The following is a 55,809-nucleotide window of genomic DNA, read 5'->3' as shown; positions in this document are numbered from 1 at the left end:
CCTTCAACGAGGGGCAGGTGCGCACCGCCGTGGACCTGCGCGACCTGCTGAAGGCCACCGCCGGCAGCGCCGCGGAGCTGGAGCCCGGCCATTACCAGACGGTGTCCAACCGCGAGATTCTGTTGCGGCTCCAAAACAACATCAAGCTGCGCCACCTCTCCGCCCGCGACGTGCCGCGCGCGCTGGAGGTGCTGGAGGCGATGCGGCTGTTCGCCCCGGGCGAGGCGTCGCTGTGGCGGGAGACCGGCCTTCTGGAGGCCCACAACGGCAACCTCGCCGCCGCCATCGCCGCGCTGGAAACCTTCCTGGAGCTGACCGCCAGCGAACGGCACCGCCATCAGGTCGCCGCGCTGATCCAGCAGCTCAAGAACCAACTGAACTGACCCCACTTCAAAAGCCCGTTTCGGAGACCCGCAGGATGAGCCTCGCCGTCGCCTTCCAGATGGACCCCATCGAGTCCATCAACATCGACACCGACTCGAGCTTCATGATGGCGCTTGAGGCGCAGAAGCGCGGGCACACGCTCTACCACTACCACCCGCGCGACCTCAGCCTGACCGGCAACGTCCTGACCGCCCGTGTGCGCGAAATGACCGTGGTCCGCCGGAAGGGCGCCCACTACACGCTGGGCGAGCCGCGGATCGTCGACCTGTCGACCATGGACGTGGTGCTGATGCGCCAGGACCCGCCCTTCGACATGGCCTACATCACCGCCACCCACATGCTGGAGCACATCCAGCCCAAGGTGCTGGTGCTGAACGACCCGGCGGAGGTGCGCAACGCGCCGGAGAAGCTGTTCGTCACCCATTTCCCCGACCTGATGCCGCCGACGCTGATCACCAGCGACAAGCAGGCCGTCCTGGATTTCCGGGCGCAGCACAAGGACATCATCGTCAAGCCGCTGTTCGGCAACGGCGGGGCCGGCGTCTTCCACCTGAAGCCGGACGACGAGAATCTGGGCTCGCTGCTGGAGCTGTTCACCCAGCTCTACCGCGAGCCGGTGATCGTGCAGAAGTACCTGCCGGAGATCCGCCAGGGCGACAAGCGCATTATCCTGATCGACGGCGAGCCCGCCGGCGCCGTCAGCCGCATGCCCCAGGAGGGCGAGGCCCGCGCCAACTTCCACGCCGGCGGCAGCGCCAAGAAGACGGAGCTGACCCCGCGCGAGCAGGAAATCTGCAAGGCCATCGGCCCGGTGCTGCGCGAGAAGGGTCTGGTCTTCGTCGGGATCGACGTGATCGGCGACTACATGACCGAGATCAACGTGACCTCGCCCACCGGCATCCAGGAGATCAACCGGCTCGACGGGTCGGCGCTGGAGGCCACCCTGTGGGACGCCATCGAGCGCCGCCACCGGGAAAACAAGGGGACCTAAAAACCTTTTCCCGTCGAGGGAGAGGGAAGGGGACTGCTCAATACGGGGAAAGAGTGAGAGTGTCGGCAGCGCGCCGGCACTCGATCCATAAAAATCCCATCCCCCTCAGGGCCGCGCTAACCACCTGTACTTCATCGAATTATAACGAATATCAATTAGCCTCTATGATTTACAGAAATTTTTGCGGCTTTCTTTTTGGCCGCAATACTTATATAGTTAATATAGTCTCAATTTCTGCCGGTGGGGTAGGGGGCAATAGAATTAGCGTTTTATATGTATTGCTTTGCTCTCTTTCAAAGAATTGTGGGAAAGTCGACAGCATTCCAAGAAACTTCCTCCGCAGCGAATTGAAGCGCTTGGTATGTGGATAACTGCGTTCATGGTTAAATTGTGTAGGTCTATCTTATTTTCTTGTGGAAAACCCCCCTAATTCGACGCTATGCTTTTTCCATGGACTCAACATACAATCTTAATGGCAGTTTCAAGCCTGCTTTGAAGCGGTTCGCCGACTTGGATGGCCCCGACTTCTATCCCACCCCTGCATGGGCAACCCATGCTTTGATTGACAACGAAAAGTTTGAAGGTGATATTTGGGAGTGTGCCTGTGGTAATGGGGCGATGTCAGAGGTATTGGCGCAAACAGGAAAAAAAGTAATTAGTTCAGATCTTTATGATCGAGGTTATGGAGAGTCCGGCCAAGACTTCTTAAAATCCTGTATACGTGCTCCAAACATCGTAACCAATCCCCCCTACAATTCGGCAGAGGGATTTGTGCGTGCAGGGTTGGAAAAATCCGACCGAAAGTTTGCATTGTTGCTACGATTGGCATTTCTGGAAGGAGCGAATCGGCAGCGCACCATATTCACGGATACGCCGCCATCGCGTGTATGGGTGTTCAGCGAACGGATCACGTTTTATCCAGTTGGTGCAGTGCAGAAGGGAACTGGCACAACCGCTTATGCGTGGTTCGTCTGGGATAAGAACGCCCCTAGCGGAACTGAGCTTAGATGGTTTGAGCCCGGCTATAAGGCTCGGTTCAGCTCAGTTCCCTCTTCTTAAGGTAAGCCCGACCACGATCAGTGATTCGGTAGCCTCTGTCAGGGACGTGTTCTAGGAGCCCAAGGTTGATGAAGTTTCCATCATCCTTGTCATGGCTTTTGATGTTGCGAACAATCTGTTTCCACATTGGCTCGCCATTGCGTGGAGTTGATGGAGCCCAGTCTTCTTCTGAAAGAGAAATAAGCTTTGGGATTTCCTGGTAAGCTAAATCAAATGTACACACCCCATTAGGGTCTCTGCTTGCAAGCAATAGAACGGCGGGTGCAATTTGGTCTTCTGTAGCTCTGGGCATATTCAGCTCTCAAGCATGGTTGTGAAAAGGGTAACACAATGAACGGATTGAATATGGGAGCCGATCCTGTCATCCGCAAGGTTGAAAAAATCCCGAACCGCATCTTTTTTCAATGACGTTGAGCCGGTGTGTAACTACCAGCGCTCTCTAGCGCCACCCCTGCACGCTGCAGTGCAATGTGTATTAGGTAATGTGCGGATATCGGGAGAGATTGGTCCCGGGTTGGCCTAATCGCCCTTCGGAAATGCCTCGATCTGCTTAAGAGCAATTTCCAGATCACGAACCGTAAGCTGGCGTGCCCGCTCTGAAAGCGCCGATTCCAAAGCCACACGCTTGCTGTTGGCATTGACCGCTGGATCGAGCGCGTCGGCCAATTCGCGCAATGGAATGCCCAGGTTCTCACTCAGCCGGATCAGTGTCTCCACACTCGGCAGGCTGACGCCGCGTTCCATGTTGGACACGGCCTCGGTCGTGCGGTCGAGCAATTCGGCAAATTGTTCTTGCGTCAAACCGCGCGCCTTGCGGATTGCCCGAAGCCGCAGCCCAAATGCGTGTTTCCGATCCATAACCGGACTTTCCTCCGGGTATGAGCAGTTGACCACGCAAGAGAATTCGTTTTAATCATTGAAATGCACAGTTTACTTCATGGGAGACAGACATGCTGCCATTCGATCCATTCTATCTGCTGGGCCGGCTGATGGTCGTGTGGGGCGTGATGATGCCGGTCATGGCGTTCCCGATAATGAACGGCTATCAGCCCTCGCTCGGGGTGCTTGGGAGCCTGAACCAGATGCACTTGTATCTGGAGGTGGTGGATTTGCGATTCGACGCCATTGTGAGCATGGGGCTGGCGCTGCTGTGGGGCGGGCTTTCGATCGTCGCGCTCACGCCCCAGCGCTGACGGGGCGCCGCACGAGGTCCAGGTACCGGTAATCCATACCGTTTTCGGTCAGCAGCGGGCCGCGCTCCGTCTCCACCCACTCCGGCCCCAGCGGCGGCATGACGGTGTCGCCCTCCACATCCCGCTCGACGCGGGTCAGGTGGACGATGTCGGCGAGCGGCAGGGTTTCGCGGAACAGTTCGGCGCCGCCGATCACCGCGACCTCCGGGACGCCGCGGCTGTGGCACCAGTCCAGCGCCGCGTCGAGGCCGCCGAACCAGCGCGCCCCATCCCGCTCCCCCGCCGGATGGCTTCGGCTGACCACCAGATTGTCGCGGCCGGGCAGGGGCTTGCGGGGCAGCGACTCCCAAGTGCGCCGGCCCATCAGGACCGGCTTGCCCATGGTCAGCTCCCGGAAGCGCTTCAGGTCGCCGGGCAGGGACCAGGGCAGGGTGCCGTCGCGGCCGATCACGCCGTTGCGCGCGGCGGCCACCACCAGACTGATGCGCATCCCAACCCCTTTTCCCGTCCCGTTCATCCCACCTTACGCCGCGCGGAGCTGCTGGAGGAAGCCCCCGACCTCGCGGTGCAGCGTGTCGAGCTGGTGGCCGAGCTGGCGCGACATCTCCAGAACGTCGCGGGCGGTGGCGCCGCTCCGGGTCGCCGCACTGGTGACGCCGCTGATGTTGGCCGACACCTCCTGCGTGCCGCCCGCGGCCTCCTGGACGTTGCGGCTGATCTCGCGGGTCGCCGCCCCCTGCTCCTCGACCGCGGAGGCGATGGAGGTGGCGATCTCGTTCACCCGCAGGATCACCTGGGTCACGCCCTGGATCTCGCCGACCGCGTCGCCGGTCACCGTCTGGATGTTAGCGACCTGGGCGGCGATCTCCTCGGTGGCCTTGGCGGTCTGGTTGGCCAGCGCCTTGACCTCGCTCGCCACCACGGCGAAGCCCTTGCCGGCCTCTCCGGCGCGGGCCGCCTCGATGGTCGCGTTGAGCGCCAGCAGGTTGGTCTGGCTGGCGATGTCGTTGATAAGCTGGACGACCGCGCCGATCTTCTGCACCGCCTCGGCCAGCCCGCCGACCTTGCCGTTGGCCCGCCCGCTGAGGGTCACCGCCTCGCCGGCGATGCGCGACGACTCGGCGACCTGACGGCTGATCTCCTGGATCGAACCGGCCAGCTCCTCCGACGCCGCCGCCACGGTCTGCACGTTGGCGGAGGTCTGCTCGGTCGCCGCGGCGACCGAGGTCGCCAGCTCGTCGGTCTGGGCGGCGGCGCGGCTCATCTCGGCCGCGCGCTCCTCCATCGTCGCCGCCGCGTCGGAGACGGTGCGGACGACGGCGCCGATGCTCTGTTCGAAGCTGGCGGCCAGCGCCAGCATGGCGCGGCGCTTCTCCTCCCCGGCGCGTTGGGCCGAGGCGGCCTGCTCGGCCTCCAGCCGCTGCTTGTCGCGGGCGTTGGTCTGGAAGACCAGCACGGCCTTGGCCATGGCGCCGATCTCGTCGCCGCGCTCCGCCTCGGGAAAGCGGGTGGACAGGTCGCCATCGGCCAGCGAGCGCATCTTGGCGCCCAGCCCGCGCAGCACCCGGCTGATGTCGGTACCGACCCAGGCGATCAGGCCGACGGCCGGCACCGCCAGCGCCAGGATGACGAAGGCCAGCGTCCGCAGCTGGTCCAGGAAGGCGGCCCGGATGTCATCGATGAAGATGCCGGTGCCGATGAAGATGTTCCACGGTTCGAAGCCGCGGACATAGCCCAGCTTCACCGCCAGATCGCTGCCGCCGACCGTGCGCGGCCAGTCGTATTCCAGCAGGCCGTCGCCGGTGGCGCGGACCATGCGGATGAACTCCACGATCATGTGGACGCCGTTGGCCGACTTCAGCGGCTTGACGTCGGCGCCGATCAGCTTGGCGTTGACATGGGCGAAGCCGTAGCCGTCCATGGTGTGGGCGAAGAGATACTCCTTGCCGCCGGCGTAGCGGATGCCGGCCACCGCCGCCTTGAAACGGGCCTGGGCCTCCTCGCGGGTGATCTTGCCGGCGGCCGCCTCCGCCTCCAGCGCGGTGGCCAGGGTGACTCCGGTTTCCACGATGCTGTACAGCGTGTCCAGCCGGTCGGCGTGCATACGAGTGTAGTTGAGATAAAGGCCGGCGCCGGCGATGGCGAAGGATGCGACCGAAGCCGCGACGACGAGCGCCCACAGCTTGGCCCGAATGGAAAGCTTCGTGAGGGTCATGGGATGTCTGCCTGAAACTGTCTGCCCTGTCCCGCGTCCCGGCAAGCGGCGGTTGCTTGCCCTAGTCTTTGCCGGGACTCCAAGAAGGATCGACAGTCACAGGAAACTTATAAACGGATGTATAAAAATGCGGGGCGCGCCGGGCACTGGGCGCCTTTGTCACACCACGTTTCCGGGTATTCGTGCGGTCAGGCCAGAAGGGCCCCCAGCACGGCGTTCAACCGCTGCCGCCCTTCATGCGTGGCGCGCAACGTGTCTTTGCCGACTTCCAGGAAACCGCCGGCCACCAGACGCTCCAGCGCGGCGGGATCGACCAGCCCGTCGAGGTCACGGCCGGTCTCCTCGACCAGCCGGGCGCGGGCCACCCCCTCGCGCAGGCGCAGCCCCATCATCAGCAGCTCAGACCCGCGCGACTCGCGGGCGACCGGCTCGGGCGCGGCGGCGCCGTGGCCGTCGCGCTCGACCCGCTCCAGCCAGATCTCCGGGGCGCGGTGGGCGCGGGTGGCGAATTTCTCGCCGTTCAGGGTCAGCCGGCCGTGGGCGCCGGGACCGACGCCGACGTAATCGCCGTAGCGCCAGTAGGTCAGGTTGTGGCGGCTCTCCTCGCCGGGGCGGGCGTGGTTGGAGATCTCGTAGGCGGGCAGCCCGGCGCGGTCGAGCAGGCTCTGCGTCGCCTCGTAGAGATCGCCGGCCAGATCCTCGTCGGGCAGCACCAGATCGCCCCGCGCGTGCAGGGGGAAGAAGGCCGTGCCCTCCTCGATGGTCAACTGGTAGACCGACAGATGGCCGACCGCGTGGCCCAGCGCGCGGGTCAGCTCCGCCTCCCACGCCGCCACGGACTGGCCGGGGCGAGCGTAGATCAGGTCGAAGCTGAAGCGGGGGAAGGTCCGGGCGGCCAGCGCGATGGCGCCGGTCGCCTCCGCCGCGCTGTGCTGGCGGCCGAGGAATTTCAGCGCGGCGTCGTCCAGCGCCTGGATGCCCATCGACAGGCGGTTGACCCCGGCGGCGCGGAAGGCGCGGAACTTGTCGGCCTCGACCGAGGTCGGGTTGGCCTCCAGCGACACTTCCAAATCGCTGCCGACCGTCCAGCGGGCGGCGATGCGCTCCAGCACGGCGCCGACCGTCGCCGGCTCCATCAGCGACGGCGTGCCGCCCCCGAAGAAGACCGAGGTGACCCGGCGGCCGGGTGTTGCGTCCGCGTAATGATCCAGCTCCCGCACCAGCGCGGCGCGCCAGCGGTCATGCTCGACCCGGTCGCGGACGTGGCTGTTGAAGTCGCAGTACGGGCACTTCGCCTTGCAGAAGGGCCAGTGGATGTAGATCCCGAAGCCAGGATCAGGAGTCACTTGAAGCATCGCTCGACAAGCTGGCGGAAGGCGTCGGCCCGGTGGCTCATCTCATGCTTCCGGGCCGGGTCCATCTCGCCGAAGGTGATGTCGTGGCCGTCCGGTTTGAACATCGGATCGTAACCGAAACCATGCGCGCCGCGCGGCGGCCAGACCAGCGTGCCGGGGCAGCGGCCTTCCACCGTCTCGACATGGCCGTCCGGCCAGGCGAGCGACAGGGCGCAGACGAACCAGGCGCTGCGGTCGGTCTGGCCCTTCAGCCCGTCCTCGACCTTGCCCATGGCCATCTGGAAGTCCTTTTCCGGACCGGCCCAGCGGGCGGAGTAGATGCCGGGGTCGCCGTTCAGCGCCGGCACCACCATCCCGCTGTCGTCGGCCAGCGCGACATGCCCCGCCTTGGCGGCGGCCAGGGCCTTCAGCTCGGCGTTCGCAATGAAGGTGGTGCCCGTCTCCTCCGGCTCCGGCAGGCCAAGTTCGCCCGCGGACACGAAGGAGGCGGCATAGGGGCCGAGCAGCGCCGCGATCTCGCGGACCTTGCCCTTGTTGTGGCTGGCGATCACCAGCGTGCCGCCCGTGAAGCGGCGGGGAGGCGTGGTCATGGGGGAGTTCCTTCTGTCACAAACCGTTGCCCCCACCCTCCCGCTTCGCGGGTCCCTCCCTCCCCCGCTGTCGCAGGGGAGGGCCGATTTCCCCTCCCCTGCGACAGCGGGGGAGGGTCAGGGTGGGGGCAATGCGCAACCGCGCCTTTACTTCACCGCGATCGCCGCCTTCTGCAAGGCCACCAGCTCGTCGATGCCCTTGCGGGCCAGCGCCAGCAGCTCCATGAACTGCGGCTCGCTGAAGGGGCGCTCCTCGGCGGTGCCCTGCACCTCGACGATGCCCCCCTGGCCGGTCAGCACGAAGTTGGCGTCGGCCTGCGCGGTCGAATCCTCGGCGTAGTCGAGGTCCAGCACGCTGGTGTTCTTGTAGATGCCGCAGGAGACGGCGGCCACATGGTCGGTCAGCGGCATGGTCTTGAGCGCGCCGATCTGCATCAGATGCTGGAAGGCCAGATGCAGGGCGACGAAGCTGCCGGTGATGGCGGCGGTGCGGGTGCCGCCGTCGGCCTGGATGACGTCGCAGTCGATCTTGATCTGCTTCTCGCCCATGGCGGCGCGGTCGGTGACGGCGCGCAGCGCACGGCCGATCAGGCGCTGGATCTCCTGGGTGCGGCCCGACTGCTTGCCCTTGGCGGCCTCGCGGTCGGTGCGGCTGTGGGTGGAGCGCGGCAGCATGCCGTATTCGGCGGTGACCCAGCCGAGGCCGGTGTTCTTCAGGAAGCGCGGAACGCCCTCGTCCACGCTGGCGGTGCACAGGACGTGCGTGTCGCCGAACCGCACCAGGCAGGACCCCTCGGCGTGCTTGCTGAAATGGGGCTCAAGGGAAATGGTGCGCAACTGGTCGTGGGCGCGGCCGGAGGGACGCATCGGGCATGATCCGCGAATCTGTTGAAATCGGCGGCAAGCTAGCGTCCGCCGCCCCCGCCGTCCAGCGCGCAACCGGGGCGCACGTTGATTCGGAGCGGACACCTGCCTAAATTCGGGACGCCCCTTATCCGCGCCCCAACAGCATCGTCCGGTCCCCGCCCCGCCATGATCACCGAGCTGAACCAACGGTCCCGCGAGATCTTCCGGCTGATCGTCGACGCCTATGTGGCGACCGGCGAGCCGGTGGGCTCGCGCACGATCTCGCGGAGGCTCGGCATGGCCCTGTCGCCCGCGACCATCCGCAACGTCATGGCCGACCTGGAGGAGCAGGGGCTGCTCTACGCCCCCCACACCTCCGCCGGCCGCATCCCGACCGAGGCGGGGCTGCGCCTGTTCGTCAACGGCCTGCTGGAGATCGGCAGCCTGAGCGAGGACGAACGCGGCTCCATCGAGGCCAAATGCGCCTCCTCCGGGCGGTCGCTGCAGGACGTGCTGGGCGAGGCGTCCACCCTGCTGTCCGGCCTGTCGCACTGCGCCGGGCTGGTGGTGGCGCCGAAGACCGACCGGCCGCTGAAGCACATCGAGTTCGTGTCGCTGGCCCCCGGCCGGGCGCTGGTCGTGCTGGTCAACGAGGACGGGCTGGTCGAGAACCGCGTCATCGAGGTTCCGGTCGGCGTGCCCGCCGCGACGCTGCAGATGGTGTCGAACTTCCTCAGCGCGAAGCTGGTGGGCCGCACGCTGGACGAGGCGCGGCAGGCCGTGCTGCGCGAGATCGAGGACCAGAAGACTGAGCTGGACGAATTGTCGCAGCGCGTGGTCTCCGCCGGTCTCGCCACCTGGGCAGGCAGCGGCGGGCAGAACAGCGGCCAGTTGATCGTGCGCGGCCAGGCGAAGCTGCTGGAGGACGTCACCGCCCTGTCGGACCTGGAGCGCGTGCGCGCCCTGTTCGAGGCGCTGGAGACCAAGGAGACCATGCTGCGCCTGCTCGACGCCACCGGGAAGGGCGACGGGGTGCAGATCTTCATCGGCGCGGAGAATGTGCTGTTCGGCCATTCCGGCTGTTCGCTCATCATCTCGCCGTTCCAGAACAGCCGCGAGCAGGTGATCGGCGCCATCGGCGTGATCGGCCCGACCCGCATCAATTATGCCCGGATCATCCCGCTTGTGGATTATACAGCCAAGGTCATCAGCCGCCTTGTCGGGTGACGCCCTGTCGGGTGACGATCTTGGCAATGCTTCACCCATCCCCCACCAGACGACGACCCAAGACGACAACGAGAGAGCCATGAGCGAAGAGCAGAACAAGCCCGCCGAAGCCGAGATGGAGCAGACCGAAGCCGTCCAGGACAAGGCCGCCCAGGACAAGGCCGCGGACGCCGGTGCCGGGGATCGCGTGGCCCAGCTTGAGGCCGAGGTCGCCAGCCTGAAGGACCAGCTCCTGCGCCAGATGGCCGAGGTGGAGAACACCCGCCGCCGCGCCCAGCGCGACCGCGAGGACGCCAGCAAGTTCGCCGTGTCCAGCTTCGCCAAGGAGCTGGTGACGGTGGCCGACAACCTGCGCCGCGCGCTGGAGGCCGTCCCCGCCGAGGGCCGCGAGAACGACGAGGTGCTGAAGGGCCTCTCCGTGGGCGTGGAGGCGACGGAGCGCCAGCTCATCTCCGCCTTCGAGCGTGCGGGCATCAAGAAGATCGACCCGACCGGCGAACTGTTCGACCCGAACTTCCATCAGGTGATGTTCGAGATCGAGAACACCGGCAAGCCGGCCGGCACGGTCGTGCAGGTGCTCCAGCCCGGCTACACCATCCACGGCCGCCTGCTGCGCGAGGCCATGGTGGGCGTCGCCAAGGCCGGTCCTCACGAAATGGGCGGCCAGCACGTCGATACGAAAGCCTGACCGTCCTTTGGACGAATAGCCCGACCCTCCTCTGGAGGGATGGACCAGCCGCCTTCCGGACGGCGGGCGGCACGTCTCTTGCGGCGGCGCGGCGGCATGGCCCGCCGCGCCGCTTTTTTTGTCCGGCAGTCTCCGGATGAGTGTCCGCCCGCGATCCTTTGCGTACCGAAGGGCTTGCGCCGGGCTGGTCCTTCGCCTATTCGCATCGGGGCCCCGATTCGCGTCGGGGAGTCTCGCGGCGCCCCGTGAATTGCCCGTTCCGGGCGGCCGCTCATTCAGGGAACCGGACCCGTGGCCAAGACCATTCTGACCGTCGACGACTCCAAGACCATCCGCGACATGGTCGCCTTCACGCTGCGCAACGCCGGCTACGGCGTCACCGAGGCGGCGGACGGCACCGCCGGTCTGGCGGAGGTCAACCGGCAGAAGTTCGACTGCATCATCACCGACCTGAACATGCCGGGCATGGACGGTCTGGCCCTGACCCGGGCCATCCGCGGCAGCGCGCTCAACCGCGCGACCCCCGTGCTGCTGCTGACCACCGAGGCCGATCCCGCCAAGAAGACCGCCGGCCGCGAGGCCGGGGCCACCGGCTGGCTGGTCAAGCCCTTCAACCCGGACAAGCTGGTCGAGACCGTGAAGAAGGTCTGCCCGTAACCCGTAACCCGGTGCTGGCGCCGGTCACCGCACCAGCACGACGGCGGCGCTGCGCGTCCGCTCGACCGCCTGGGACATCTGGGCGACCGCGGTGGAGATCCCGGCGATGTTCGCCGAGGCGGTCTGGACGGCGGTCGCGGCGCTCTGCATGTTGCCGGACACGCTCTGGGTCACGCTGCTCTGCTCCTCGACGGCGGCGGCGGTGGCGGTGACGAAGGAGCGCACGCTCTCGATGCCGCTGCGGATGCTGTCCAGCGATCCGGCAACCTCGGCGGAGGTCGCCTGGATCATGTCGATCTCGCGGGTGATCTGATCCGTGGCCTTGGCGGCCTGGTTGGCGAGGTTCTTGACCTCCTGCGCCACGACGGCGAAGCCCTTGCCCGCCTCGCCGGCGCGCGCCGCCTCGATCGTCGCGTTCAGCGCCAGAAGATTGATCTGGCTGGCGATGTTCTGGATCAGCCCGACGATGCTGTTCATCGACTGGGCGGCGTCGGTCAGGCGCCCGGCGTTGGCGCCGACCGCGTTCGCCTTGTCGTAGACGGTGTCGGCGGCGCTGCGCGAATTCGCCATGCTCTGCGAGATTTCGGCGATGGAGGCCGCCAACTCCTCGGCGCTGGCGGCGACCGTCTGCACGTTGGCGGAGGTCTGGTCCGCTGCCACGGCCGCGGATTGCACCTGCGCGGAGGACTGATCCATGGCCCGGTCGATCTCGCCGAAATTCTCGTCGATAAGGGACTTGAGGTCCCCCAGCAGATTGATCTGCGCGCTGACGTCCGAGGCGATCTTCATGATCTTCACGACCTTGCCGGCCGCGTCGAGGATCGGGTTGTAGGACCCCTCGATCCAAAGCTGCCGGCCACCCTTGGCGACGCGGCGGTGCTGGCCGGCCATATACTGCCCGCGCCGCAGGGACTCCCAGAAGTTGCGGTATTCCTGGCTTGTCCGTTGTTCAGGCTCGACGAACTGGCTGTGATGCCGGCCCTGCACCTCGGACAGATCGTAGCCGAACAGCTTCAGGAAATTCGCGTTGGCGGACAGGATGACGCCGTCCGTATCGAACTCGATCACCGCCTGAGAACGCTGGATCGCCGTGATCTGGGACGCGTAGTTCAGATTCATCAGCCGCTCCTTGGCGTCGGCCCATTCCACGACGAAGCCGATGCGCTTGCCGTATTCCATGAGCGGAGACACCAGAAGGTCGAACTGGTGGTTGCCGACCCGGATGGTGGCGCCGTGCGGGCGGGTCAGGACGCTCAGCATGCGCTGCTGGTGTGTCGGATTCTTGTGAAAGACGTCGATCTTGCTGCCGACCAGGGTGTTCACGTTGAAGCGCGGCAACTCCTTGCGCAGATCCTCTTCGGCATCACGAAGCAGAGCGGTAACAGACGGATTGATATAGACAATCGTCAGGTCATTGTCGGCGATCATGACATTCGCACGCATGGCATTGATTGCCGTCACCTTGGCCGCGATCGTCGCGTCTTTTGTGAACATGCCGAACATGGCCAAAGCTCCCTGTGAACGTTGCTTGATGCCACATTCTGTCAATGTAATCCGGATTGTCCATAGGGGTATAAAAAAAGCACTAATGTTGTTGTGTGAATTAATAGAATTCCAAAAATCTGGAATTTATGAGCGGTCATAAGATTTGATCTATAATTCACACCATAGTCATACTTGGTTGTGCTTGATAAGCATAACGATATAGGCGGATAAATATAAATAAATCAATCCCCGGAAGATCAAGGAGAGGGTGGGATCAATCAAACACTGTTTCACCCAGGCGTCACGACGTGGCCGGCGCCCTTGGGAACAGGAATTCCCCCGCTGGGTCGTGGGCGGCGAAGCGCCGTTGCGCCGTGGCGCGGTTGGCGACGGCATAACAGTAGACGCAGCCGTGCGGGCAGGTGTCGTAATCCCCGATGTCGCGGCTTTCCGCGCACAGGCAGCCGGGGCGGTTGCCCTTCTCCCTGGCCGCGACAGGCCGCCCGGCGACGTCGGACAGCCGTTGCGCGTCGACGCAGCGGGCCGGCGCCGTGCCGGGAACACCGGCCAGTTCCGGCTGGGTGCACAGCGTCAGAGCCATGCCGTGCTCCGCGGCGATGCCGGCCAGATCGGCCAGCAGGGCGCGCTTCTCCTCCGCGTCCGGGTCGCGCCATGGCACACCGGCGGCGTCCAGGTTGCGCGCCGTCTTGCGGTAGGGCTGGAGGAAGGACACCACCGCCTCGTCGGTCAGGCCGCGCATCCGGCCAGCCAGCCGGGCGAAGGTCTCGCGGTGCCAGGACGGCGGCATGGCCTCTGTTTTCACGATGGGGTCGTAGCGCCAGACGGCGGCGCGCGGGCCCCAGCGGTCGCGCAGCCGGGTCATGTGTTCCACTGCGCGCTCCGCGTCGGGGACGGAGCGCTCCAGCGCGGCGGGCAGGCCGGTGACGCTGTACTGGACGACGAAGGGAAAGCCGCGCCTCGACACCTCCTCCAGCGCCGGCAGGAAGGGGCCGAGATTCTTCGTCCAGAAGACGAAGCCGTCGACCTCCGCGCGGGTCAGGCCGATCCGGTAGGTCTGGCCGCCATAGGGGTTGACCATGCGGCAGTATCCGGCCTCCAGCCGGTTCAGGAACCAGCGTCCGTAGAAGGCGGGGATGTCCGTCTTGTAGCTGGCGGAAACGATCATCGCTGGACCATGGTGGCTATGCGGGCCGCGATCAAGGCTGGATTCGCCGGCGCTTCGGCCTAAAGTGCCGACACAGGATCAGGGGCACAGGATCAGGGGAGGATGCCGTGACGGGCGGACAGGACGGCCACAGCGTGGGCAACGGTGCGGGCCACAGCGTGGAATGGGAAGGGCTGGTGCGGTTCCGGCTGCCGGACGGTTGGCGCCCGGAGGTGGAGGAGCATGAGGGCCACGCCGTGGCCGCCTTCCACCCGCCGGCCCCGGCGGGGGGCGTGCTGCGGCTGGTCACCGACCGGGTGGCGCCCAAGGATGGGCCGGACGGCGCCGTGGCGGTGCTGCGCGAGATGGCGTTGCGCTTCGTGCGCCCCGACGACCCGCGGGCCAGTGACCGGATCGTCGAGCCCTGGGGCGACGAGGGCGTGCTGGCCCAGGCGGTGATGATGACGGAGGAGGACGGCGGCACCGACGCCCATTACCTCTGGCTGGTCGGGACGGAGCGGGACGGCAAGGCGGCGGCCGCCATGTTCAGCTACCGCCTGCCCATGGTCATGGACGGGGACGAGTCCTGCGCCGACACGCTGGCCCTGCTCGACCGGGCGATTCGCGCTGCGGAGATCCTGTAGAGCGCTTCCGGACGGCTCCGGACACAGGAAAGCCGCCCTGTCGGGGGCGGCTTTTCCTTTTCCAGTCCGATTATTTCTTGCAAGCCCGAGGTTTCCGGCGTTCCCGCGCCGGCTCGGGCGATCAACGTTCAGGCGATCAGCAATGGCCGGCGCCGCCGGACATCAGGGCCTTCAACTGCGCCGCTTTCGGATCGAAGGCCATGGCCGCCTCCTCCGCCGCCATGGCGGCCAGGCTGATGAAGCGCGCCAGATCGTCCAGATCGCACTTCGTCGCGTCGTCCATAAGGCTGTCGAGGCAGGACTTGATGGCCAGAGCCATGTCGCGCCGTTCGTCCATCATCTTGATCCCCCATGGAATGCTGCACACGGTCCCGCTTCGGAAAGCCATGGCTGCGAACAACAGCGGCCCCCTTTGCCTTGGAGGGATATATCATATTTCCTTCAGATCTCCACTATTAGAATCTTGAGACAACAAAGAAACGGAGCAACCGGCAATTGATTGCGTTCAAGAATGCACACCGTTACTTGTTAATGAAAAGTTAACATGGCTGGGATGCAGGGTTTTGTTTGTGTTAAAGCCCTGTAACAGAGCGCTTTCCGGCGTCTTGGCGGGGTTGATGGAGGCTGTTGCACGCCTTATGCTTCTGAATACCCCGGTATTCACTTGCGGCGCGAAGCCGCAGGCGCGACGATATGCCCCGGCGTGCGCGTCACCTTTTGGTCTTTTGACGGTTGGCGGAATGACCAGGACGTTGCAGCCCGAAACGCACCTGCCTATATCTCCGGCGACAGACGTGAATCCACCCAACCGTTCCACCGACCCCAAGGGGATCGCGGCGGTGCCGGACCAAACGGGCCGCCACGCATCTGCCGAACAACAGAGGCTGAACATGAGCAAAGTCATTGGCATCGACCTCGGCACCACGAACTCCTGCGTGGCCGTCATGGAAGGCTCCAGCGCCAAGGTGATCGAGAACGCCGAAGGCACGCGCACCACGCCCTCCATGGTCGCCTTCGCGCAGAACGCGGAGCGTCTGGTCGGCCAGCCGGCCAAGCGTCAGGCGGTGACGAACCCCGAGAACACCCTCTTCGCGATCAAGCGTCTGATCGGCCGCCGCTACGACGATCCGCTGACCAAGAAGGACCAGGGCCTCGTCCCCTACAAGATCATTCCCGGCGACAACGGCGACGCCTGGGTGGAGGCCGTCGGCAAGAAGTACAGCCCGTCGCAGATCAGCGCCTTCATCCTGCAGAAGATGAAGGAGACGGCGGAGAACTATCTGGGCGAGAAGGTGACCCAGGCGGTCATCACCGTCCCGGCCTACTTCAACGACAGCCAGCGCCAGGCGACCAAGGACGCCGGCAAGATCGCCGGCCTGGAAGTGCTGCGCATCATCAACGAGCCGACGGCGGCCGCTCTGGCCTACGGCATGGAGAAGAAGGGCGCCGGCACCATCGCCGTGTACGACCTGGGCGGCGGCACCTTCGACGTCTCGGTGCTGGAGATCGGCGACGGCGTGTTCGAGGTGAAGTCGACCAACGGCGACACCTTCCTCGGCGGTGAGGACTTCGACGCCCGCATCATCGACTACCTCGCCGACGAGTTCCAGAAGGAGCAGGGCATCGACCTGCGCAAGGACCGTCTGGCCCTGCAGCGCCTGAAGGAAGCCGCCGAGAAGGCGAAGATCGAGCTGTCCTCGGCCATGCAGACCGAGGTCAACCTGCCCTTCATCACCGCCGACCAGTCCGGCCCGAAGCACCTGAACGTCAAGCTGACCCGCGCCAAGCTGGAAGCCCTGGTCGACGAGCTGGTCCAGCGCACGATCGAGCCCTGCAAGGCCGCTCTGCGCGACGCCGGCCTGAAGGCCAACGAGATCGACGAGGTGATCCTGGTCGGCGGCATGACCCGCATGCCCAAGGTCATCGAGGCGGTGAAGCAGTTCTTCGGCCGTGAGCCGCACCGCGGCGTGAACCCGGACGAGGTGGTCGCCATCGGCGCCGCCATCCAGGGCGGCGTGCTGAAGGGCGAGGTCAAGGACGTCCTGCTGCTCGACGTGACCCCGCTGTCGCTGGGCATCGAGACGCTGGGCGGCGTCTTCACCCGCCTGATCGACCGCAACACGACGATCCCGACCAAGAAGTCGCAGACCTTCTCGACCGCCGAGGACAACCAGAACGCGGTGACCATCCGCGTCTTCCAGGGCGAGCGCGAGATGGCCGCGGACAACAAGATGCTCGGCCAGTTCGACCTTGTCGGCATCCCGCCGGCCCCGCGCGGCGTGCCGCAGGTCGAGGTGACCTTCGACATCGACGCCAACGGCATCGTCAGCGTCACGGCGAAGGACAAGGCCACCGGCAAGGAGCAGCAGATCCGCATCCAGGCGTCGGGCGGCCTGTCGGACGCCGACATCAACAAGATGGTGAAGGACGCCGAGGCCCACGCCGCCGACGACAAGAAGCGCCGCGAGCTGGTGGACGCCCGCAACCACGCGGACGCGCTGATCCATACCACCGAGCGGACGATCAAGGAGAACGGCGACAAGATCCCCGCCGCCGACAAGACCGCCGCCGAGGCCGCCGTGGCCGAGCTGAAGTCGGTGCTGGACGGCGAGGATCTGGAGGCCGTGAAGGCGAAAACCGAGGCGCTGGCCCAGGTGTCGATGAAGCTGGGCGAGGCCATGTACAAGGCCGGCCAGGGCGAGGCCCCCGGCGCCGGTGCCGCCGGTGCGGCGGGCGCCACCCCGAACGAGCCGGGTGTGGTCGACGCCGACTTCGAGGAAGTGGACGACGACAAGAAGAAGTCGGCCTAAGCGTTCGGAACCGGAGGCAATCGTTGGGCAGCCGCCCGTTGCCTCCGGTGTCACAGCCGGGAGAACCCGGCGCCATGCAGTATCGTCCGGCCCGTCATCCGTCCTGCGGTGGCGGGCCGGAGATATGATTGGTCTATTGTATGTGAAGGCGGTCGGGGCCCATGGCGAAACAGGACTATTACGAGCTGCTCGGGGTGGCGAAGGGCGCCAGCGCGGACGAGATCAAAAAAGCGTACCGCAAGATGGCGATGCAGTATCACCCGGACCGCAACCAGGGTGACAAGGACGCCGAGCACAAGTTCAAGGAAATCAGCGAAGCCTACGACGTTCTGAAGGACGAGCAGAAGCGCGCGGCCTACGACCGCTTCGGCCACGGCGCCTTCGAGAACGGGCGCGGTGGTGGCGGCGGCTTCGGCGGCTTCGATTTCGGCGGCGGTGGCGGCGGCTTCGCCGACATCTTCGACGAGATGTTCGGGGAGTTCATGGGCGGGCGCCGCGGCGGCGGCGGCGCGTCGGGCCGCGGCCAGGACCTGCGCTACAATCTGGAGATCGGGCTGGAGGAGGCCTTCAAGGGCACCACGGCCAACGTCCGCGTTCCCTCCACCGTTGCCTGCGATTCCTGCAGCGGCTCCGGGGCGGCAGCGGGGACCCAGCCGGTCACCTGCCCGACCTGCCAGGGCCATGGCAAGGTGCGCGCCCAGCAGGGCTTCTTCACCATCGAGCGCACCTGCCCGGCCTGCCACGGCCAGGGCCGCGTCATCAAGGCCCCCTGCAAGAGCTGCGGCGGCGCCGGGCGCCTGCGCAAGGAGAAGACCCTTCAGGTCAACATCCCCGCGGGTGTCGAGGACGGCACGCGCATCCGTCTGGCCGGCGAGGGCGAGGCGGGGTTGCGCGGCGCGCCGCCGGGCGATCTCTACATCTTCCTGGCCATCGCGCCGCACCCGATCTTCCAGCGCGATGGCGCCAACATCCATTGCCGGGTGCCGATTCCCATGACCACCGCGGCGCTGGGCGGCACGGTTGAGGTGCCGACCATCGAGGGCAGCCGCACCAAGGTGACGGTCCCGCCGGGCACCCAGTCCGGCCACCAGTTCCGCATCAAGGGCAAGGGCATGTCGGTGCTGCGCAGCCAGCAGCGCGGCGACATGTACATCCAGGCCGTCGTCGAGACTCCGGTCAACCTGACCAAGAAGCAGCAGGAGCTTCTGCGCGAGTTCGACACCGCCGGCAAGGAAGGCTCCCACCCGCAGTCCGAAGGCTTCTTCGCCAAGGTGAAGGAGCTTTGGGAAGACCTGAAGGACTGACCGCCGTCCTTTTGTTCCGACCCGTGAGAAAGGCCCGGCCCACCGCCGGGCCTTTTTTCATGCCGGGCCTTTTTTTACGCGCGCCGCGTGCTTTTGCCCCAGTGGTATGACCAATCCGGCGTTGACAGCGGCGGGCGGCGGGAAGACTGTCCCGGCAAATCACGTACAAATGCGTTGATGCCACAGGCCGCGCCGCATACGCACGTATCCCTGGAAATCACAGCAATTGCCGTTGCCGATGGGGGGCATCGCGTGTATCAACAAGCGCTTAATCTCCTCAGACGGTTCGCGGAGAGGGCATTCCAGGCGGTGAGCGGCGATCTCTCCTTCGAGCAGTTGCGCGACCTGATGCATCCGGGCGGACACACCCCGATCATCCAGCGTCGCCGGGCCGTGCTGATCCATTCCCGCGTCCGCATGGTCGCGGCCGTGTTCGCGGTGCTGACGCCGCTGTGGATCGTCATCGACGTCTTCATCTTCCCCTGGCCTTTGTGGGGCTATCTCGCCGGCCTGCGGCTGGTGTCCAGCTTCGCCTTCGGCGCGCTGGCCCTCGGCTACCGGATCTGCGACGACATGGGCAGCGCGTGGCGGGGGCTGGCCCTGCTGCTGGCGGTGCCGACGATCTTCTTCCTCGCCTCGCACCCCATGCTGAACGAGGACATGATCGCGGGAAGCGCGCTGGCGGTGGCCGCCGGTTACGCCTTCCTGCCCTTCGTGATGGTGGCGGGGCTCAGCGTCTTCCCGCTGACCGCGCTGGAAGGGCTGGCCTTCGCGACGCCGATGCTGGCGGCCCACATGCTGGCCGGGGTCTACGGCTCGCTGGTCTTCCCCTTCCCCTCCTATCTGGGCGCCCTGTGGCTGCTGGTGCTCATCATGGTGGTGGCGACGCTGGCGGCGATGAGCCAGTTGCACTTCATGATGGCCCTGGTCGATCAGGCGTCGCACGACGGGCTGACCGGCGCCTTCTCCCGCCGCATCGGGGAGGAGCTTCTGCGGCTGCAGTTCGCCCACGCCCAGCGCTCCGACCATCCGCTGTCGGTGATCTTCTTCGATCTGGACAATTTCAAGTCGATCAACGACCGCTTCGGTCATGACCAGGGCGACAAACAGCTGGGGCGGGCGGCGGAGGCGATCCGCGCCATGCTGCGCCAGTCCGACGTGCTGGTCCGCTGGGGCGGGGAGGAGTTCGTGGTCATCATGCCCAACACCGGCCGTCAGGGCGCCCTGACCGCGGTGGAGCGGCTGCACGAGCGGGGCTTGGGCAAGCGTCCGGACGGAACCCCGCAGACCGCCAGCATCGGCGTCGCCGAATACCTCCACGACCGCCCGGTGGACTGGGAAAGGCTGGTCGATCTGGCCGACCAGCGCATGTATGCGGCCAAGCAGTCCGGCAAGAACCGCATCGTCGCCGACGACCGCGTCCCCGAACCCGCCTGACCACCGTCCGTCAGTCGTTGCGCAGCAGCGGGGCGGAGGGCTGGCCGAGCGCCCGCCACGTCCCGAGGAAGCCGAAGGCCAGCGTGATCGCCGTGCTGAGCAGTGCCGTGGTCAGCACGGCCGACGGCAGGAAGGTCCATTCCCAGCGCATCAGGAAGGTCATCACCGCCCAGGCGGTGATGGTGCCGATGACCCCGGCGATGGCCGCGGTCAGGATGCCGAGCAGCCCGTACTCGAGCAGGAACGCCTTCAGCACGTCGGCCCGCGTGGCGCCCAGCACTTTCAGCACCACCGCGTCGTAGACCCGGCGGCGGTGCCCGGCGGCGACCGCCCCGGCCAGCACCAGCGTGCCGGCGGCCAGCGTGATGCCCGCGGTGATGCGCACCGCCGTGCCGATGTGGCCCAGCATGGTGCCCACCGTGTCCAGCGCATCCTTCACCCGCACCAGCGTGACGTTGGGGAAGCGCTGCAGGACGGAGCGTTGGACCTCCGGCTCCGCCGCCGGGGTGCTGCGGACGGTGGCGATCCAGGTCTGCGGCGCCCGCTCCAGCGTGCCCGGCGCGAAGACCAGGGCGAAGTTGATGGCCAGCGTCGAGAAGTCGGCGGCGCGCACGTTGCCCACCGTCGCCTCGATGGTGCGGCCCAGGACGTTGATCCCCATGGTGGCACCGGGACCGATGCCGAAGGCGCTCGCCACGTTCTGGTGGATGGAGATCAGCGGCTTCCCCTTGTAGTCCTCCGGCCACCAGGAGCCGGCGACGATCTCCGAATGCTCGGGCAGCTTGGCGGAATAGGTGATGCCGCGGTCGCCGGACAGCACCCAGGATTGCTCGGGGTTGACCAGCGCCTTTTCCGCCGGCTGGCCGTTCACCGTCTCGATCCGTCCGCGCAAGCTGGGCACCGCCTCAAACCCGCTGGTGCCGGGCAGGGCGCTGACCATCTGTTTCAGCGGCTCGAACTGGTCGGGCTGGATGTCCACGAAGAAGAAGCTGGGCGCGTCCTTGGGGATCGTCTCGTTGACCCGGCGGGAGAAGTTGCCCTCGATCAGCGCGATGGCGACCAGCACCGTCAGGCCGAGGCCGAGCGACAGCACCACCGCACCGGTCGGGTTGCCCGGCCGGTGCAGGTTGGCGAGCGCCAGCCGCATCCCCGGACGGCGCGGCCGCCCCGCCGCCGCCGCCCCGCGCACCACCAGCCAAGCGGCCACGCGGAAGGCGATGAAGGTGGCGATGGAGCCGCCGACGAACCAGCCGGCGAACATTTTGTTGTGGGCGGTGGCGACGGCCAGCCCGGCCAGAGCCGCGACGGTCAGCGCCATCGCCGCCAGATAGACCGCGCGCGGGCGGCCCCCGGCGGGGGCGACCACGTCGCGGAACTGCGCCGCCGCCGGAACCTCCCGTGCGCGGCCCAGCGGCCACAGCGAGAAGGTCAGCGCGGTCAGCAGGCCGTAGAGCGCGGCGAGCACCAGGGCGCCCGGATAGACGCCGATCCGGGTGGGCACCGGCAGCACCTGGTCGAGCAGCGACCCCAGCCCCAGCGGCGCCACCGCGCCGAGCAGCAGCCCCAGCAGGATGCCCAGCCCGGACAAGGCGAGGATCTGCAGCAGATAGACCTGGAAGACCAGATCGCCCGGCGCGCCCAGGCATTTCAGCGTGGCGATGGTGCGGGCGCGCGAGTCGAGATGGCTGCGCACCGCGTTGCCCACCCCGACCCCGCCGACCAGCAGGGCGGTCAGCCCGACCAGCGTCAGGAACAGCGTCATGCGGTCGATGAAGCGCTCGATCTGCGGGGAGGCGTTTGTGAAGTCGCGGACCCGCCAGCCGGCGTCGGGGAAGCGCGCCGCCAGCGCCTTCTGCCACGCCGCCACGTCGGTGCCCGGCGGCAGGGCCAGCTTGGCGGTCCAATAGACGATGCTGCCGGGCTGGAGCAGGCCGGTGCCCTCCAGCGACGGCAGGCCGATCATCACCCGCGGCCCCAGCGAGAAGGCGCCGTTGGATGCCCGGTCCGGCTCGCGCGTCAGGACACCGCGCACGGCGAACTCGCCCTCGCCCAGCCGCAGCGTGTCGCCGGTCTTCAGCCCCAGCCGGTCGAGCAGCCCGTCCTCGACCAGCGCGCCCCAGCGCCCGTCGCGGTTGGCCAGCGCCGTGTGCAGGTCCCCCTCCGGCGCCAGGGCCACGGAGCCGTAGAGCGGGTAGACGCCGTCCACCGCCTTCAGCTCGACCAGCGTGGACCGTTGGTCGTCGGCGGAGCGGGCCATGGCGCGCATGTCCACTGATTGCGACAGGCGCCCGGCCTGCTCCAGCCAGGAGCGCTGCTCGTCGGTCGGCGGTGCGTAGATCTGCCGCAGCGCGACGTCGCCGCCCAGGATCGCCCGTCCGTCCGCCTGCAGGCCCGACAGCACGCCGCCGGACACGGAGTTGACCGCGGCGATGGCGGCGACGCCGAGCGTCAGACAGGCGAGGAAGATGCGGAATCCCTTCAGTCCCCCGCGCAACTCGCGGCGGGCCAGACGGAAGGCGAGGGCGAGGTTGGTCATGGGGCGTCCAGCGGGGTGTGGGTTGGTGGTTGGGAGTGGTCGCGTCGGGCCCCCACCCAACCCTCCCCCGCTTCGCAAGGGAGGGCTTCATCTCCTCCCCCTGCGAAGCGGGGGGAGGTCGGGAGGGGGGCGCGACGCGACCACTCCCTCAAAGGACGCTCAGTCCCCCGCCACGCGCTCGCGCTCGGCGCGGGCGGCGAGGCCGTCGTCGACGATGCGCCCGTCCATCAGGCGCACGGTCCGGTCGCAGCGGTCGGCCAGGGACGGGTCATGGGTGATCAGCACCAGCGTCGTGCCCCGCCGCTCGGCGAGGTCGAACAGCAGCTCCACGATGGTGGCGCCGGTGCCGATGTCGAGGTTGCCGGTCGGCTCGTCGGCCAGCAGCAGTGACGGCTCGGCGACGAAGGCGCGGGCCAGGGCGACGCGCTGCTGCTCGCCGCCGGAGAGCTGGCCCGGATAATGGCTCAGCCGGTGGGCCAGACCGACCGCCTCCAGCCCGGAGCGCGCGCGGTCGAAGGCGTCGGCGGCCCCGGCGAATTCGAGGGGAATGGCGACGTTCTCCAGCGCGGTCATCGTCGGCACGAGGTGGAAAGCCTGGAAGACGATCCCCACATGGTCGCGGCGGAAGCGCGCAAGCCCGTCCTCGTCCAGCCGGCCCAGATCCTGTCCGGCGACACGCACGGTCCCGCCCGTGGGGCGTTCCAGCCCGGCCATGACCATCATCATGGTCGATTTGCCGGAGCCCGACGGGCCGACCACGCCGACCCGTTCACCGGGCTGGATGCGGAGATTCAAGCCTCTCAGGATGTTGACGGGTCCGGCCGCGCTGTCCAATCTCAGATGCACCTCGTCGAGATCGACGATGGTGGACTCAACGGAATCGGGTCGGGACATTGGCATGCGTCTCTGGATCGGGCGGGGAAATGGGCGGGAAAACCTCACGCCATATGGCATGGTGCGCCGCCATTTCAACATGGCCCTCCTTCGGTCGGGGCTGGCCGCTCTCGCCGTCGTTGTGGGAATCGGCGCAGGGGTCGGCATGACCGCCCCCGCGCTCGCCCAGAGCGGGGCGGGGAAGGGGCCTTACACCCTGCTGGCGCTCGGCGACAGCCTGACCGCCGGCTACGGCCTTCCCGAACCGCAGGCCTTCACGGTGCAGTTGCAGGCGGCATTGCGGGCGAAGGGCTACGACGTGACCGTCGTCAACGCCGGCGTGTCGGGCGACACCACGGCGGGCGGGCTGTCGCGGCTCGACTGGGCGCTGGCCGACAAGCCGGACGCCGTGCTGGTGGAGCTGGGGGCGAACGACATGCTGCGCGGGCTCGACCCCGGCGCGGCGCGCGCCAACCTCGACGCCATCCTGAAGCGGCTGACCGGCGAAAAGCTGCCCGTGCTGCTGGCCGGCATGTACGCGTCGCCTAGCCTGGGCCGCGCGTATGTGGAGCGCTTCAACGCCATCTACCCGGAGCTGGCGAAGGCGTACGACGTACAGCTCTACCCGTTCTTCCTGGACGGCGTGGCGGCTGACGCCGTGCTGAACCAGCCCGACGGCATCCATCCCAACGCGGCCGGCGTGAAGGTGATCGTGGAGCGCATCACGCCCCACGTCGCCCGCCTTCTGGACGGCATCGCCAAAAGCGGAGACTGACACCCATGGCGACCCTGGCCGGCGACACCGCCACCACCGAGACCTGCTTCAAGGCCGCATCGGCCACCGGCACCGAATGGGGCGCCGTCGTCAAATCCTGCCTGGACGAGCTCGGCGCGGTGGAGGGCTGCAACCTCGGCTTCCTCTACATCACCGACGCGCTGGCCGAACACGCCACCAGCATGGTCACCCTGCTGCGCGGCGTCACCGGCATCCGCGACTGGGTGGGCACGGTCGGCATCGGCGTTTGCGCCAACGACGAGGAAATCTTCGACAAGCCGGGCATCGCCGTGATGGTGGCCCGCCTGCCGCCGGAGGGCTTCCGTCTGTTCCCGGTGGTCTCGGGCGACATGGAGCCGCTGCGCCGCATGGCCGGCGGCTGGCTGGACAAGCACGGCGCCATGCTGGCGCTCGCCCACGCCGACCCGCGCCACCAGGACTTGGCCGGGCTGGTCGTTTCGCTGGCGGAATCAACCGGGGCCTTCCTGGTTGGCGGCCTGTCGGCCTCGCGGTCGGAGTTCCCGCAATTCACCATCCCCGGCAACACCGCCACGATGGTCGGCGGGCCGGTGGCCGACGGCGGCGTGTCGGGCGTGCTGTTCGCGCCGCAGGTGCCGGTCGCCACCGGCCTCAGCCAGGGCTGCACGCCCATCGGCCCGGTGCGCACCATCACGGCGGCGGAGGACAACGTCGTCCTGGAGATCGACGGGCGCCCGGCGCTGGAGGTCTTTAAGGAGGACATCGGCGAGTTGCTGGCCCGCGATCTCAAGCGGGTGTCCGGCTACATCTTCGCCGGCCTGCCCATCGCCGGGAGCGACACGGCGGACTATCTGGTCCGCGACCTGATCGCCATCGACCCGCGCGCCGGCTGGATCGCCGTAGCCCACCATGTGCAGAGCGGCCAGCCCATCCTGTTCACCCGCCGCGACCAGCAGAGCGCCGAGTCGGACATGCGCCGCATGCTGGCCAATCTGAAGAAGCGCGTGAAGACCACCCCGAAGGGCGCCCTCTACGTCAGCTGCATCGCCCGCGGCCCCAGCCTGTTCGGCGAGGGCAGCCAGGAACTGGCGCTGATCCGCGAAACCTTCGGCGACATCCCGCTGGCCGGATTCTTCGCCAGCGGCGAGATCTCCAACGCCCGCCTGTACGGATACACGGGCGTGCTCACCCTGTTCCTTTAAGGACCATAACCAAATGCAATACCGTCCGCTCGGCCGCACCGGCCTGTCGGTCAGCGCCATCGGCCTGGGCACCATGACCTGGGGCCGCCAGAACAGCGAGGCCGAAGGCCACGCCCAGATGGATTACGCGCTCGGCGAGGGCGTGAACTTCTGGGACACGGCGGAGATGTACGCCATCCCCCCGACCGCCGACACGTACGGACGTACGGAAGAGGTGATCGGCACCTGGTTCAAGGCGAACGGCAAGCGCGACCAAGTGATCCTGGCGAGCAAGGTCGTCGGCGCCACCGACGGCGGCTTCGCCTGGGTGCGCAACGGCGAGGCGAAGCTCGACCGCGCCAACATCTTCGCGGCGGTCGAGGCCAGCCTGCGCCGGCTCCAGACCGACTACATCGACCTGTACCAGCTCCATTGGCCCGACCGCTCGACCAACCGTTTCGGCGCGCGCAACTACGTCCATCGGCCGGAGAAGGATGGGACGCCCATCGAAGAGACTTTGTCGGCGCTCGACGATCTGGTGACATCCGGCAAGGTCCGCCACATCGGCGTGTCGAACGAGTCGCCTTGGGGGGTTATGCAGTTCCTCAAGCTGGCGGAGGACAAGGGCCTGCCGCGCATCGCCTCGATCCAGAACGCCTACAGCCTGCTGAACCGGACCTTCGAGCAGGGTCTGGCCGAGGTGTCTCTGCGCGAGGATGTCGGGCTTCTCGCCTATTCGCCGCTGGCCGCCGGCACGCTGACCGGCAAGTATCTGGACGGCGCCGTCCCCGCCGGCACCCGCCGCGCGCTGGATCACCGCAAGTCGCGCTACGCCACCGTCAACGCCGACGCGGCGACCCGCGAGTATCTGGACGCCGCCCGGCGCCACGGCCTGTCGCCGACGCAGATGGCCATCGCCTTCACCCTGCATCAGCCCTTCGTGGCGTCCTCGCTGATCGGCGCGACGACCCTGGAGGACCTGAAGTCCAACATCGCGGCGGTGGACGTCACGCTGTCGGACGAGGTGATGAAGGACATCGAGGCGGTCAACGCCCGCTATCCCGACCCCTGCCCGTAACCGTTCCGGAAAGCCAATGATCCGTCTCTTCGTCGCCCTCGATTTTCCGGAGGATGTGCGCCGGCGTCTGGCGGGGCTGGGCGGCGGCGTGCCCGGCGCCCGCTGGACCGACGCGGACAACCTGCACCTGACGCTCCGCTTCATCGGGGAGGTGCCGGAGGATCAGGCGGCGGAGATCGACGAGTCGCTGGCGCAGATCGCGGCGCCGGCCTTCGATCTGGTTCTGGACGGCGTGGGCGTGTACGGCAGCGGCCGCAACGCCCGCGTCCTCTGGGCCGGGGTGGAGCGCAGCGACGCCTTGTCGCACCTCCAGTCCAAGGTCGAGTCGGCGCTGGTCCGCTGCGGCCTGCCGGCGGAGGAGCGCAAATTCTCGCCCCACGTCACGCTTGCCCGGTTGAAGGACGCGTCGAAGGACCGGATCGGGCGCTTCGTCGAGGAACGCGGGATGTTCCGCGCCGGTCCGATCCGGGTGGATCACTTCACGCTCTACCGCAGCCACCTGGGCAAGGGGGCCGCGGTGTACGAGGCGCTGTCGGAATACGGGTTGGGATAAGTTCGGAAGTCTTGTCGGGCAACAGGGTCTTCACGGATTGCACGGATTTTGACACGGATTACACGGATTTCTTTTGTTCGTGCTTCAGCGCGTGCCTTCTCGATCAGCAGGCACTGAGCAAGACCATATAAAAATCCGTGTAATCCGTGCTTAAATCCGAGAAATCCGTGAAGACCTTGTTGTCTCCCGAGAATTCAACCGCTCTTACAGCGGCGCGCCCTTGATCATCCGCGGCAGCTCGCCGACCACGCCCATCGCGTGCCGCATGAAGAAGCGCTTCAGCGGCGGCAGGCGGTTGACGACGGCCATGCCGACGTCGCGGGCCAGCTTGATCGGCGGGATGTTGTTCGAGAACAGGTGCACCAGACCGTCGCAGACCACGGCCAGCAGCACCGTGTCGAAGCGGCGCCAGCGCTGGAAGCGCGCCAGCACCTCCGGCGAGCCGACGTCCAGCCCCAGCCGGTGGGCGTCCACGATCACCTCGGCGAGCGCCGCCACGTCGCGCAGCCCCAGGTTCAGCCCCTGCCCGGCGATGGGGTGGATGGCGTGGGCCGCCTCGCCGATCAGGGCGACGCGCTCGGCGATGAAGCGCTCGGCCAGCAGGACCGACAGCGGCCAAGCGTCGCGCCGGGTCACCAGCTCGATGTCGCCCAGATAGCCGCCCGACCGGCGGGTCAGCTCGTCGATGAACTGGTCCTCGGGCAGCTTCAGATACATGTCGACCAGCGACCGCTTCTCGCTCCACACGATGGAAGAGCGGTTCTCGGTCATCGGCAGCACGGCGAAGGGGCCGTTGGGCAGGAAATGCTCCACGGCCACGCCGTTGTGCGGCTCCGAATGGCGGATCGTGCAGATGATCGCGGTCTGGTCGTAGGCCCAGGTGCGCAGCTTGATCCCGGCGCTCTCCCGCGCCAGCGAGCGGCGGCCGTCGGCCCCGACCACCAGCCGCGCCTTGACCACCCGCCCATCGGCCAGCGTCACCGTGGCGCCGGCGCGGCTGCGCTCGATCGACACCGCCTGGGCCGGGGCCAGATGGTGCAGGCCGGGCAGCTCCTTGGCGCGGGCGAACAGGGCGCGGCGCATGTCCTTGTTGTCGAGAATCCAGCCGAAGGGCTGGTTCTTGCCGTCCCAGGTCAGCTCCGTGTGGTCGTAATGGACGAACAGGGGCGAGAACTGGTCGGCCACCCGGATGTCGAGGATCGGGCCGGCGTAGGGCTCCATGTGCTTCCACACGCCCGCCCCCTCCAGCACCTTCATCGAGGCGTAGGCGACCGCCGTCGTGCGGATGTCGAACTCGTCCCCCGCCTGCCGGTCCGGGCTGTCGCGGTCGATGCAGACGACCGGCACGCCCGCGGTGGCCAGGGCCGCCGCCATGCTGAGTCCGGCCAGTCCGCCGCCCAACACGACGACGTCGGTCGTGATCTCCTGCGCTGCGGTGGTGCCCGATTCGGTCATGATGGCGCTGCCCTTCGATCAGTGTAGACGGGTACGAACAATCGTTCCGCTTGGTCCGGATGTCCAGCGGCGCTGCGTCGCGGCCCCCGAATTGCGTAATTATTAGGCATGACCTGCCCAATCGATCGGCGAAACAGCCGAAAACCGCTGAAAAGGACCGATTCTGCAACCGGCACGATTTTTGAAGACATTGCTTTTTATGGTCGAGGCGAACACGCTCGAGTCACGTTCGGAAAACCCGCCGCCACGGCGGGATCGGCCGAGGGGGGACCGGGCGACCGCAGGGGCCCGCAAACACGCATACCAAGGGGAAGCCACATGAAACTGGTTATGGCCATCATCAAGCCGTTCAAGCTCGACGAAGTGCGCGAGGCGCTGACGTCGCTCGGGATTCAGGGCCTGACGGTGAGCGAGGTGAAGGGCTTCGGACGCCAGAAGGGTCAGACCGAGATCTACCGCGGCGCCGAGTATTCCGTGAGCTTCCTGCCCAAGGTGAAGGTCGAGGTCGCGGTGTCCGACGACCAGTACGAGCAGGTGGTCGAGGCGATCCAGAAGGCCGCCAACACCGGCCGCATCGGCGACGGCAAGATCTTCGTTCTGGACATCGCCCAGGCCGTGCGCATCCGCACCGGCGAGACCAACACCGAAGCTCTCTGAGGCGTCCTGGAGGAAGCGGACAGGGCGGGGCGTCATCGCCCGGCCCCTCCCGCAAGGGGGGAAGGCTCGTCCGCTTTTTCTTGCCGCAGGGCATCGATGATCTGCCCGGTGACTTGAGGCCGGGCGCGCCAGTCTTTTCGCTGCGGCGCCGAGGCCGCCGGAACGGGTGGCGTATGCTTTCCCTTGACCGGGCTTCGTCCGGTTTTGTGCCCTTGTGCCGGGACTCCACCGCCGGTAGGATCGTTTCCGTTTCGTATCGGGCAGAGGCCCCCAGAGGCCCCTGACGGGCCGTGCCCCTCGGGGCCGGCCCGGCCTTTTCGGGCCGTCCTCATGGAAAGGATTCTCGGCGGCATGTCGCTCCCGGACCTCGGCACCTTCGCTCTCGTCAACGACCGGCTCGACCGGCTGTCGGACTACCCCTTCACCCGGCTGGCGGCTCTGCTGTCCGGAGTGACGCCGCGCGCCAACGCCGAGCCGATCATGATGTCGGTGGGCGAGCCGCAGCACCAGCCGCCGGCCATCATCGACGAGACGCTGCGCGCCAACGCCCATCTGTGGGGCAAATACCCGCCGGTCGGCGGCACGCCGGAGTTCCGCGAGGCGGTGGGCGCCTGGCTGGCCCGCCGCTACGCCCTGCCCGACGGGCTCTTCGATGCCGAAAAGTCGGTCCTGCCGGTGTCCGGCACGCGCGAGGCGCTGTTCCTCCTCGCCCTGCTGGCCGTGCCGCCGAGCAAGGCGGGCCGTCAGCCGGCGGTGCTGATGCCCAACCCCTTCTACGCGCCCTACGAGGGAGCGGCCCTGCTGGCGGGGGCGGAGTCGGTGTTCCTGCCCTCCACCCGCGAGACCGGCTTCCTGCCCGACCTCGACGCGCTGACGCCGGAGCTGCTGGAGCGCACGGCGCTGTTCTACCTCTGCACTCCGGCCAACCCACAGGGGGCGGCGGCCGACGCCGCCTATCTGGAGCGGGCGATCGGGCTGGCGCGCCGCTACGGCTTCATCCTGGCGGTGGACGAGTGCTACGCCGAGATCTACTTGGACAAGCCCCCGGTCGGCGCGCTCCAGGTCGCGTCGGGGCTGGCCCATGACGGGAAGCCCTGGGCGAACATCCTGGTCTTCCATTCCCTGTCCAAGCGGTCGAGCGCCGCCGGGCTGCGCTCGGGCTTTGTGGCCGGCGATCCGGAGCTGATGTCCCGCTTCACCCGCCTGCGCAGCTACTCCAACGCCGGGATGCCGCTGCCGGTGCTGGCGGCCAGCGCCGCCCTGTGGCGGGACGAGGCCCATGTCGAGGAGAACCGCGCGCTCTACCGCGCCAAGTTCGACGCGGCGGAGGCTTCGCTGAAGGGGCGCTACGGCTACTATCGGCCTGACGGCGGCTTCTTCCTGTGGCTGGAGGTCGGCGACGGCGAGGAGGCGACGCGCCGCCTGTGGGCGGAGGGCGGCATCCGCGTGCTGCCCGGCGCCTACCTGACCCGCTGCAACCCCGGCGAGGCCAATCCCGGCGCGCCCTTCATCCGCATCGCGCTGGTGAACGACGCCGAGACGGTCGCCCACGCCTGCGGCACCATCGCCCGCATTCTGGGATAAGGGCCGCCCGGTTCGGCCCAACCCGGTTCGGCTCACGTTACCCCGGTCTTTCGCCCCCGAAGGACGGGTCCGGTTCAGCACGTTCTTGAGGACCTTCTGCCCATGGCACGACCCGCAAGCCCCCGCAGCGGAAGCGGCAAAAGCGCCGGAGCGCGGCCCGCCGGAGCACGGACGGAGAAGCCGCCCTTCTTCTCGCCCGCCACGCGCGCCTTCGTGGTGGCGCGGGCGCGCGAGATGGCGGGCTTCGCGCTGGGCGTGGTCGGTCTGGTGCTGATGGTCATCCTGGGCAGCTACAACCCGGCCGACCCGTCCTGGAACGCGGTTCCGGCGGCGGACGTCCACATCCACAACCTGTTCGGCCGGTTCGGCGCCCACTTGGCCGACGTCCTGATCCAGTCGCTGGGCTGGGCGGCTTATCTGCTGGCGCTGGTCCCGATGATGTGGGGCTGGCGGCTCAGCTTGCAGAAGAGCGTGCGCCACCCGCTGTTCCGCAGCGTCCTGGCGGTGTGGGGCGTGCTCATGGTCGCCATGTTCCTGGCCGGGATGGGGACGGGAAGCGAGGACCCGCTGAAGAGCCGTCCGGGCGGCAGCTTCGGCGGCTTGCTTCTCGACGGGGTCAGCAGGCTGCTCTTCGGCAGCCCGGGCAATCCGCTGGTCGGCACCGTGGCCGGGGTGGCCGGCGGGCTGATTCTGTTCGTCGCCATGGGCCTGTCGATCCGCGAATGGGCGGCCAGCCTGCGCGAGACCGCCGCCGGCCTCGCCCGCCTCGGGCGGGGCGCGCGGACCGGCTTGTCCTTCGTGCGCGACAAGGGCGCGGAGGCCGCCCGCAGCGCCGCCCGCCAGACCGGCGGCCTGTTGCGGCGGGAGCCCAGCCTCGCCACCGCGGAAAAGACGACCGCCGCCCCGACTCTCGACGACACGCCCGACGAGGACGGCGGCGCCATCACCCTGCGCGCCGCGCCGCGCGGCCGGCTGTCCGACTCCATCAGCGTCGAGCCGCGCGTGGAGGCCAAGACCCGCGCCGTTCCGGTGGTCACCTCGCCCGCCGGAGGCAAGACGAAGGCCGCCGACCAGGGGCGCCCGTCCAAACAGGCTGCCCTCAATCTGGAGGAGGCGGATGGCTACGAGCTGCCGCCGCTCGACCTGCTCCAGATCGTCCCGACCAGCGTGCGCGGCGAGAAGGTGGACGAGGCGGCGCTGCGCGAGAACGCGGTGAAGCTGGAAGGCGTGCTGTCCGATTTCGGCGTGCGTGGCGAGGTGCAGAAGGTCCATCCCGGCCCGGTCGTCACCCTCTACGAGCTGGAGCCGGCCCCCGGCACCAAGTCGTCCCGCGTCATCGGCCTGGCCGACGACATCGCCCGCTCGATGAGCGCGGTGTCGGTCCGCGTCGCCGTGGTGCCGGGCCGCAACGTCATCGGCATCGAACTGCCCAACGCCAAGCGCGAGACGGTGCTGCTGCGCGAACTGCTGGCCGGCGACGTCTTCGACAAGACGGCGGGCAAGCTGCTGCTGGCGCTCGGCAAGGACATCGGTGGCCAGTCGGTGGTGGCCGACCTCGCCCGCTTCCCGCACCTGCTGGTCGCCGGCACCACGGGCTCGGGCAAGTCGGTGGCGATCAACACGATGATCCTGTCGCTGCTCTACCGCCTGCCGCCCGACCGCTGCCGCTTCATCATGATCGACCCCAAGATGCTGGAGCTGTCGGTCTATGAGGGCATCCCCCATCTGCTGACGCCGGTCGTCACCGACCCGAAGAAGGCGGTGGTCGCCCTGAAATGGACCGTGCGGGAGATGGAGGACCGCTACCGCAACATGTCCAAGCTGGGCGTGCGCAACATCGAGGGCTACAACGCCCGCCTGCGCGAGGCCCGCGCCGATGGTGAACTGCTGACCCGCCGCGTCCAGACCGGCTTCGACCCCGACACCGGCAAGCCGATCTTCGAGGAGCAGCCGCTCGACCTGAAGGAACTGCCCTACATCGTGGTCATCGTCGACGAGATGGCCGACCTGATGCTGGTCGCCGGCAAGGACATCGAGGCGGCGATCCAGCGCCTCGCCCAGATGGCCCGCGCCGCCGGCATCCACCTGATCATGGCGACGCAGCGCCCGTCGGTGGACGTCATCACCGGCACCATCAAGGCCAACTTCCCGACCCGCATCAGCTTCCAGGTCACCAGCAAGATCGACAGCCGCACGATTCTCGGCGAGCAGGGGGCGGAGCAGCTTCTCGGCCAGGGCGACATGCTCTACATGGCCGGCGGCGGCCGCATCACCCGTGTCCACGGCCCCTTCGTCGCCGACGGCGAGGTGGAGCAGGTGGTGAAGTTCCTCAAGACGCAGGGCGAGCCGAGCTACGTCGACGCCATCACCGAGGAGGACGACGAGGACGGCGGCTCCTTCGACGACGGGTCGGGCGCCGGTGGCGGGTCGGGCGACGACCTCTACGACAAGGCGGTGGCGGTGGTCTGCCGCGAGCGCAAGGCGTCGACCAGCTTCATCCAGCGCCAGCTCCGCATCGGCTACAACTCCGCCGCCCGTCTGATCGAGCGGATGGAGACCGAAGGCGTGGTCAGCAAGCCCAACCACGCCGGCAAGCGTGAGGTGCTGGCCCGCAACATCGAGGAGTGAGCGCTCGTGCCCCCTCCCTAACCCTCCCCCGCTCTCGCAGGGGAGGGGACTGCCGCCGCTTTGCCCAAGCCCCCTCTCCCTCGAAGAGGGGGAGGGTTGGGGAGGGGGCCATCGCGAGCGTCCGCAAATGCGCTCTTTCTCCTTGGAACCACCGCCGCCGCGCCCCATTTCCGCCCGGAACGTCCGGTTACCTAGCAGGCATCATGAAGATCCCGTTCCGCCGCATTCTGGCTGCCGCTGCCGTCGCTCTGTCCGTCACCACGGCGGGCGCGGCCCTCGATCCCGCGCTCGCCGCGCCGCGCGCCGCCGCCCTGTCCGCCCAGGACCAGGCGCTGGTGGCCCAGGCGGAAAGCTATCTGAACGGCATCGGCACGCTGCAATCGAAGTTCGTGCAGGTCGCCCCGAATGGCCACCAGACCACCGGCACCTTCTACCTCGCGCGTCCCGGCCGGATGCGGCTGGAGTACGACCCGCCGGTGAAGGATTTCGTCGTCGCCGACGGCGCCTTCATCTTCTATTGGGACGGGGAGATGCGGCAGCAGTCCAGCGCCCCCATCGGCAGCACGCTGGCCGACTTCATCCTGCGCAAGAACATCCGGCTATCCGGCGACGTGACGGTGACCGGCGTCTATCAGGCGCCGGGGCTGGTGGAGATCAGCCTGACCGAGACCAAGGATCCCGGCAAGGGCACCCTGACGCTGGTGTTCGAGGACCGGCCCTTCCAGCTCCGCAAATGGCGGGTGCTGGACGCCCAGGGGCTGACGACCGAGGTGGCGCTGATGAACCCGCGCGAGGGTATGCAGTTCGACTCGAAGCTCTTCTACTTCATCGAACCCAGCAAGGGCGATTACGGCCGCAACAACTGACCTGTCCCAACGCATTCGCACGGATTTCGCGCGAATCCCGACGCCGCAACAACCCGCCGCCGCAACGAACTCCTCCTGATCCTGTTGCCGTGATGTATGGGGCGCGCTCACCCGCCCCCGGTGCACTCGAACGGATGAGGGGAGACGAGACATGGCTACGGAGGCGATGTACGAGGCCCGGCGGGTCCAGGGCATGAATGATCTGCTGGCGCGCAACTGGTGGGCGCTGGCGCTGCGCGGCGCCGCGGCGGTGATGCTCGGCCTGCTGGCCTTCCTTCTGCCGGGGGCGACGGTCGCCACCCTGACGATTCTTCTCGCGGCCTACCTGTTGATGGACGGGCTGTTCGCCATCGTCGGTGGCGTCCGCGCCGCCCAGGCGCAGGAGCGCAGCCTGCCCTTCATCCTGGACGGTGTGGTCAGTCTGGTGGCGGGCATCGTGGCCCTGCTGTGGCCGGAGGCGAGCCTGTTCGCGCTGGTCTTCGTGATCGCCGCTTGGTCGGTCATCACCGGCTTCGCCAAGATCATGACGGCGTGGCGCATGCACCGCAGCCATGGCAAATGGGCCTGGGGCGTGGCCGGCGCCCTGTCGGTGCTGTTCGGCTTCGGCATGTGGGTTCTGCCGTCGCTGGGCCTGCTCGCCCTGGCATTGGGCGTGGGCAGCTACCTGATCGCCTATGGCGCGCTGACCATCATCACCGCCTTCCGTCTGCGCCGCTGCCTGCACGACCGGACTCATCATTCCAACCACGGCAACGCCGTGGCGGCGGAGTAAACACTCATCGTCCGGGGGCGATGCGGCGGTAGCCGAGCGCCTCCGCGATGTGCGGGCGGCGCACGCCGCTCCCGCCGTCCAGATCAGCCAGCGTGCGGGCGACGCGCATGACGCGGTGATAGCCGCGGGCCGACAGTTTCAGCCGCTCCGCGGCCTCGGTCAGCAGGGCGCGGCCCGGCTGGTCGGGGGCGGCGGCCTTCTCCAGCAGCTCGCCGTCGGCCTCGGCGTTGGTGCGCACCGCCCGGCCCTCGGGAAAGGGGCCGAAGCCGGCGTAGCGCTCCGCCTGGACGGCGCGGGCCACCGCCACGCGGGCGGCCACATCGGCGCTGCCCTCGGCGGGCGGCGGCAGGCTGAGGTCGGCGGGGCTGACGGCGGGCACGTCGATGTTGTGAATTCCAGTCAAAAATCAGACTGAAAGCCGCACATCGCCATGATTCTCATTCAACTAAGCATCAGACCAAAGCAGCAAACTTCCGGACTGAATTCGTATCTTCAGCTTATCGCCGAACTGCTTTCTAGCTGGTTTGTTCGCTCACCGCCTAAACCCCGAGAGCCCGTGTTCTCGGTAGGCGACACTCACGAGTGTGCCGAACGGGTGCATTTCATCGTCGCGCTGATGATCACGCTGGGAGTCGTGAAATGATCCCTTGGAACAGCCGACTTCCCGATCCGGCGATTCTGTCCCGCCAACTCGGTCCGATCGGCTCCGATCTAGCCTTGGTTCTGGCGTTCAAGTTGTGGTTGTACGAGTGGGAGCGGTGTCCGTCGCCGGATCCATGCCTCATCCGCATCCGATTGATCGAGCGCGGCCACTCCCGCGACCAGGAATATCTGCTCGACCTGTTGGAATGGCGCCCCGTCCGCTCGCGATGGGCCACCATTCGCGATGCCACTCGGCAAACCCGTCAGGAGGCCTTCGCGCTGGGAAAACCGTATTTCCTAATGACGGAGTCTGCGGTCCCTCCGGTCCTGCGAGCCAATTTGACCCGCCTGTTGACATTCCGCGGAAAGCCCCCGACGCGTGCGGTGGAACGGGCGATCTGTCTGGAGTGTCTGTCGGGTGAGCCGGTATCGCTCGGGATCCTGATCGCGCGAGCGGTGCGTCTCGGCATTGACGCAGCGACTGCGGAAGCAGCGATTATGTGGCTGGTTTCACGAGGCAGCCTCAGCGGCAACTTGAAACAGCCTCTTGGTCGAGGCTTTCTTCTTCGTCGTCTATGGGATTATGGTTCGGTTTCAGCAATCCGGTCTTCGCCAGAACGGCAACGGCGAGTTCTTCCGCCGTGGCATCTGTGTTCGTGACTTTAGCAAAGAGCAGGTGCTTCGGCATTTTTTCACGGCTTTTGCTGGTCTGTGTTCGCTTGCCCCACAAATCACGGCGACGACGGATCAACTCGACGACTTTGCCAAAGTCTTCATCAGAAACGCGATCGTGATCACGATAAGCCACGAGCATCAACCCTTGCCAGTCCTTGGCATGATCAGGACGTGGCTCCACGCCGATCACGGTGATCCATTGCCCGTTCACCGTGAACTCGGCGGCGAGGAGCATGCGTGTCACTTTGTCAGCGATCTTGTGCCACCATCCGCCATTCGGATGGGACGGAACGCAACCAAAAGTGAAGCCGCAGGCAGTCCGCTCGTCGCCTGGAAGCACCACACTGGACAAGTTAGCCACACCAGGTTTGCGTGCCAATTTCGCCAGCATCTCACAAAATAATTCAACTTCAGGCTGTATTTGGGGAGCCACCTGATCCACCGTGGTATTGACACGGGCCCTGCGGGTATTGCCCTTGTCGGACGATAATGGCCCGGTTGCGACCTCGTCCGGCGCCAGAGCGTCGCCGGGGACATGGACGGCCGGGGCGGTCTTTGCCGGGCGTTCGACCGTCTCTATCCGCACCGGTAGGGTCTCCAGAGCCTGGAAACGTGGCCGTGCCAGTGGAAGGTTGATTTCTACCGGGGGTAGATGTCGGTTGGGGTGGCGTTCATTCACCACCTGCCGCGGGCCAACGTGCCCCGCAATCGCATGCACATATGGACGTCCCTGTTCATCAAACTCCTCTGGGGCCATGGTGACTTCTTCTTCAACGATCAATTCGTCGAAGGGGAGTGGACCAGTGCAGTGTTCCAGGCGAAGCATGAGAATGCGTTCGACCTTCGTTCCATCGGCAAGATAGCTCTCGAATTTGTAGCCTTCTCCGGTCAGTGTCGTTGTGCCATGGAACGGAAAAGCTGCTCGGAGAGAAGGGCGGCGGCGCGCCGCCGTCGCCGTCAGAACCTCTGCAAAGGGTAGGTTGTATGCATCGCGTTCGGGTGACCCTTCTTTTGCTGCGAAAAACCGGGCGAGGAGTGGATAGTCGTTTTCGGTGAATCCGGGACGTGGCGCGAGGCGGAACACACGTGGAGCTTCAGTCCGTGTGCGTGTGAGATCGCACAATGTTTCGGGGGCGCGGAGAAACGCACCGTTCAAGAGCGCTTGGGCAAGGGCCGTTGACGACCCGATATAAAATTGGGCAAGCGTCATGGTTGGGACGATCACCGCGAACGGGTCGCGGCCGACCTTTACTCCGACAAACCGCACATCATCGCTGTACAGGCGATAAACATCTTCTGGAATTATGTACGGCCTCTTCTTATTGGGTAAAACTCCCTCGTAGCCGTTGAATTCATGAACACTGGAGCCGTCGATCGTCACTGCGACTTCGTACGTTTTGAAACCGGTGTGATCTTTCGAAATCATTTGTCCATTGTACCAAAAGCTGCCGATGATCAAGAGAGGCAGCCATCCTGCGGCGGCTTGGGCCCTGCGGGGCGGGCTGTAATTTCCACTGACGCCGACAAACAGGCACTCCACCAGTGGGTCGAAAGGGTCGGTGCCGTTGCGCTGGGGGCCGTTGATCCAGCGAAGCTGCCAAGGGCCGCCAGACGGGAATGTCTGAAAAAAGAGATCGTTCAAGCCGTCGTCAGCGCGCTCCGAGTCGTGGCTCATCATCGCCCCTTCGCCTCTGTGAAGAGAACAGGCTGACGCTTTTGCAGGCTCACTGCAATTGATTGTATTCAGGTATTGAAGAAGAGGCATGCAAATGCCAAAAACTTTGTGTTTCGCTTCCGTATTGTTCGTTGATTCCCTTGGTGTCGCGTAGTTGCTCCATCAAGGATGTTTTCTAACGTTTCGATTGCCGAACAGCCCTGACAAACTGCAAACATAGAATCAGTTTACCGCATCGATGAGCATTGTGACCGCGAATCGGGAGCATGTTAAGGCTCCCGTGAATGGGAATCGAATAAGCGTAAAGCGCTCTCGCAATAGGCTATCGATAAGTCTAGTAAAATCCTTCTATGCATGTGCGGGGCGATTCGCAATGCGGTAGATTGCTTACCAAGATACGATCGGAGGGTGAAGGATGCGGCGGCGGATCATAAAGCCCAACACACGCAGCTTCACGGGACGCCACGTGCTGCCCGACGGCAGCGGCGACGTCCGCTTCGAATCGGGGCTGGAGCGCGACTTTCTGACGCTGCTCGGCGCCCGCGACGATGTCCTGGAGATCCTGGAACAGCCTGTCACCTTGACCTTGGCCGGCCCGGACGGCAAGCCGCGCCGCTACACCCCCGACTTCAAGGTCACCTACCGTGACCGCGTCGTCATCTACGAGGTCAAGTACCGGGACCAGTTCCGCAAGCGGTGGCCCAACGATCGCGACAAGTACTGCCAAGCGCGCGCTTGGGCGCAGGCCAACGGCATGCGGTTCCGCATCGTCACCGAACTCACCATCCGCACCGTGCGGTTCGAGAACGCCCGCTTCCTCGCGGCATACCGGGACGTCACACCCGATCCCGCCCTTGCCGGGACAATCCTGGCCGCCCTGGCGGGCGGACCGCGCACGGTGCTCGACCTCGTGCGCACGCTCTGTCCCGACCGCGCCGACCGCGTGGGCTTCTACACGGCGTTCTGGCCGATGCTGGCTAACCGCACGCTCCGCGCCGACCCGCGCGCGCCGATCGGCATGGACCTGGTCGTGGAGGCGGCGCCATGACCGGGGACGATCTGCCGGCCCCGCTCACCTTCCGGCTCGAGCCTGGCACAGAGGTCGACCTCGGTGGGCGGATCGGGGTTGTCGTCTCGGTCGTCTCCCTGGACAGCGTCCTGGTGGAGGACACGGTCACCGGCGAGCGGCGGGTGCGTCCGACGGCCGTCCTAGCGCCGTGGCGGGGGGCGGCCGCGGCACAGCGGCGGGCGATCCCCGATCTGGCGGAGTTCACTGAGCCGCAGCTGGAGGTCGGGCGCCGGCGGCAGGACGAGATCGACGCCCTGCTGGCGCTGCGGCGGCGGTCCAAGCAGGACGTTCGCGCGGCGGCCGACCGCCTCGATCTCAGCGTCTCGACGCTGTACGGGCTGATGCACCGGTACGAGTCCGAGGGGTCCCTCACCTGCCTCATTCCGCACGCTTACCGCAAACGGCGCCGGTGCAAGCGCATTGCCCCCGCAGCGGAGCAGGTCATCACGGCGGTAATCGAGGAGGTCTACGTGCCGACCCCGGGCGCGCGGCCGGTCGACGTCATCGTTGAAGCCCAGCGGCGCCTTCGCCGCGCCAACCTCGGCGCCGTGGCGCCGAACACGATCCGCGAGCGGATCCGGGAACTCGACCCGAAGGAGGTCGACCGGGCGCGTTACGGCGGCATGGCGGCCGAGCGCCGACACCATCAGACCTACGGGACGCACGACCCGGCGCGGTGGCCGCTGCAACGCATTCAGATCGACCACACGGTGGCGGACTTCTTCGTCGTCAGCCCCGAGGACGGCGATGCGGTCACCCGCCCGGTCCTGACGCTGGCCATCGACGAGTACAGCCGGGTGGTCAAGGGCTTCTACCTGTCGATCCACCGCCCGTCGACCCTGTCGGTGGCCATGGCGCTGACCCACGGCATTCTGGACAAGACCGAGTTCTGCCGCCGCCACAAACTCGAGTCGCCGTACCCGGTGTGGGGCATCGACGAGGCCATTCTCACTGACAACGCCACCGAGTTCGATAGCCGCGGCCTGCAGCTCGGCTGTCGGCAGTGGCGCATCCGCGGTGAGTTCCGTCCACTTGGCCAGCCCTATTTCGGCGGTCGTATCGAGCGTCTGGTCGGCACGATGATGGCGGATGTCCGCCTCATTCCCGGCTACACCTTCAGCAGCGTGGCTGAGCGGGGTAAGGACTACGATGGGCGCGCCGGTGCGGCGCTGACCTTGGAGGAGGCGGAAGAGCGGATTGCTGTGAGGATCGTCGATCGCTATCACCGAGACAAGCACTCGGCGATCGGGACCACCCCGTTGAAGGCGTACGAGCATAGCTTTCTCGGCAGCGATCGGCTACCTGGCCGAGGTCTTCCCCGGATGCCGGCGGACCCTGGGCGGCTGCTCAAGGACTTCCTGCCGGTGGAGTACCGTACGGTCCAGAGCTACGGCATCCGGCTGAACCGGCTGACTTACCAAAGCGACCTGCTGCGGCTGTTCGCCAGTCGGAGGGACGGGCGCAAGTACGTAGTGCGGTATGATCCCCGCAACGTGAGCGTGGTCTACTTTTACAATCCGGAGACGCAGGAATACTACGACGTTCCGCAGCGGGACCGGCATCGGCCGCCGGTCGCTCTGTGGGAAGTCGAGCAAGCGGTCGCCGAACTGAAACGGCTGGGGCAGGACGCCGACGACGAGAACGCGATCTACCGGGCCATTGAGCGCTGCCGCCACATCGACGCCGAGGCCGCGCGGAAGTCGGCGGCCGCCCGGCGCCGGCAGGAGCGCCGCCGAGAGGATGCGAAGGCCCACACGCCGGAACGTCCGACAGTGACGCCCTCCGCCCCGGCCACCCCCGACGCCCCGTCCAAGCCGGCCGAGCCGGCGGCACCGCCCGCCCGGCGCGTCCGGCCGGTCGCCGACCTGGAGGGCTGGTCATGATGGCCTACGATCACCTGCACCCGTCGACGGTTCCCCTGCTTGCCCTGCCGAAGGCTGAGCGCATCCAGCGTGCACGCACCAAAATGTGGATTCCCTACGCCTCGGCGCGCGAGCCTTACGCGGCCATGCGTCTGCTGTTGGAGGCCCCGAAGCAGCAGCGTCCGGAAAACGTCCTGATCGAGGCCCCGACCAACAACGGGAAGTCGACGTTGCTCGAGCGCTTCGAAGCCGACCACCCGCCGTTGCCCCGGCCCGAACACGACACGGCGCTGATCCCCGTCGTGAAGATCGACATGCCGGAGCATCCGACCCTGGGTATCGTCTACCAGACGATCCTCGACCGCCTCGGCTGCCCCTACGCGCCGGGCGCGATCCGGCGCGAACTGCGCCGCGCCGTCCTCACCATCTTGGAAGCGGTCGGCACGCGGGTCCTCCTGGTGGACGAGCTGCACAACCTGAACCAGGCCGGACCCAACGAGCGGGATGGCGTCTTAGCGTTCTTCCGGGCGCTGGGCAACGAGGCGCCGCTGCGCATCAGCCTGGTCTTCGCCGGCACCCAGGGAGCGCGCACCACGGCGCAGCACGACGCCCAGCTGCTGAACCGCTTCGAGGTCTTCCAGCTTCGCCCCTGGCGCGACGGCGACGCCTTCCGTGAACTTCTGGCGTCCTTCGAGGCCCTGATGCCGTTGCGCGAGGCCTCGTACTTGGGGGACGACGACGCACTTGCCCGCGACATCCTGCGTCGCGGAGAAGGGGCGATCGGCGAGTTCTTCAAGATCATCAGCCGCGCCGCCGTCCTCGCGATCGAAACCGGCGAGGAGCGGATCACGCTGAAGACCCTGGAGCGGATCCGCTACCAGCCGCCGTCGCAGCGCAAGATCGACGTTGAGTTGCCGGGGCTGCCATGAGCGGTCGTCCGTGGCCGTGCCGGCCGAAGCCGCTGGAGGACGAATTGCTGTCCTCCTGGATCGCGCGCACAGCGGTGGCCCACGGCATGCAGCCAATCACTTTCATGCATGCGGCATGGCCCGGCCAATTGCATCAGACGCACGACATCGACCATCTTGGCAGCGCGGCGGTGACCGATGTCATGGCCGCCGGCACGCTGACCAACCCCGAACTGGCGGCTGCCACGACCCTGAAGGCGTTCGTTGGCCAACTGTTTGAGTCGCACGCGCCAACGGAAGGGCGGAAAGGCGGCACGAAATGGGTGACGCGCTCCGACATCGCCGGCGGTATCTGGCACCGGCCGGCACAGCAGTTCTGCCCGGCATGCTTGGCCGATGGCATCCCCTACCTGCGGCGATCCTGGCGCCTCGCCCTGACGGCGGTCTGCACGCGGCACGGGGTCATCCTCGCCGACCGATGCGGCGACTGCGGTGCTCCCGTGGTCGTCATCCGGGCGGACGATCCGCGCACCTGTCACCGTTGCGGCGCGGACCTCGCGCAAACCCCCTGTGTGCCCGCTCCGTCCGAGGCGCTGCCCTTCCAGCGGCGGCAGGAGGCCATCCTGCGCCGGGGCTGGGCGCAACTCGGCGAGTACCATATGTACTCCGTCCGGTACTTCGACCTTCTGCACCACGTGCTGCGCCTCCTGGCCGGACCGCGGTGCGGCGACGACCTGCGGACGATGGTGGCCCACCTGTGGGGCGGCGATCCACGGTCGCCCGAGCGTCCCGCCAAGGGGGCAGGGCTTGAGGCGATGGGGCCGGCCACGCGGGCCCGCCTGCTCGACCTTGCCGCGCGGTTGATGGTCGGCTGGCCCTACCGCTTCGTCGGGGCCTGCGCCGAGGCCGGCGTGTGGCAGGGCACGCTCATGGTGCATTTCACCGACGCCCCGCACGCGTACGCCGATCCGGTGCGTTACCTGCTGTTCAACGGCGTCTACCGGCCGACCCGCGCGGAGGCGGAAGCGGCCGCCGCGTACCTGCGCCGAACGGGGCAGCCGGTCACCACACGCGCTCTGGCCAGACTAGTCGGAGAGGGGGCTGTCAAGGCAGGGCTGCATAAGGCCGCGCCGGCTCCAGCGGTCGAGGCCTGGACAGGCGCGGCCCCATCAGTCATATCCTCTCGGGCCGACCCTCACGCGTGAGGCGATCCCGCGCCATGCCGGCGCGTTTGGGAAGGACGGCCGCCCCGATGTGGGCCGCGGGTTCCCCAGATGTCCCGACGACTCGCCCTCTGCATGGAGGGCTTCGCCCGATCACGCCACCGATTCAAAAAGGTGGAAGGGCCGTCCACCACATCAACTCAGGATCACCCGGTGTGCGCCGTTCCGGATGGTGGCATCAAGGGAGGCCGGGACGGCTACCGCTCGGGCGTTCATCAGGCTCAGCGCTCGCACCAATTGACTTTTGCCGACCCATCCAACGGTTGCGCCAACTGCGTTTCGGACAGAATGCGCTGCAGGTCGACGCCGTCGAAGAGCACCGTCGCCTCGACCTCGCCATCGGCGAGGTCCTGCGGTGCGCAAAACGCCACCAGACGCGCCTCGGCCATGGCCAACACTGTTTTCGTCTTGGCGAGGACGGCGAGAAAACGCTCGGTGGAGCAGGAGCCATCAGGGCGCGGTCCGTCGACCCCTCGCGGCCGGACGCTCACCCAACCGTTTCCGGGGCGATAGGCTTCCAACTTCGGGCCATCGCTGACCCCAGTCGGACGGACTTGCCACGGGTAACACTCGATCACGCCGCCGGAGGCCTGTGTGGCAACCAGGGACAGGATGAGAGCACAGGCCACCAGGGGGAGGGAGCGAGGCACCGGAAGTTTCTGTCGGTTATCGGAAATGGGCACGGCGGGAACGGCCCGGTTCGGGCGGGGGACCCGGCCGCCGGAAACCGGCGGCCGGACGTGTGGTCAGGCCGCGGCGAGCGTGACCATGCACATGGCCGCCGACATGGTGACCATGCACATGGCCGCGCCGCTGGCGTCACCCTCCCCGGAATCGGAATCGGGGTTCAGCGCGATGCCGAACTCCTTGGCCAGGATGCCCACGCTGTTCGCCCAGGCCGCGCGGAACGCGTCCGTGCCGAAGGCGCTGGGATCATGATCGATGAAGCGGCCCACGGCGGCCGAGCAGAACGCCCGGTAACGCGCGGTGTCGAGGATGAACTCGTGTAGGGCGTCCTCCACGCGTCCCCACGCCGCGAAGGGCGTGTCGGGGTGCCGCACCAGCGCTGTCACGAGGGCGCGGAAGTCGGCCACCGACGCGGTGGCCGCGTCAATCGGCATCCCACGTTTCACCAGGCGGGCGGTGAGGAAGCCGAGGTCGTACTGTTCGATGAACGCGCTGCGTTCTTCCATGGTTCACGGTTCCTTGTGCTTTGGGGGCCAATCCCCCGACCATCGCCGCGGCGCGCGTCAGGACATGCGCGAGCCGGTGCTGCCGGTCCGCGGCGATTTTCTGCCGTGCCGCGCTCAGCTGCGTGCGCACCGTCGGCAGGGCGCGCCCCATGTCGAGCGCCACCTCCTCGGCCGTAAGGCCGGCGGCAACGCGCGCGGCAACGGCCGCTTCCTGAGCGGTCAATCCGTAGGCATCCGCAAGCGCCGCCTCGGCGTTGCCCGCGCCGCCGCATTCCAGCGTGAGCAGCACGGTTGGGTCGTGTGGCCCGGCGGGCAGGACGCCGGCATGCACCGGTTCGGCGACGCCTGCCAGGCGCAACGGCACCACCGTGCCCGGCGCTTCCCGCGCGGCCACGCGGGCGATCGCCCGCCGCAAGCGCGCGGTGGTGGTTGGCGGTGCCGCAATGCGTCCCTTGTCGTCGATCTCCAGACCGGCCCGCGCCGCCAAAACCTGCTCCATGGAGCGGGTGGCGTCGAGCAGAGCACCGTCGGCACGGAGCACCGCCAACGCCACCCCCAGGCCGTCCAGCGCCTGAGCCACGCGGGACAGCGCCCGTTCGCGCTCCGCGTACCGACGCAGTTCCCAAGGCTTGGTGTCCGGGGTGAGTGCAAAGTCCCCCACGGACTCGTGCCGCACTGGAAACCAGATCTGCGCGTTCCAGGAGGCGTCCAGGCCGATGTGGTGGCGGTCGTAGTCGATGGTGCCGTAGCGGCGGCGAAACCGAAATGCCCGGCTGCGGGCGCGCATTACTTTCGCCGCCACCAAATGCCCCTCCGGGTCCCCGAGAACATCCGCGTCCAATATCCGACGATCGGACAGAGCGGCGCGGAAGCAATCGTCGAACCACACGGAGCCGGACCAGTCGAGAGAGGGGTAGACCAGCCGTCCCTGCCGGTTGGCGTGAACGACGCGGTCGTTGTGGAACACGTAGGCGATCGCTCCCATCTGGTCCGAGGCGGACACGATGTGCATCAAGGCGTCTGGAATGGACGCATTGCCGGCGGTCATACGCTTGGACATCGTCCTCTCATCGGTTGTGCGCCACTCTGCAACAAAAGGTATTATTTCAAGTCACATCTGCTTCATTAATCGTAACTATGACGAAGTTGTATCTTTTAAGCGAGTAGAGTATGCGCCCTGTGGTCCGAAAAAGATGGATTTTTGAAGGTTTGTACCGCTCAAGCCGAATCGGTGGCCGATGTATTGCCCGCTTGGGGTGCTCTTTTGGGCCGCGCCAGCCGTTTCGGTGCGTGATCCTTGTGCTGCTGCAAGCCGGTCGCCTCTTTGGATGGGCCGGGCGCGCCGACAGCGTCCAGAGCGTGACGGACGGTGGCCCGCCCAGCGCCAGGTTCCGGTGGTTCGGCACGCGTGGCGGCCTTCCGGAAGTACGCCATCACGAACCGGCGCAGGGCCGCCGTGAAGTTCTGGGCTTTGTGGCCTTGCCAGCGTTCATGCAACTCGGTGCAAAGCTGGTTCACGGTGCGCCCTTCGCGCGTAGCGATTTCGCTCAGAGCATCCCAAATCGCCGGCTCCAAACGGACGGTTGTCCGGTGTCGGCCCAGGATGACCGAGCGTGGCTCCGCATGGCTCATGACTGTCCCTTCTGCCACATCCAAACGCACACCATCGCGTGTGCTCCTGAATGTCATTGGTCAGAAAACAGGAGGTCAAGAGCAGTGTTTGATCTCTAAGGAAAATAGTTCGTCAGGTCATAATCATTATTGATGAAAGAAATTACGCGGACTTCTGCGTCTCTGGCAGACGCAGGACGTGGTGAGTGCCGCGCCATGCGATGTAAAGCGTGCTCGCGAGGATAAGCGCTGAGCCGATCACCAGATGCGGCGTGATCGTTTCGCTGAACACCAGAAACCCGATGGCTGCGGTCATCGGCACCGTCAGAAAATCCATCGAGGCGACAAACGCGGCACGGGAGCCGGCAAAGGCCCGTGCAGCCGCGTACTGTGCCATCAGGGCGAAACCGGCAACGGCCGCCAGCACTGGTAAATCGCCGAGCGGCGGTGTGACCCACACCGCCGCTGCGGGAAAGGCGAGCAGCAACCCCGCCGCCGCCGAGTTGACGATCACGATAACGCCGGCGCTGTGCGCCTGCGCCAGACGCCGGACCGCGACTTGCGAACCGGCGGAAGCAATGGCGGCGATGAAGGCGGAGATGGCACCAGTGTCGCGCCACTCGCCCAGCGTCGGCGTCAAGGCCACGGCGATCCCCACCAGTCCCGCCAGCACCGCGCCCCACACACTCGGCTCGACGCGTTCGTTCAGCAGCAGCCACGCCAGGGCCGGTACGATGAGCAGACGGCTGAACAGGACCAAAGTGGCGAGGGCCAGGGGAATGCGCGCAATGGCGTCCATGAACGCGTAGATTGCGATGACACCCAGTATGCAGCGCGCCGCAAACCAGAAGGGATGACGCGCCTTGCGCAGTTCGGCGAGCAGCCTCCAGGCGCCGATAGCGATCAGGACTCCGACGCTTGCCCGAAGGAACGCCAACTCTGCGGGAGGCAATCGTTCGCTCAACAGCTTCACCGAGGCCTGTCCAAAGGCGAATGTCCCCGCCGAAACCACAGACCATGCCACCGCCTTGGCCGCTCCGGGCATCGCGGAAAGCGCGTTCGCATACGGCAGCACGGTTGTTGTCACCCTTGTAATGGAACACTTCTGTGTCGGCACGCCCTATGGCACCGTGCTCGACGACGAGCTGTTTGACCTCGGCCATCGACACCGGGTGCATAGCGCGGTCCGGGGCGGGCCGTGCCGCGGCACCGGTCGAGCCGCGCAACGTGCATCCACACGGCGCTGAGCAGGATAAGCGTCGAAGGCCAGGTCGAGCCGCTGAACCCGCTCCAGTCCCGGCAGCCAATCGTCGGTCCCGCGGATGCGTGGGTTTCCATGCCGCCGCTGCGCTCAGGCGCGCATTCCTGCGGAGGCTTTCACCGCAACGACCTGATGGCCAAGTCGGGCAAGCCAAGCCGCGTCACGGCCGGTTCCGGTGCCAACGTCGAGAACGGCTCCGGGAGCGGAAGGCAGCAGGTTGAGAACCGCGCCGTGCACGTCCTCGGCGGCGACCGACTCGTGCTGAGCGACCAGTTCCCCTGCCCGGCGGTCCTCAGCCTTTACCGAATCGTTAATCCTGGCGATTGCCGAAAGGTTCATCATCAGGGAGATCCAGGCGGAGCGAGCGGGCCACCGTCGGTGCGTGGCGCCAAGGTGGCGCCATCGGGTGATCGCGCTCCAGACGATCATTGGCCTTTCCGTCGTCAACGTCGCCACGCCTCGGTGATTCGCTCCATGGTCTGCCATGCGAGCTCCTGGCCGAGCGCCGGGCCCGGCACCTCGACATAGCCTCGTCCCGGTGCCGTCGTGAAGGCCGAATCGGTACCAGGACGCGGATCGGCGGCTGTGACGAAGGAGACAAGCAGCGTGTCGCCAGGCATGGTCCGGACGTCGACGCGGTAGGACAGGCCCCCGGCCGCGGTGCCGTCGGGGATCGCCATGACCTCAACCAGGAGATCCGCCGACGTCGTGCGAGCCGCGGCGTCGGCCGCGGTGACGTCGGTTGACCGTCGGTTGACCGCGGTGTGGTCGGCAATCCGCGTTCCCGCCCGGATGAGGGCCTGGAGGAACGCCGCCTCGGCGGCGCGTGAGGCGGCCGGCGTCAGCAGATTCTGCGACGGCTCAGCGTAGACGCCGGTGGTTTCCTCGCGGTGCAGCACCCGGTGTGCGGACACCACGTCGACCACCGGTGCCCCCTCAATGCCGCTGATTGCAGCGCGGCCCACGACGACGGTGTTCTCGATGCGATCCACCGTGCGGCGCTCGTAGACACCCCGGTCGGACGGCGACCTCATCCACAACACCGTGACGCGAGGAAGGCCCTGCCCCCGGTACGCGCTCGCGAAGGCGGCACCGACCGAATTGAACCCCGACGGACCCGGAACCAGCACCTCGGGCACCTCCGGGCGATACCACGCTCCCTCCTGGGCGATGGCCGGAACCGCACCCGCCAGAACGGCGGTGACAAGGGCGCGTCCGATCATGAGCCGCCCCGCAATTCGATCAGATAGGCATCGGCCCGCTCACGCGACACCGACACTTCACGGTAATCGGTGAACGATCGTCCCTCAATGACGAGGCGCTGCCACGCCGATGGCGCCTCCGTCGGCCGTTGGGCGTTATCGAAGAAGGTGGTACGGCCTTCGGCGAGCAACGGCGCGTCGCCACAATTGAAGAGGCGCGCTCCGACCGCGACGTCGCCGCTGGACATCCGCGAGGCGGTGACGCTTTGGACGATGACCCGGCCGCGCAGGCCCCCATCGGTGATGGACACCGCGTTGAGCGGAATCGCCTGCAGGGTTCCAGCCACCATTGGTTCGAGCCGCGCCCCGGAGGGGGATGGCGCGGTGCCAAGCACCAGGGGCGTGAAATCGCATTGAACCACCGGGGCGGGAGTGCAGCCGGAGGTCAGGACCGTGGCAAGGCCCGCCGCGAGGGCGACTGTCCTAGCGATAGACCACGTCATCGGCCGCCGCCCGGGAAAATTCATACATGCCGCTCCACACGATGGTGCCGCGTTCCAGGTCCACCATTTCGAAGACGACCTGGTTGTAGCGCTGGGCGACGCCGGAACGGACGTTCACGGCGTCGATCGAGTTGATCCGCCCACTCAGGCGGTAATCGCCGCCGGCGGCCGCTTTGGTGAGGCCGGTGGTGCCCACATCGACCTTGCCGGCGCGCTTCAGGCGGCGTTCCTGCTCGACCATGTCGGCGTTGTGCCGGGCGACGAAGACCATGCGGCCAGCCGCCGCGTTGTTCAGGGCGACGCGCAGGCGATCGGCGATCACGTTCTTGTTCAGGCGCTGCGCCGACTCGTTGTGGAAATACTCTCCATCGACGATGACCTGCGGCGGCCGCGCCGTGTTAGCCAGCACGGGGGACTGCAGCATATCCCGCATCATGCGGTCGGTCATCGCGATCACGTCGTCGCCCTCGATGCCGACACCGCCGACCGGCCCCCGCCGCGACGGATCCAGCGCCGCCGGGGCAACCCCAGCCGTGTTTGCGGTCGATGCACAGCCCGAAACGCCGACCCCAATAAGGAAAAGCGCTCCCGGCAGCCATACGCGAGCTGCGCGAGTCACCAAGGATGACGCCATTGAAAATTGCCTCTCACGTACTTTTTTCGCATTTTATGTTGCGACGAGCCGACGATCCAGACAAAATTGCGCAAATGCAAACGTTCTCACCGTGTTTCATTGTCGAAACATGGCGGTATTCAACTTATGTGGATTCGGTATGAAGCCGTCAAAAATTTCCAAGTGTGCGTCTCTTGCGCTGCTCTGCGCCTTCCTGGTGTCCGGTTGCGCGCTCGTCGAGGCGCAGGTTGACCTCCAGTACAAGCCGGCTGTGGTGTCGGCGCCGGTACCCGGCGCTGACAGCGTCGTCGTGAAGGTAACGACCAACGACACCCGACCGTCGAACCGCGACAAGATCAGCGTGAAGAAGAATGGCTATGGCATGGAGATGGCGGCTATCCGGGCCAAGCAGGACATCCCGTCGCTGGTGCGCGCGTCAATCGAGCGGGAGTTGCTCGACCGTGGTTTCCGACAAGGCGATGGGCCGGTGTTCGTGCTGGTCGACGTGAACCGCTTCTACGCCGATTACAAGACGGGCTTCTGGTCCGCGGACAACGTCGCCGAGGTGCAGTTGAACGTTCAGGTGCGTGGCGCCGATGGCCGGATGGTTTACGGCAAAGGCATCACCAGCGAAGGCCGCGTCGAGGGCGTGATGCTCATGGAAGGCGAGCCCGTGAAGGAGGCCTCCGAAAAGGCCTTGGCCGAGGCGGTGCGCAAGTTGGTGACCGACGAGTTCTTCCTGCAGGCGTTGATCGACGCGCAACGGTCAACGATGGTGGTCCCGGCGCGGGTGACCGGTGCGCCGACGTCATGACGGCGCGGCTTTGCCGCACGTTGGCCGCCGGTGCGTTGGTGATCCTCACGGCGTGCCAGACCACGGGGCAAGCCGATCGGACGTCGGAGGCGGCCGTCCGGGCCGCTCCCACCGTTCGCGCGCTGTCTGACGGTCGCCCGGCGCTCCTTGAGCCCTACTACCGCGCGGTCGTGGTCGAGGGAAAGCGCAACGCCGTCCTGAACTGGATGCGCGTCGGCAAGGCGGCGCTCGATCTCGGGCGGGATGATCTGGCGGCCGAGGCGTTCGACAAGGCCCTTGCGGGCATCGAGGAGGTCTACGCCGACAACCCGCAGGCGGAAAAGGCCCGCTCGGTGTGGCACGCCGAATCGGTGAAGGATTTCAAAGGCGAACCGCACGAACGGGCGATGGCCTATTACTACCGCGGCCTCATCTATCTCATGGCCGGCGATTACGAGAACGCGCGGGCGAGCTTTCGGGGCGCCATGCTCCAGGACGGTTTCGCTGAAACGGAACGGTTCCGCCAGGACTTTGCCGTGGCGGCTTGGCTCGATGGCTGGTCGAGCCGGTGCCTGGGGGAGGTCGGGCAGGCCGACGAAGCGTTCCGGGATGCGGCCTCGCTGCGTCCGGCGCTGAAGGCGCCGGACCCCGGCGACGATCTCCTGGTGGTGGCCGAAACCGGCCTCGGGCCGGCGAAAGAAGCCTACGGGCAATACCGTGAAAAGCTCGCCTACCGGGAGCGGGCGGCCTTACAGGCCGACGTGTTGGCCAAGGCGAACGCCGCGGCCACGCCGATGGCCGTCGCCGAAGATCTCTTCTTCCAGGCGACGACCCGGGGTGGCCGCGACATGGACAAGGTGCTGGCGGTGAAGGCCGACACTAAGATGGCGACCGGTGCGGCGGGAGCCGGGGCGACGGTGGCCGGCGCCGGCGTGATGACGGCGGGAGCGTACGGCAACGACCGCAACGCGGTTGCGGCCGGCGCGATCGTGATGCTGGCGGGCCTGATCGCCCAGGCCGCGGCACAGAGCATGAACGCGGAGGTGGACACCCGGTCGTGGGACGACCTGCCGCATTCGATTCTGCTCGCGTCGCTCAAGGGAGGGAAGGCCGCGTCCGCGGTTGATGTCACCTTTGCGGACGGCACCTCGGCCGTTCTGCAGCCCGACCGTGTCCGGCGCGCTTTGGCGCCGACCTGTGCGCTTGCGTGGTTTCCGGCTTCGGCGATGCGTCTCTCACCACCCCCTCCTCCGGTCGCGGCGACCACGACCGCGGTGATCCCAGCTCAGACCGGCGGAAATTGTCGGACCTCGGCCGGCACCGTGGTCACGTTGGAGCCAACCTATTGCCGGGGGATCAACGGCGTGGTGCTGGCGGCGTCGCCCCGCTAACATCGCGCCGCCGCACACGTGCCACGGTCGACCTCCTGACTGGAGCAGGACGCGGATCACAGGCTCGCGGCCAAGCGCTTGGAACGCGGGTGCCCTCCGGTCCGTCCGCCCATTTGTCCGTTGTGCTTCCTCGATCGTTTGGGGAGCATGGCGCCGCCGCACCTGGGAGGCCCCATGCACCACGACACGCTGCTCTGCCTCGACATCGAGACGATGCCGGGCCGCCAGATCCTTCCGGCGGACTGGCCGGCGGAGAAGTTCCCGCCGCCGCATTGCCACCAGATCGTGGCGATCAGCTTCGTTGAGGCGGCGATCGACCGCTCGTCCGGGGTGGAGCGCTACCGGGTGACCGAGTGCCGCTCCGGCGGCGACCTCGACTACGACGAGGAGCGCCTGATCCGCGGCTTCTGGAAGCACTTCGCCCACACGCTGCCGCGCGTGGTGACCTGGAACGGGCGCGGCTTCGACCTGCCGGTGCTGCGCCTGCGCGCCATGGTCTACGGCATCCCGGTGCCGGCGTGGTTCCAGACCGGTGACAAGTGGACCGGCTACACCCAGCGCTACCAGCCGGATTTCAACTGCGACCTCATGGAGCAGGTCGCCGACTACGGCGCCTCACAGCGCATCGGCCTGCAGGACATTGCCGACCTGATCGGCCTGCCCGGCAAGATCGGCGGTCACGGCAGCGAGGTGGCCGGCATGATGGCGCGCGGCGAGTTGGAGAAGGAGCGGGCCTACTGCGAGTCCGATGTCCTAACCCTGTACGCCGCCTACGTCCGCTGGGCGCTGCTCACCGGGCGCACCGACCCGGCCGGGCACAACGCCAGCGTCGACAGCCTCGTGGAGCGCTTGGTACGAGAGCGGGCCACCCGCCCACATCTGGGCGAGTTCCTTGATAAGTGGCAGTCCTCGATCCGGCCGGCCCCGATGCACGTGTCCGTGCCGCGCCTCACGACGGTCGCGGAGCCGCCGCATCTGCCGAGCGAGCATGTTCTCTGAGGCGGTGCCGTCTCGGCGGATCGAACCGGTCGGCGGTGTGGAGGGCCCAGGCCGGGCACTGAAGGATCAGAGGGTGAGGACGATGTCGAAGGTGCCCCGGAGCGCGCCCGCCTCGACGTCGTCCGCCGCGAGCAACGGGACGATCACGCTGCGGCGCGCCTGCGGGTCGCGGATGGCGTTCAGCAGGCCGTCGCGGGCGTTCAGCGGCTCTCCCGCGACGTACATCTGCGTCACGAACCGCCCGGTGCCGGGCACGATCACCGCGTAATGGATGTGGGGCGTGCGGCCGGGATAGGGCACCGGCTTGGGCGTCCGGAACCGGTAGGTTCCGTCCGCGTCGACCGCCGTCCGGCCGTAGCCCTGGAAGTTGCCGTCGAACTGGTCATAACCGGGCGCCCGTGGGTGCCGGTAGATCCCCTGTGCGTCGCATTGCCAGATTTCGACCACCGCGCCGGTGACCGGCCGCCCGCTGCGGTCGAGGCTCCGTCCCCCGATGTGGGCAACCGTGCCCAACGCCCGGGCCGCCGCCCCGTGGACCTGAACGAGGTCGGAGTCGACGTACGCGGGGAAGCTGGTCGGGTAGAACGGGCCTTCGGTCTGGCCGGGCGCCGGGACGAGGGTCGCGGCGCCGGCCGGTCTGGGGAGGAAGGCCGTGGTGCTCAGCGTTGCCATACCCGCCATCACGGTGCGGCGGCTGACACTGCGGTGGTCTGTCAGCTTGCGCAACGCAAGCTGGGTTCGCCTTATGCGACTTCCTCGTTTGATGATCCGGGCGCCGAGTGTCTTGCGAACAAAAAGCGAACATGCTTCTATGGATCAGCGTCGCGCCACCCCTTGGAGGGGAGTTTGCCGCTGGTCACCCCCATTGGCACCGCGGGCACTCCACCTGATTCGTGGATGGACGGGATGGCAGGCCCTAGCTTGATCCGCAGTGACCAAGCCACGAGGCGCTTCGGCGCTGGTGCTTTGCCCAATGCGGCTGATTGCACAGCGACGCAATGGACCAAGAGGCGATTATGGAACCACGACGCATTGATGGACTGATTGGCGGCCACGCGAGCCGAGGCGGTCAGGCTCGGGAACAATGCAACCGCTGCCGGAATTCCATCGCGCCCCTGGGTGCAGAAAAGGCGGCAATCACAATTTATTGCCTTTTATGCCGCGCTGCGGCGTGCAATAATGTGGCCATGGCACGACCGAAGTCCCCAATACGCCCGCTCCTGGTGAGGCACGTTCGCGATACCATGAGGCGGAACCGCATGACCCGTGTGGACCTCGCCCGTAAAATTGGCGTCGATCCGTCGACGCTGCGGCGCGGAATGGAGCGCGGCGGGTGGAGCGATGACGTCACGAATGCGATCGTACGCGAGATCGGCCCGCCGCCGGGCCCGGCAGCACAACAGGTGGCGGTGGAAAATAGCGCTCCGACCCATTCGGCATTCCAGAGCGTTGAAGCCATCGATAATCTGGTCGGACACCTCGACCTGCTGCGGGCGGGGCTTGAGGCATTAAAGGCAATAATTCAGCAGCCGGCACCGACTGGTTTCCCCAAGAGCGAGCACGGCGGAGGTAAGGCATGAGTAGGAGCGATCTGCTGATCAAGCTCGTCGAGGCTGGGGCCCAAGGGGACCGGCCAATGCTGCGCCGGACTGTCGAGGCCATTGTTGCAGAAGAGCGCGCCAAACAGCATCATACTCTGGCCAACCGTCTGACCGGGGCGTTGGCAGTGATGGACAAGGCGGGACCCCGTGCCGTGGCGGCCACATACCTTCCAGATCGGGTCCGCGACTACATCACCGAGGTGCCGGCGCGTCGCACTTTGGATGAATTGATTCTTTCCGAGACCGTCCGTCAAGCCTGTGACGAACTCATCGCCGAACAGCGCTCCGGCAACCTGTTGCGCGCGCATGGGCTTGAGCCGCGCCATCGAGTCATGCTGTCGGGGCCGCCTGGCAATGGTAAAACCAGCTTGGCCGAGGCACTGGCTGAGGCGCTGTCAGTGCCCTTCCTGGTGGTGCGCTACGAGAGCATCATCGGCAGTTATCTGGGCGAAACCGCAACCCGCCTTAAGCGGGTCTTCGACTATGCCCGTACAACACCGTGCGTGCTGTTCTTTGACGAATTCGATGCGGTTGGCAAGGAGCGCGGCGACATTCACGAAACCGGCGAGATTAAGCGTGTCGTCAGTTCGCTCCTGCTGCAGGTCGACGATCTTCCGGCTTACACCGTCATCGTCTGTGCCACCAACCACCCCGAATTGCTCGACCGGGCTGTCTGGCGCCGCTTCCAGCTGCGTTTGGATCTGCCAAACCCCGATCAGAAACAACTGAAAGAATGGTTTGAGCGCTTCCTGCATCAGTTTGACGATAGTTCTGGGTTCTCTTCTTCAACTCTTTCGGCTAGTCTCAGCGGCGCGAGCTTTGCGGATGTCGAGCAATTCGGCTTGGATATCCGTCGCCGGCTCGTGATGGCGATGGGCGACATGAGCACGAAGGAGGCGATATCTCGCCAGTTGGCGCTCTGGGCTCATCGGTTCAAGACACCGACCCAGGCCCAGGACGAACATGCCGACCGACCGCCCGTTGCTAAGGTTCAAACCCGTAAGCGAAGGAAAAAGGCAGAAGGGGGAGAGGCGCCACTTTTCGAAGACGGAATTTGACTGGCACTTCCAAGCCCGTCGGCTCGGTGGCGACATCGACAAGCGCCTGCGCGACATTCTAAGCAGGGGGATCGACACAGAGACTTACCGGGATCCTGAAGCCATTGCCCCGGAACGGGCGCTGGTGTTCGAGGTCTACGGAGCCCTCAATGACTTTGCGCGAGCTGCTCAACGAATTGGGTTGGACTGGCTCGCGGATGAGATTGTCCGTCTGAACCTGCCAGAGGAACTCGACGATGACGTCGATTTCGAAGATGATGTTCTCGATGATTCGTGGTTCGACGCAATCGAGACCGCAGAGTTCCAGAATGCTCGTGGGGACGTCACCGGTCGGCTCTATGTCAGCATGCCGACGATCGAGTCGATGCGAAAGCTCCTTGAGCTTTGGGACAAATTCAAGGAGGGGGGCTCCCCGCCAGACGGTCATTCAGATTGGTGGAACCTCTTCAAGCAGCTGAAAGATCTCCGCACCTGGGGACCCCAGGATAGACTCTCGATGGAGGCCGCAGCCGCTTTGCGGGCGGAACTCGTTCGCCGCCAGGG

53 protein-coding genes and 1 pseudogene (2 of these 54 running past the window's edge) are annotated in these 55,809 nt (G+C 66.7%); 30 read left to right on the top strand and 24 right to left on the bottom strand.

The window, feature by feature from the left end; translation table 11 throughout:
• From AMK58_RS13830 to AMK58_RS29545, 3 genes are all read left to right on the top strand, one after another.
• On the top strand, positions 1 to 383 hold the final stretch of the coding sequence (locus AMK58_RS13830; RefSeq protein WP_035670607.1) for a SirB1 family protein. It extends 451 nt beyond the left edge of the window; only the last 383 of its 834 coding nucleotides appear in the window; its start codon lies off the left edge, out of view; its stop codon occupies positions 381 to 383.
• A 35-nt stretch (positions 384 to 418) separates the two neighbouring features.
• Positions 419 to 1,375 carry a glutathione synthase gene (gene gshB / locus AMK58_RS13825; protein WP_035670609.1) on the top strand — a complete coding sequence of 319 codons (957 nt, stop codon included), beginning with the start codon at positions 419 to 421 and terminating at the stop codon, positions 1,373 to 1,375.
• A gap of 450 nt (positions 1,376 to 1,825) precedes the next feature.
• Positions 1,826 to 2,434, top strand: a complete 609-nt coding sequence (locus AMK58_RS29545; protein ID WP_079285629.1) for a hypothetical protein — start codon at positions 1,826 to 1,828, stop codon at positions 2,432 to 2,434.
• A 519-nt stretch (positions 2,435 to 2,953) separates the two neighbouring features.
• Here the strand turns inward: AMK58_RS29545 and AMK58_RS13820 are convergent.
• Entirely contained in the window at positions 2,954 to 3,292 is a 339-nt protein-coding gene (locus AMK58_RS13820) for a helix-turn-helix domain-containing protein (RefSeq protein ID WP_035670612.1), read from the bottom strand.
• A gap of 92 nt (positions 3,293 to 3,384) precedes the next feature.
• Between AMK58_RS13820 and AMK58_RS13815 the strand changes: the two genes are divergently transcribed.
• On the top strand, positions 3,385 to 3,627 hold the full coding sequence (locus tag AMK58_RS13815; protein ID WP_035670615.1) for a hypothetical protein: 243 nt from the start codon (positions 3,385 to 3,387) through the stop codon (positions 3,625 to 3,627).
• Here AMK58_RS13815 and AMK58_RS13810 read toward each other — a convergent pair.
• The 5 genes from AMK58_RS13810 to rph form a co-directional block, all read right to left on the bottom strand.
• Positions 3,611 to 4,117: a dihydrofolate reductase gene (locus AMK58_RS13810; protein ID WP_035670618.1), complete on the bottom strand. Its 507-nt coding sequence runs from the start codon at positions 4,115 to 4,117 to the stop codon at positions 3,611 to 3,613. The two genes, AMK58_RS13815 and AMK58_RS13810, sit on opposite strands and share 17 nt — an antisense overlap.
• A gap of 33 nt (positions 4,118 to 4,150) precedes the next feature.
• Complete coding sequence (locus AMK58_RS13805; RefSeq protein WP_059399011.1) at positions 4,151 to 5,842, bottom strand: methyl-accepting chemotaxis protein; 1,692 nt, start codon at positions 5,840 to 5,842, stop codon at positions 4,151 to 4,153.
• 188 nt (positions 5,843 to 6,030) lie between these two features.
• Positions 6,031 to 7,197, bottom strand: coding sequence for a radical SAM family heme chaperone HemW (gene hemW / locus AMK58_RS13800; protein ID WP_035670624.1), 1,167 nt, complete (start codon positions 7,195 to 7,197; stop codon positions 6,031 to 6,033).
• The gene (gene rdgB, locus AMK58_RS13795) at positions 7,185 to 7,787 is read right to left on the bottom strand and encodes an RdgB/HAM1 family non-canonical purine NTP pyrophosphatase (protein WP_035670627.1); all 603 of its coding nucleotides are present in this window, start codon (positions 7,785 to 7,787) and stop codon (positions 7,185 to 7,187) included. The genes hemW and rdgB overlap by 13 nt, the downstream gene beginning before the upstream one ends.
• Before the next feature lie 147 nt (positions 7,788 to 7,934).
• Entirely contained in the window at positions 7,935 to 8,654 is a 720-nt protein-coding gene (gene rph / locus AMK58_RS13790; RefSeq protein WP_035670630.1) for a ribonuclease PH, read from the bottom strand.
• Positions 8,655 to 8,819: 165 nt separating this feature from the next.
• On the opposite strand from rph, the gene hrcA reads away from it, so the two are divergent.
• From hrcA to AMK58_RS13775, 3 genes are all read left to right on the top strand, one after another.
• On the top strand, positions 8,820 to 9,860 hold the full coding sequence (gene hrcA / locus AMK58_RS13785; RefSeq protein WP_035670634.1) for a heat-inducible transcriptional repressor HrcA: 1,041 nt from the start codon (positions 8,820 to 8,822) through the stop codon (positions 9,858 to 9,860).
• 79 nt (positions 9,861 to 9,939) lie between these two features.
• Positions 9,940 to 10,548, top strand: a complete 609-nt coding sequence (gene grpE, locus AMK58_RS13780; RefSeq protein ID WP_035670637.1) for a nucleotide exchange factor GrpE — start codon at positions 9,940 to 9,942, stop codon at positions 10,546 to 10,548.
• A 291-nt stretch (positions 10,549 to 10,839) separates the two neighbouring features.
• Positions 10,840 to 11,205, top strand: a complete 366-nt coding sequence (locus AMK58_RS13775) for a response regulator (protein WP_014239024.1) — start codon at positions 10,840 to 10,842, stop codon at positions 11,203 to 11,205.
• 24 nt (positions 11,206 to 11,229) lie between these two features.
• Here the strand turns inward: AMK58_RS13775 and AMK58_RS13770 are convergent, their stop codons facing one another.
• Together AMK58_RS13770 and AMK58_RS13765 are read right to left on the bottom strand one after the other, a co-directional pair.
• The gene (locus AMK58_RS13770; RefSeq protein ID WP_059399010.1) at positions 11,230 to 12,708 is read right to left on the bottom strand and encodes a methyl-accepting chemotaxis protein; all 1,479 of its coding nucleotides are present in this window, start codon (positions 12,706 to 12,708) and stop codon (positions 11,230 to 11,232) included.
• 283 nt (positions 12,709 to 12,991) lie between these two features.
• Positions 12,992 to 13,876, bottom strand: coding sequence for a DUF1848 domain-containing protein (locus AMK58_RS13765; protein WP_035670641.1), 885 nt, complete (start codon positions 13,874 to 13,876; stop codon positions 12,992 to 12,994).
• Between the two features lie 107 nt (positions 13,877 to 13,983).
• On the opposite strand from AMK58_RS13765, the gene AMK58_RS13760 reads away from it, so the two are divergent.
• Positions 13,984 to 14,499, top strand: coding sequence for a hypothetical protein (locus AMK58_RS13760; protein ID WP_035670644.1), 516 nt, complete (start codon positions 13,984 to 13,986; stop codon positions 14,497 to 14,499).
• A gap of 136 nt (positions 14,500 to 14,635) precedes the next feature.
• On the opposite strand, the gene AMK58_RS13755 is transcribed toward AMK58_RS13760, so the two are convergent.
• A complete protein-coding gene (locus AMK58_RS13755; RefSeq protein WP_035670647.1) occupies positions 14,636 to 14,839 on the bottom strand; it encodes a hypothetical protein in 204 nt (67 codons plus the stop codon).
• A gap of 277 nt (positions 14,840 to 15,116) precedes the next feature.
• Between AMK58_RS13755 and dnaK the strand changes: the two genes are divergently transcribed.
• The 3 genes from dnaK to AMK58_RS13740 all read left to right on the top strand — a co-directional run bounded on the left by dnaK (position 15,117) and on the right by AMK58_RS13740 (position 20,050).
• On the top strand, positions 15,117 to 17,309 hold the full coding sequence (dnaK, locus tag AMK58_RS13750) for a molecular chaperone DnaK (RefSeq protein ID WP_306345801.1): 2,193 nt from the start codon (positions 15,117 to 15,119) through the stop codon (positions 17,307 to 17,309).
• 161 nt (positions 17,310 to 17,470) lie between these two features.
• A complete protein-coding gene (gene dnaJ / locus AMK58_RS13745; RefSeq protein ID WP_035670651.1) occupies positions 17,471 to 18,613 on the top strand; it encodes a molecular chaperone DnaJ in 1,143 nt (380 codons plus the stop codon).
• Between the two features lie 309 nt (positions 18,614 to 18,922).
• On the top strand, positions 18,923 to 20,050 hold the full coding sequence (locus tag AMK58_RS13740) for a diguanylate cyclase (protein ID WP_035670654.1): 1,128 nt from the start codon (positions 18,923 to 18,925) through the stop codon (positions 20,048 to 20,050).
• A 10-nt stretch (positions 20,051 to 20,060) separates the two neighbouring features.
• Here the strand turns inward: AMK58_RS13740 and AMK58_RS13735 are convergent, their stop codons facing one another.
• The gene (locus AMK58_RS13735; RefSeq protein ID WP_059399009.1) at positions 20,061 to 22,586 is read right to left on the bottom strand and encodes an ABC transporter permease; all 2,526 of its coding nucleotides are present in this window, start codon (positions 22,584 to 22,586) and stop codon (positions 20,061 to 20,063) included.
• A gap of 159 nt (positions 22,587 to 22,745) precedes the next feature.
• Positions 22,746 to 23,480 (bottom strand): ABC transporter ATP-binding protein, encoded by a 735-nt coding sequence (locus tag AMK58_RS13730; protein ID WP_035670660.1) that lies wholly within the window; start codon positions 23,478 to 23,480, stop codon positions 22,746 to 22,748.
• Between the two features lie 145 nt (positions 23,481 to 23,625).
• Here AMK58_RS13730 and AMK58_RS13725 point away from each other — a divergent pair, with 145 nt between their 5' ends.
• Genes AMK58_RS13725 through thpR form a run of 4 tightly spaced genes read left to right on the top strand, consistent with a single transcriptional unit; the run spans position 23,626 to position 27,025 of the window.
• A complete protein-coding gene (locus AMK58_RS13725; protein WP_236778140.1) occupies positions 23,626 to 24,234 on the top strand; it encodes an arylesterase in 609 nt (202 codons plus the stop codon).
• 5 nt (positions 24,235 to 24,239) lie between these two features.
• Entirely contained in the window at positions 24,240 to 25,415 is a 1,176-nt protein-coding gene (locus AMK58_RS13720; RefSeq protein ID WP_035670663.1) for an FIST signal transduction protein, read from the top strand.
• Between the two features lie 13 nt (positions 25,416 to 25,428).
• A complete protein-coding gene (locus AMK58_RS13715) occupies positions 25,429 to 26,472 on the top strand; it encodes an NADP(H)-dependent aldo-keto reductase (RefSeq protein WP_035670665.1) in 1,044 nt (347 codons plus the stop codon).
• A gap of 16 nt (positions 26,473 to 26,488) precedes the next feature.
• On the top strand, positions 26,489 to 27,025 hold the full coding sequence (thpR, locus tag AMK58_RS13710; RefSeq protein WP_035670668.1) for an RNA 2',3'-cyclic phosphodiesterase: 537 nt from the start codon (positions 26,489 to 26,491) through the stop codon (positions 27,023 to 27,025).
• A 204-nt stretch (positions 27,026 to 27,229) separates the two neighbouring features.
• Here the strand turns inward: thpR and AMK58_RS13705 are convergent, their stop codons facing one another.
• The gene (locus tag AMK58_RS13705) at positions 27,230 to 28,480 is read right to left on the bottom strand and encodes a UbiH/UbiF/VisC/COQ6 family ubiquinone biosynthesis hydroxylase (protein WP_035670670.1); all 1,251 of its coding nucleotides are present in this window, start codon (positions 28,478 to 28,480) and stop codon (positions 27,230 to 27,232) included.
• Positions 28,481 to 28,798: 318 nt separating this feature from the next.
• Here AMK58_RS13705 and glnK point away from each other — a divergent pair, with 318 nt between their 5' ends.
• The 5 genes from glnK (at position 28,799) to AMK58_RS13680 (ending at position 34,987) form a co-directional block, all read left to right on the top strand.
• Entirely contained in the window at positions 28,799 to 29,137 is a 339-nt protein-coding gene (glnK, locus tag AMK58_RS13700; RefSeq protein ID WP_035670687.1) for a P-II family nitrogen regulator, read from the top strand.
• 351 nt (positions 29,138 to 29,488) lie between these two features.
• Complete coding sequence (locus tag AMK58_RS13695) at positions 29,489 to 30,721, top strand: aminotransferase class I/II-fold pyridoxal phosphate-dependent enzyme (protein ID WP_236778139.1); 1,233 nt, start codon at positions 29,489 to 29,491, stop codon at positions 30,719 to 30,721.
• A 102-nt stretch (positions 30,722 to 30,823) separates the two neighbouring features.
• The gene (locus AMK58_RS13690; protein WP_059399007.1) at positions 30,824 to 33,349 is read left to right on the top strand and encodes a DNA translocase FtsK; all 2,526 of its coding nucleotides are present in this window, start codon (positions 30,824 to 30,826) and stop codon (positions 33,347 to 33,349) included.
• Between the two features lie 203 nt (positions 33,350 to 33,552).
• The gene (locus AMK58_RS13685; protein WP_035676746.1) at positions 33,553 to 34,215 is read left to right on the top strand and encodes a LolA family protein; all 663 of its coding nucleotides are present in this window, start codon (positions 33,553 to 33,555) and stop codon (positions 34,213 to 34,215) included.
• Between the two features lie 151 nt (positions 34,216 to 34,366).
• A complete protein-coding gene (locus AMK58_RS13680) occupies positions 34,367 to 34,987 on the top strand; it encodes an HdeD family acid-resistance protein (protein ID WP_035676740.1) in 621 nt (206 codons plus the stop codon).
• Positions 34,988 to 34,991: 4 nt separating this feature from the next.
• Here the strand turns inward: AMK58_RS13680 and AMK58_RS13675 are convergent.
• Positions 34,992 to 35,375, bottom strand: a pseudogene (locus AMK58_RS13675) (magnesium chelatase subunit ChlI family protein); the annotation flags it as partial.
• A gap of 777 nt (positions 35,376 to 36,152) precedes the next feature.
• Complete coding sequence (locus AMK58_RS30480) at positions 36,153 to 37,982, bottom strand: hypothetical protein (RefSeq protein WP_137165152.1); 1,830 nt, start codon at positions 37,980 to 37,982, stop codon at positions 36,153 to 36,155.
• Positions 37,983 to 38,394: 412 nt separating this feature from the next.
• On the opposite strand from AMK58_RS30480, the gene AMK58_RS13660 reads away from it, so the two are divergent.
• The 4 genes from AMK58_RS13660 to AMK58_RS13645 are packed head-to-tail and all read left to right on the top strand — an operon-like array spanning position 38,395 to position 43,023.
• On the top strand, positions 38,395 to 39,027 hold the full coding sequence (locus AMK58_RS13660; protein ID WP_051140446.1) for a TnsA endonuclease N-terminal domain-containing protein: 633 nt from the start codon (positions 38,395 to 38,397) through the stop codon (positions 39,025 to 39,027).
• Positions 39,024 to 40,931, top strand: coding sequence for a Mu transposase C-terminal domain-containing protein (locus tag AMK58_RS13655; RefSeq protein ID WP_059399005.1), 1,908 nt, complete (start codon positions 39,024 to 39,026; stop codon positions 40,929 to 40,931). Before AMK58_RS13660 ends, AMK58_RS13655 begins: the two co-directional genes overlap by 4 nt.
• The gene (locus AMK58_RS13650; RefSeq protein WP_035684255.1) at positions 40,928 to 41,839 is read left to right on the top strand and encodes a TniB family NTP-binding protein; all 912 of its coding nucleotides are present in this window, start codon (positions 40,928 to 40,930) and stop codon (positions 41,837 to 41,839) included. The genes AMK58_RS13655 and AMK58_RS13650 overlap by 4 nt, the downstream gene beginning before the upstream one ends.
• Positions 41,836 to 43,023: a TniQ family protein gene (locus AMK58_RS13645; protein WP_079285627.1), complete on the top strand. Its 1,188-nt coding sequence runs from the start codon at positions 41,836 to 41,838 to the stop codon at positions 43,021 to 43,023. The genes AMK58_RS13650 and AMK58_RS13645 overlap by 4 nt, the downstream gene beginning before the upstream one ends.
• A 239-nt stretch (positions 43,024 to 43,262) precedes the next feature.
• Here AMK58_RS13645 and AMK58_RS30475 read toward each other — a convergent pair whose 3' ends face one another.
• The 9 genes from AMK58_RS30475 to AMK58_RS13610 form a co-directional block, all read right to left on the bottom strand.
• Positions 43,263 to 43,532 carry a hypothetical protein gene (locus AMK58_RS30475; protein ID WP_137165151.1) on the bottom strand — a complete coding sequence of 90 codons (270 nt, stop codon included), beginning with the start codon at positions 43,530 to 43,532 and terminating at the stop codon, positions 43,263 to 43,265.
• Positions 43,533 to 43,787: 255 nt separating this feature from the next.
• A complete protein-coding gene (locus tag AMK58_RS13640; RefSeq protein ID WP_059399004.1) occupies positions 43,788 to 44,162 on the bottom strand; it encodes a glycine-rich domain-containing protein in 375 nt (124 codons plus the stop codon).
• Entirely contained in the window at positions 44,152 to 45,294 is a 1,143-nt protein-coding gene (locus AMK58_RS13635; RefSeq protein WP_059399003.1) for a helix-turn-helix transcriptional regulator, read from the bottom strand. The genes AMK58_RS13640 and AMK58_RS13635 overlap by 11 nt, the downstream gene beginning before the upstream one ends.
• A 158-nt stretch (positions 45,295 to 45,452) precedes the next feature.
• Positions 45,453 to 45,866 (bottom strand): ribbon-helix-helix domain-containing protein, encoded by a 414-nt coding sequence (locus AMK58_RS29540; protein WP_079285625.1) that lies wholly within the window; start codon positions 45,864 to 45,866, stop codon positions 45,453 to 45,455.
• A gap of 142 nt (positions 45,867 to 46,008) precedes the next feature.
• Positions 46,009 to 46,962 carry a DMT family transporter gene (locus AMK58_RS13630; protein WP_143265679.1) on the bottom strand — a complete coding sequence of 318 codons (954 nt, stop codon included), beginning with the start codon at positions 46,960 to 46,962 and terminating at the stop codon, positions 46,009 to 46,011.
• 234 nt (positions 46,963 to 47,196) lie between these two features.
• On the bottom strand, positions 47,197 to 47,535 hold the full coding sequence (locus AMK58_RS13625) for a class I SAM-dependent methyltransferase (protein ID WP_051141123.1): 339 nt from the start codon (positions 47,533 to 47,535) through the stop codon (positions 47,197 to 47,199).
• A 14-nt stretch (positions 47,536 to 47,549) separates the two neighbouring features.
• Positions 47,550 to 48,329, bottom strand: a complete 780-nt coding sequence (locus AMK58_RS13620) for a hypothetical protein (protein ID WP_035684260.1) — start codon at positions 48,327 to 48,329, stop codon at positions 47,550 to 47,552.
• Positions 48,326 to 48,811 (bottom strand): hypothetical protein, encoded by a 486-nt coding sequence (locus AMK58_RS13615; RefSeq protein ID WP_137165150.1) that lies wholly within the window; start codon positions 48,809 to 48,811, stop codon positions 48,326 to 48,328. Before AMK58_RS13615 ends, AMK58_RS13620 begins: the two co-directional genes overlap by 4 nt.
• Positions 48,792 to 49,259, bottom strand: coding sequence for a penicillin-binding protein activator LpoB (locus tag AMK58_RS13610; protein WP_236778138.1), 468 nt, complete (start codon positions 49,257 to 49,259; stop codon positions 48,792 to 48,794). Before AMK58_RS13610 ends, AMK58_RS13615 begins: the two co-directional genes overlap by 20 nt.
• Between AMK58_RS13610 and AMK58_RS13605 the strand changes: the two genes are divergently transcribed.
• The 3 genes from AMK58_RS13605 (at position 49,246) to AMK58_RS13595 (ending at position 52,607) form a co-directional block, all read left to right on the top strand.
• On the top strand, positions 49,246 to 50,238 hold the full coding sequence (locus AMK58_RS13605; protein ID WP_236778137.1) for a YajG family lipoprotein: 993 nt from the start codon (positions 49,246 to 49,248) through the stop codon (positions 50,236 to 50,238). The genes AMK58_RS13610 and AMK58_RS13605 overlap by 14 nt on opposite strands.
• Positions 50,235 to 51,608 (top strand): COG3014 family protein, encoded by a 1,374-nt coding sequence (locus AMK58_RS13600; RefSeq protein ID WP_059399001.1) that lies wholly within the window; start codon positions 50,235 to 50,237, stop codon positions 51,606 to 51,608. The genes AMK58_RS13605 and AMK58_RS13600 overlap by 4 nt, the downstream gene beginning before the upstream one ends.
• 174 nt (positions 51,609 to 51,782) lie before the next feature.
• The gene (locus AMK58_RS13595) at positions 51,783 to 52,607 is read left to right on the top strand and encodes a 3'-5' exonuclease (protein WP_059399000.1); all 825 of its coding nucleotides are present in this window, start codon (positions 51,783 to 51,785) and stop codon (positions 52,605 to 52,607) included.
• A 66-nt stretch (positions 52,608 to 52,673) separates the two neighbouring features.
• Here AMK58_RS13595 and AMK58_RS13590 read toward each other — a convergent pair whose 3' ends face one another.
• Positions 52,674 to 53,279: a dioxygenase family protein gene (locus AMK58_RS13590; RefSeq protein ID WP_158283154.1), complete on the bottom strand. Its 606-nt coding sequence runs from the start codon at positions 53,277 to 53,279 to the stop codon at positions 52,674 to 52,676.
• Positions 53,280 to 53,866: 587 nt separating this feature from the next.
• Here AMK58_RS13590 and AMK58_RS30470 point away from each other — a divergent pair.
• The 3 genes in view from AMK58_RS30470 to AMK58_RS13580 are tightly spaced (each overlapping or abutting the next) and all read left to right on the top strand, a layout consistent with a single transcriptional unit that may run on beyond the window.
• On the top strand, positions 53,867 to 54,187 hold the full coding sequence (locus AMK58_RS30470; RefSeq protein ID WP_137165149.1) for a helix-turn-helix domain-containing protein: 321 nt from the start codon (positions 53,867 to 53,869) through the stop codon (positions 54,185 to 54,187).
• Positions 54,184 to 55,266, top strand: a complete 1,083-nt coding sequence (locus tag AMK58_RS13585) for an AAA family ATPase (RefSeq protein WP_035683839.1) — start codon at positions 54,184 to 54,186, stop codon at positions 55,264 to 55,266. Before AMK58_RS30470 ends, AMK58_RS13585 begins: the two co-directional genes overlap by 4 nt.
• Positions 55,172 to 55,809, top strand: the 5' end (the start) of a protein-coding gene (locus tag AMK58_RS13580; RefSeq protein WP_079285622.1) for a S8 family peptidase. The gene runs 1,987 nt beyond the window's last position; the window shows 638 of its 2,625 coding nt (coding positions 1-638); the start codon lies at positions 55,172 to 55,174; its stop codon lies off the right edge, out of view. Before AMK58_RS13585 ends, AMK58_RS13580 begins: the two co-directional genes overlap by 95 nt.

This window comes from Azospirillum brasilense (assembly GCF_001315015.1).
Classification (GTDB): Bacteria; Pseudomonadota; Alphaproteobacteria; order Azospirillales; family Azospirillaceae; genus Azospirillum; species Azospirillum brasilense.
Note: the sequence above shows the minus strand (reverse complement) of the source record. Positions and strands in the feature narration are given on the sequence as shown.

Bases quoted from the DNA above. Each gene is read 5' to 3' on its own strand.
- gshB (WP_035670609.1), top strand. From the start codon at position 419: ATGAGCCTCGCCGTCGCCTTCCAGATGGACCCCATCGAGTCCATCAAC.
- AMK58_RS29545 (WP_079285629.1), top strand. From the start codon at position 1,826: ATGGACTCAACATACAATCTTAATGGCAGTTTCAAGCCTGCTTTGAAG.
- AMK58_RS13820 (WP_035670612.1), bottom strand. From the start codon at position 3,292: ATGGATCGGAAACACGCATTTGGGCTGCGGCTTCGGGCAATCCGCAAG.
- AMK58_RS13815 (WP_035670615.1), top strand. From the start codon at position 3,385: ATGCTGCCATTCGATCCATTCTATCTGCTGGGCCGGCTGATGGTCGTG.
- AMK58_RS13810 (WP_035670618.1), bottom strand. From the start codon at position 4,117: ATGCGCATCAGTCTGGTGGTGGCCGCCGCGCGCAACGGCGTGATCGGC.
- AMK58_RS13805 (WP_059399011.1), bottom strand. From the start codon at position 5,842: ATGACCCTCACGAAGCTTTCCATTCGGGCCAAGCTGTGGGCGCTCGTC.
- hemW (WP_035670624.1), bottom strand. From the start codon at position 7,197: ATGCTTCAAGTGACTCCTGATCCTGGCTTCGGGATCTACATCCACTGG.
- rdgB (WP_035670627.1), bottom strand. From the start codon at position 7,787: ATGACCACGCCTCCCCGCCGCTTCACGGGCGGCACGCTGGTGATCGCC.
- rph (WP_035670630.1), bottom strand. From the start codon at position 8,654: ATGCGTCCCTCCGGCCGCGCCCACGACCAGTTGCGCACCATTTCCCTT.
- hrcA (WP_035670634.1), top strand. From the start codon at position 8,820: ATGATCACCGAGCTGAACCAACGGTCCCGCGAGATCTTCCGGCTGATC.
- grpE (WP_035670637.1), top strand. From the start codon at position 9,940: ATGAGCGAAGAGCAGAACAAGCCCGCCGAAGCCGAGATGGAGCAGACC.
- AMK58_RS13770 (WP_059399010.1), bottom strand. From the start codon at position 12,708: ATGTTCGGCATGTTCACAAAAGACGCGACGATCGCGGCCAAGGTGACG.
- AMK58_RS13765 (WP_035670641.1), bottom strand. From the start codon at position 13,876: ATGATCGTTTCCGCCAGCTACAAGACGGACATCCCCGCCTTCTACGGA.
- AMK58_RS13755 (WP_035670647.1), bottom strand. From the start codon at position 14,839: ATGATGGACGAACGGCGCGACATGGCTCTGGCCATCAAGTCCTGCCTC.
- dnaK (WP_306345801.1), top strand. From the start codon at position 15,117: ATGGAGGCTGTTGCACGCCTTATGCTTCTGAATACCCCGGTATTCACT.
- dnaJ (WP_035670651.1), top strand. From the start codon at position 17,471: ATGGCGAAACAGGACTATTACGAGCTGCTCGGGGTGGCGAAGGGCGCC.
- AMK58_RS13735 (WP_059399009.1), bottom strand. From the start codon at position 22,586: ATGACCAACCTCGCCCTCGCCTTCCGTCTGGCCCGCCGCGAGTTGCGC.
- AMK58_RS13730 (WP_035670660.1), bottom strand. From the start codon at position 23,480: ATGTCCCGACCCGATTCCGTTGAGTCCACCATCGTCGATCTCGACGAG.
- AMK58_RS13725 (WP_236778140.1), top strand. From the start codon at position 23,626: ATGACCGCCCCCGCGCTCGCCCAGAGCGGGGCGGGGAAGGGGCCTTAC.
- AMK58_RS13720 (WP_035670663.1), top strand. From the start codon at position 24,240: ATGGCGACCCTGGCCGGCGACACCGCCACCACCGAGACCTGCTTCAAG.
- AMK58_RS13715 (WP_035670665.1), top strand. From the start codon at position 25,429: ATGCAATACCGTCCGCTCGGCCGCACCGGCCTGTCGGTCAGCGCCATC.
- thpR (WP_035670668.1), top strand. From the start codon at position 26,489: ATGATCCGTCTCTTCGTCGCCCTCGATTTTCCGGAGGATGTGCGCCGG.
- AMK58_RS13705 (WP_035670670.1), bottom strand. From the start codon at position 28,480: ATGACCGAATCGGGCACCACCGCAGCGCAGGAGATCACGACCGACGTC.
- glnK (WP_035670687.1), top strand. From the start codon at position 28,799: ATGAAACTGGTTATGGCCATCATCAAGCCGTTCAAGCTCGACGAAGTG.
- AMK58_RS13695 (WP_236778139.1), top strand. From the start codon at position 29,489: ATGTCGCTCCCGGACCTCGGCACCTTCGCTCTCGTCAACGACCGGCTC.
- AMK58_RS13690 (WP_059399007.1), top strand. From the start codon at position 30,824: ATGGCACGACCCGCAAGCCCCCGCAGCGGAAGCGGCAAAAGCGCCGGA.
- AMK58_RS13685 (WP_035676746.1), top strand. From the start codon at position 33,553: ATGAAGATCCCGTTCCGCCGCATTCTGGCTGCCGCTGCCGTCGCTCTG.
- AMK58_RS13680 (WP_035676740.1), top strand. From the start codon at position 34,367: ATGGCTACGGAGGCGATGTACGAGGCCCGGCGGGTCCAGGGCATGAAT.
- AMK58_RS30480 (WP_137165152.1), bottom strand. From the start codon at position 37,982: ATGATGAGCCACGACTCGGAGCGCGCTGACGACGGCTTGAACGATCTC.
- AMK58_RS13660 (WP_051140446.1), top strand. From the start codon at position 38,395: ATGCGGCGGCGGATCATAAAGCCCAACACACGCAGCTTCACGGGACGC.
- AMK58_RS13655 (WP_059399005.1), top strand. From the start codon at position 39,024: ATGACCGGGGACGATCTGCCGGCCCCGCTCACCTTCCGGCTCGAGCCT.
- AMK58_RS13650 (WP_035684255.1), top strand. From the start codon at position 40,928: ATGATGGCCTACGATCACCTGCACCCGTCGACGGTTCCCCTGCTTGCC.
- AMK58_RS13645 (WP_079285627.1), top strand. From the start codon at position 41,836: ATGAGCGGTCGTCCGTGGCCGTGCCGGCCGAAGCCGCTGGAGGACGAA.
- AMK58_RS13640 (WP_059399004.1), bottom strand. From the start codon at position 44,162: ATGCCGATTGACGCGGCCACCGCGTCGGTGGCCGACTTCCGCGCCCTC.
- AMK58_RS13635 (WP_059399003.1), bottom strand. From the start codon at position 45,294: ATGTCCAAGCGTATGACCGCCGGCAATGCGTCCATTCCAGACGCCTTG.
- AMK58_RS29540 (WP_079285625.1), bottom strand. From the start codon at position 45,866: ATGAGCCATGCGGAGCCACGCTCGGTCATCCTGGGCCGACACCGGACA.
- AMK58_RS13625 (WP_051141123.1), bottom strand. From the start codon at position 47,535: ATGATCGTCTGGAGCGCGATCACCCGATGGCGCCACCTTGGCGCCACG.
- AMK58_RS13620 (WP_035684260.1), bottom strand. From the start codon at position 48,329: ATGATCGGACGCGCCCTTGTCACCGCCGTTCTGGCGGGTGCGGTTCCG.
- AMK58_RS13615 (WP_137165150.1), bottom strand. From the start codon at position 48,811: ATGACGTGGTCTATCGCTAGGACAGTCGCCCTCGCGGCGGGCCTTGCC.
- AMK58_RS13605 (WP_236778137.1), top strand. From the start codon at position 49,246: ATGCGGTCGGTCATCGCGATCACGTCGTCGCCCTCGATGCCGACACCG.
- AMK58_RS13610 (WP_236778138.1), bottom strand. From the start codon at position 49,259: ATGACCGACCGCATGATGCGGGATATGCTGCAGTCCCCCGTGCTGGCT.
- AMK58_RS13600 (WP_059399001.1), top strand. From the start codon at position 50,235: ATGACGGCGCGGCTTTGCCGCACGTTGGCCGCCGGTGCGTTGGTGATC.
- AMK58_RS13595 (WP_059399000.1), top strand. From the start codon at position 51,783: ATGCACCACGACACGCTGCTCTGCCTCGACATCGAGACGATGCCGGGC.
- AMK58_RS13590 (WP_158283154.1), bottom strand. From the start codon at position 53,279: ATGGCAACGCTGAGCACCACGGCCTTCCTCCCCAGACCGGCCGGCGCC.
- AMK58_RS30470 (WP_137165149.1), top strand. From the start codon at position 53,867: ATGACCCGTGTGGACCTCGCCCGTAAAATTGGCGTCGATCCGTCGACG.
- AMK58_RS13585 (WP_035683839.1), top strand. From the start codon at position 54,184: ATGAGTAGGAGCGATCTGCTGATCAAGCTCGTCGAGGCTGGGGCCCAA.